Raw genomic sequence first — 57,671 nt, 5'->3', positions numbered from 1 at the left:
GAGAGTTCGGCTGTACGCGCGTCAGTCATGAGGAATTCACCCTCACAGAAGAGCTGGTACAGGTCGCGAGCGCGTTCGCCGGCGTTGCCGTTGAGCGTGCCGACGATGCGGTCGTTCGTCCGCAGCTCGATCATGATGCGCCCGGGCAGCACGCGTTCGGGGCAGTGCGCGAAGTAGACCGACTGTGAGGTCCCCGGCTTGAGAGTAAGGTCAGGGCGCGCGGCGAGGATCGTGTCGGCGAGGAACTCGGTGGCTCCGGGAGGAGACGTCGACTCGAGGATGATGAGCTCGTTGCCTTCGAGGAGCGGAGCGATCTGCTTGCCCGCAGTTTCGATGTAGGAGAGATCCGGCTTGTGCCCGTCGGTGAACGGCGTCGGCACCGCGACGATGTAGTTGTCAGCGTGCGGCGTCTCGGTCGTTGCCCGGAGGAATCCCTGCGAGACGACGCCGGCCACGGTGGTTACCATATCGGGCTCGACGAACGGAACCTTGCCCGCATTGATGACATCGACATTGTTCTGATTGATGTCGACACCGACGACATCCGCGCCCGTGCTGGCCAGGATGGCTGCAGTCGGCAGGCCGATGTAGCCGAGACCGATGACGGCGACGGAAGGGCGGTATCGGTCGATAACGGCATTCACCTTGTCGAGGCCTCCAAAGTTGTAGTCCTATGTGTTGGTAACACGATTGTCCGTTCGATCCTATATCCGCGGACAAGAGCAATCGTTACCGTGATGCAAGCCTACGAATTGATCGTCGACTGTGGTGGCTGAGCACCCCAAACTCCGTACTCCGAAGTTCGCCTTCGCAACATCGCGCCACAGGTAGTTTCTCGTAGGTTCAAGGTAGGCTTGAGCACGGTCACTACTCTTAGGTCGTTGTGATCCCAATGGAATTTGTCAACGCGAGGAGAGACGGCTTGAGAGCTGACCGGCGCACTGACTCGCCGACCATCATGGTGATCTATGGGACCCGACCCGAGGCAATCAAAGTCGCACCGGTAATCAAATCCCTTGCTGGCGACGAATGGCTCACTCCGATCGTTGTTGTGACCGCACAGCACCGCGAGATGCTCGATCAGGTGAACGCCGAATTCGGAATCTTTCCCGATGTCGATCTCGATCTCATGGCCCACGGACAGACCCTCAACGGAATCGCGGCGTCAGTAATCGACAAGATCGATGCCGTCCTGACAGAGCTCGCCCCGGATGCGGTCCTCGTCCAAGGCGACACCACGACGGTCATGGCCGCGTCGATCGCCGCGTTCAACCAGAATATCCCCGTAGTCCACCTCGAAGCCGGATTGCGCTCAGGCGATCTCAGATCTCCGTTTCCAGAAGAAGCCAACAGGAAGCTCGTCTCTCAGCTTGCGCGACTCAACCTCGCGCCGACCGAGATCTCTCGAGCGAACCTCCTCCATGATGGGGTCGAAGATGCGAGTATCCGAGTTATCGGCAACACAGTCATTGATGCACTGCATTGGGCGGTGGAGCAGCCTACTGAGTTTGCCGATCCTACTCTCCGTGCGCTGGCCGACCTCGCTCGCCCGGTCCTCCTAGTCACCACGCACCGACGGGAGAACCTCGGCGAGAGGATGGAATCAATAGGGCGAGCGATGCGCCGCCTCGCACTGTGCCGTTCGGATCTGCTCGTCGTTTGGCCCGCGCACAAGAACCCCATCGTCCGGAGCACAATTCGCCCGCATATCGATGGATTGGACAACGTACTATCTGTCGAACCAGTCGGATACCGGCAGTTCGCCCACCTCATTGCCCGTTCCACCGTTGTGCTCACGGACTCTGGTGGCATTCAAGAAGAGGCGCCGAGCCTAGGTAAGCCGGTGCTCGTGCTCCGTGAGAATACGGAACGACCAGAAGCCGTGTCCGCCGGAACCGTTAAGCTCATCGGCACGGATACTGAGAGGATCGTCGCCGAGGTGACGCGGTTACTCGACGATCAGAGTGCGTATTCCGCGATGGCTTCGGCTACTAATCCGTACGGCGATGGCCGGGCAGCTGAACGGGCGGTGGACAGCCTCCGCGAGTTGGTCCGCACCAGACAGGGGAAATGAGGGGTTAGAAAAAGTAGTGGTGAGCTGCGAATCCGAATGAATGCACGTCGCCGTTGGCGAGGAGCTGATCGTCATCGACGGTCCAAGTGTGGCGATGGTCGCCTCGCACCTGGACGAAGTTGAACCGATCGGCTGAATAGATTCGAGCGCCGTTCGCAACGAGTCGCTGCTGTATTTCAGTGTCCTCCCCGTTTGTCCTCTTGGCGAACGGGTGAGAGAGGAAGAGATCGCGGCGGGCGACAATCGTCGGCCCCATGACGAGATCGGTAAAACGGTGCTCGCGTTCGGGAAATCGGCAGATGACGATGTTGCGACTGCGCAGGTGTAGATAGTGCGCTTGCTTGCCGATGAGATCCGCGCCGGAATATCGCAGTGCCGCGAGTTGGTCGCCGAGGTAGTGATCGCCGTAGAGGTCGTCGTCGTCCATCTTGGCGATAATGTCCCCTGACGCGATGGCGATGCCTCGATTGAGACATACTCCCAAAGGCTGATCTGCGGCGACGGAGACCACCTCGAAGTGTGCGATACCAGCGTCGGCGGCGCGAGCCCGGAGATCGGCCGGCACCGCGAATCCGTGCGCGACGATCACCAGTTCGCGATTGGCATACTGCTGGTTCGCGTGCGTGCGAATGACCTCGTCGAGAAGGTGCGGGCGATTGGTCGACACTACAGCTGACACCGCAGCATCGAGTGTGACGTGATGCTTGATCCCCACTGATTCCATCACCGTCTGGGCACGATGGGTATAGGTGTGCTCCCGCCAGATTCGGCGCTGTGCCTTGTGCACCGTTCGGTCCCTTAGTTCCTTGCTTCGAACAAATGCGCGGAGGATATTGCGGGCATCCTCCTGGGTCTCAGGCTGAGGAAGTTCGTCGTCGGGAAAAAAGGCGCGAGTAGCGGCGCTCGGAGTGGTTACTACCGGGGTCCCAGCCGCTGTAATCTCGAAGATCCTTCTCGCGCACATACTCGGGGAGTCGATGACGGAATTCACATTGAGAAACACTTTGTAGTATTTGTAGGCGGTGAGCAGATTCCGATAGGGAAGCGAGCCGATGACGTGGTCCCCGAGTTCGTCCGGGAATTGATAGCGATCGTCGTCGCCGAGGAAGCGCGAGAAGATTTCCAAGCCGTATTCCATCCGGGGCGACACCTCGGCGGCCGCGGTGAGGAGGAGGTCCATCTGCTCTCGGCGCTCTGGGTACTTGTGCGCGAAGTACATGCCAGCAAAGGCAATGTCGCGAGCGGCCTGGTTCCGACTGGGGCGTGCAGGAGAGTGAATGGCCGGTTGGGCGGCGAACGGAAGGAAAGCGACTCGGTCATGCCCTAGCTCCTCGCGATAGAGGGGTACTAACCGCACGTCACTGGTGAAGACGACGTCGACGAGCTTGGCCAGGGGGAGGAAGTCCGTGAAGTGCGGAGGATCTTCCTTGTTCCAGAAAACCGTCGGGATTCCGCGGCGGCGGCATTCGGCGAGCAGTTCGACGACGTCGGGTTTAAGTCCGGACTCTCCCGTGAGCTGATACTTCCAGTCGCCTGAGTTTCCGTTCCACGCCGATTCCAAAAATATGAAATCGATCGAATCGAGTTGCAACGCCCACGAATCCCTCGAAAGCGGAACGATGTTCCATTCATAACCGAAACTTTCCATCGAGAACTCGTCGAGGATGACTCCAGCTGTGATATCGGGAAAGACGACGGGTCTGTTATCGGCTTCGAGCGGTGGGAAGAGCTTTGAGAGGTCGGTGCCGCTGAGATTCGCCGAGGCTATCGTCGTCGGTACGTCGCCGACGCCCTGTCGGATGCGCTGCCGAGTGCGCCACGCTCTCAGTTGATCGAGTCCACCAGTTCGCAGGTGCCACATCGCGGTTCGCAGTTCGCGGATGCGGGGCGCGGGCAAACGGAGTCCTCTCGATGCTGTTCACTGGAGCTGCACTTCGGGTCGCCGACTTCGCGTCCGAGGGCTTCAGTGCTGACTGCCTCCATCATACAGGGGAGCTGCGTGATTGCCTGAGTCCGGAGGGTCTCGCAGGTGCACTGCCTAGCTGGCGTTAGGATCGATTTCTGAAGAGATCGTTTTTCACTGATTGATCGCCACTTGCGTCTGCCCTCCCATCGTCAGGACTACATATGAAGATCACCGTCGTCGGCACCGGCTACGTCGGTCTGTCCAATGCCATCCTCCTCGCTCAGCACAACGATGTCGTTGCAGTCGACATCGACGAGAGCAAAGTGGCGGCCATCAACGCGCGCCGTTCACCGATCGAGGACACCGATATCGAGGAGTTCCTAACGAATCGCTCCCTGCGCCTGACTGCCTCGACCGATCTGTCAGCGTCTGTGGCAGGAGTCGACTACATCATCATTGCGACACCGACGGACTACGACGCTGAGACCGGCAAGTTCGACACTTCCTCCGTCGAATCGGTGATCCGGACCGTCCGAGCCGAGGCCCCGGAGTCGGTGATCGTCGTCAAATCGACCGTCCCGGTCGGGTTCACGCGAGCGGCTCAAGCCGAGTTTCGCACGGACCTGATCATCTTCTCGCCGGAGTTCCTCAGAGAAGGTCGTGCGCTCTACGACAATCTCCATCCGTCGCGGATCATCGTCGGCGACACGACGGCCGTCGGCGAGAAGTTCGCTGGACTGCTCGTCGAGGGGGCGATCGACGATGAGCCGCCGCTCCTCCTCACCGATGCGACGGAGGCCGAGGCAATCAAGCTCTTCGCCAACACCTATCTCGCTCTTCGAGTTGCCTATTTCAACGAGCTCGACACCTATGCAGTGACCCATGGGCTGAACTCGCGGCAGATTATCGAGGGCGTCAGCCTCGATGGACGGATCGGCGGACACTACAATAATCCGTCGTTCGGCTATGGCGGCTATTGCCTGCCCAAGGACACCAAGCAACTGCTGGCGAACTACGCCGACGTTCCGCAGAACGTCATCGCGGCTGTCGTGCAGGCGAACAGCACCCGCAAGGACTTCATTGCCGAAGACATTCTCCGACGAAATCCGACGACCGTGGGCGTCTATCGGCTGACGATGAAATCTGGGTCGGACAACTTCCGGTCGTCTTCAGTGCAAGGGGTGATGAAGCGCATTAAGGCGAAGGGTATCGAGGTGATCGTTCACGAACCCAATCTCGTTGAGGAATCTTTCTTCCATTCGGAAGTCGTCAATGACTTCACCGAATTCGAACGTCGATCTGATGTCATCGTCTCCAATCGAATCACCGAGGAGTTGCGGCCAGTGGTCGAGAAAGTTTACACGCGAGACATCTTCAATCGCGACTGAATCCGCACGAATACTGTTGGAGCTATCCGACTCGATTAGTATCACATCCGCTGTTAACGCGATACCATTGCGTATGTGAACGACGACGCTGTTCTTCTCTATCCTCGAGGGTTCCTACTGGGAGAGCCTTCCATCTCGCCTCCATCTGGGTACGTACCCGGACCCCTTCTTGAAGGTCTCTGGCTCCACCCGACGGTGGAATATGACGAGAGCGAGTCGAACGGCCGCTTCGTAATCGTCGTCGGCAGCTGCGCGACGACAATGCCGAATGACCAGGCCCAGAATGCCCCGTCGCGTCTTCTGCTCACGGCATTGCTTCTCGGCGACGAGCAGTTCTTCAGTGCGCTTAGTGAGCTCACCGGTAGATTCGCGGTGATATACGGGTCTGCCAGTGCTCCACATGTTGTGTCCGATGCCACCGGAATGCGAGCGGTCTTCTACGCGGAGACCGGACTTCCGGTCGCTTCTCACGCTCATCTCGTCGATGTCACGTCCGGAGGCTCCGGCACTCGTGAACATCGAGTTTTCGCATTTGGGCACCCGGGCAATCGCACTCCGTATCCGACGACCAAGCTCCTCACTCCGAATACGAGCCTGGATGTCAGAACGGGTCAGGTGCACAGGTTCTGGCCGACATCACCAATTCCGGTTCGCCAGTTCGACGAGGTGGCCCGACAGGCCATTGAGCAGGCGCTGGCGGGACTCTCGGCGCTAGCAAGGAATCGGCCAGTGAGAGTGGCTCTGACGGCGGGATTGGACTCTCGTCTGATGGTGGCGCTGGCTCGATATGCAGATATCGACTTTGAAACGTATACCTACGATCACACTCGTGTAGGAATTGATCGCGCTGTCGCGCAGGAAGTATCCAAGATGATCGGGGTCCGCCATTCCGTGATCCCGTCGGCTCGGCCCAACCGAGAACTCTCCAGACTGCTTGCGACGGCAAACTATCAGCCGCACCACGTCAGTGTCGTCTCCGGTCTGATGGAGTACTTCCCAGATGAGAGCTCACTGGCAGTAACTGGCAACCTGCTCGAGATCGGCCGTCGATTCTTCGCCCCGATGGTCAGAGCGGGAGTCGTCGAACCGCGCACACCGGAGACGCTGGCTGACCTGCATCGTCTGAAAATGCGGTGGAAGGTTCGGCAGACGATCTCTGAGCAGGGCGAAGCCAAGTGGATGTCGGCCGCGACTGAGGACTTTGCCGAGTTCGCAGAGGACACCGACTTCTTTTCAGCCGCAGAACTGGTCGACCCCTTTGATCTGTTCTATTGGGAGCATCGGATGGGAGCCTGGCACGGGCCAGTGATGAATGAGCGGGACTTCTACGCCGAGGCGTGCATTCCGCTCAATGTCCGCTCGATCTTCGAGGCGATGCTCGGCGTTGAACCGGATCGGCGCGAGGACGGTTCAGTCTTCGTCAGAATGGTCGAGCTCCTTTTTCCAGAGCTCCTCAACATCCCCGTCAATCCCAGTCGTTGGCCCGTCTAAATTACTGTCCTCCAACAAATCGGTCCTGGGTGCCGCTTGCAGTTCGATCTGTTGTTCGTTGACGGGGCCAACCTTTGAGCTTTTCACACCAGACTCCGCTGCCTCAACGATCGCTGCGGAGAGCTGGGCACCTGCGTCTTCCGCGATCTGCCGTAGTAGACGGCCCCCTATATCGACAGGGATCCACGTGGCGTCTGGTATGCGGCGCTTCGCTTCGACGACCGCGTCCTGCCAGGCTGCGATTCCGTCTGCGGACGGTCGTGGGATGTCTAGCCATTCCCAATCTGCGTCATCGAGCTGGGTTGCATCGATGTCGAGAACTACGATTCGGATCTTTGCATCTCGGGCCGCAGCGGCCAGTCGGTCCAAACGGCTCTGCCACAGAATCGAATGCCGCTCGGATCCGAATTCGTGGACGATGAGCGAGCTTCCATCTACTCGACGGAGTGCGCCGTGGTTTGTAACGATGAAACCGTTTCCGGCATTTACCGTACCTCGCACTTCTTCGAGGAGATCGAGGACAAGTACCTCGATAGTCGGATCTTCCCGCATTGCAGAGCTTGCCGACGCGCGACGATCCCGTAGCAGCAGCTGGCGCTGTTCGCCGCTCTTCGCTCCCACGAGATCCAACGCAGTCTTGGGCACGGGATTGCTGCGCACGCTGAATGCGGTGATGATACTCTGCCCGCGGACGCTGCGTGTCACGAGGATCGGATAGTGGGATGCCGCGCTCCCTGTAGCTTCGAGACCGAATCTACTTCCCCATTGGAGCACTCGGGGCGAGGCAGTCGGAGAACCCTGCAGCGGTGCGTTGAGTTCGAAGCCGACCGGGGATCGGTGGGGCTCGCGACTCTTGCGGAGTAGATCATGGGATGCGGTTTCCAGATCTGCGAAGATCTGCGGCACATCTCGGGACACGTCGAGCAGCTGTGCGAGGAAGTGCTTCATCGAGGCCTTCGGTGGACGGGAATGTCCCGGTTCCCACAGCGACTGGTGCAGATAGAGGTTCGGGCTGAGCAGGCCATACATTGTGTCGCGTCGCCGGACTTCGAGTGCAGCTTCCGGGTACTTCTCAGCCAGGAGGTATGCGAGATGCTGGTGCACGTGACGGTCGTCTCCCTCTTGAAGATAGACGACTGGAGCGTCGGACCAAGTACGGCCGGTGAGTGTAGTGAGGTCGACAGTGATCCCTGGAGTACTCGCGGCGCCAGCAACGAGGTCATCGGTGCCGAACGCGAGCTGCGCGTACCGGCGCACCGGGGCCGGTTGGTACCGAGTGATCGCCGTCTGCGGATTCCACACGAACCCCACTGCCCCTGGAATGCCGGAGACATGGCGAAGAACAGCGTAACCGCCGGCGGAGCCGCCCCAAAGGACGGTCCGAGGCGCGCGGGCCACTTCGGCGAGATGACCGAGAGCGGTGCGAATCGTCGGTGCGGCGGCGAAGCCCTTGTACCCTTCAAACCATGCAAGACCGATCTCAGTGCTCAGGCTGAGCGTAGGATCGTGCACGAGGACGTAGGAAGTCTCGAACGACTGAGATGTCGGCAAGGCGCCGAATATGGGATTTGTATCCTTGCGGGGAATCCCTTGCGCACCATAGAAATGCACGGTCATCGGCGAGCCCTGATCGATGTGGATATAGAGATCCAGGGTCAACGGATCGCCTAAGGAGGTCATCAACTTGATGCGGTGCACTCCGCTGGAGAAGGCATCCGCGGCAAGGAATTCTTCCAAGCCCTGCCATTCGACACCGGTGCCCCAACGAGGCACGTCGACTGTTCGCATTGAGGGACAGTTCCGATCTGTTGAGGAGCGGGATTGGCCCCATTTTAGCCACATTGTCGGACCTTCTGGCGCGGTTGTCGGATTCTGCCTCGAGTTCGCGCATGTTGGGGTAGGACGGTCTTGAAGCAACCGATGTGCATAGAATGAGTTGTCTGCGACTCCCGTGGGAGTCTGCTGGAAACCCTTTCAGCGCGTTTTCCATCGTGAAGTCCGTCCTTGCCATGAAACGAGAGTGATGACCCGAAACTACGTAGACGTCGTGGCCGTGACCGACGCCCGACTCGTGGGTGGCGGCAATAAGTCCCTGGCGCAGGAGATCATCGCGCACTCAGCTGCCGGCTACTCGACCGGACTGCTCTCGTTGTCCGGCCCGGCGCGCGGAGGCGCTCGTCCATTGGACGAGAGCATCGTGTCGCTCCTCGACGACGGTCGCCTAACTCTCCTCCGACCGGATGAGCCTGTCGAAGCAGGCCTCGTGATCGCGCGGGGTCCGTCGATGTTCGGAGTAGAGCAGGCCTTCCGGCCGAAGATCCGCGCGGAGAAGTGGCTGCTTGTGGCGAATGCGTTCAACACCGATTCGGCAGTGTCGTCCCTGCTCTATGATCCGCACGAAGTTGCTTCTCAAGCAGAATCCCTTTTCGGGCATCAGTGGTCGTGGGTTCCGCTCTCTCCTATCGTGCGCAAGAACATGCTCGCCGCACATCCCAAGCTCGACCTGTCGCCGCTGACGTGGTCGAACATCATCAATCTTGACGACTGGCGGGTCGAGCGTCCTGATCAGCTCAGTCGGCCGATCCGGATCGGTCGGCACTCGCGCGACGCTCCGGGCAAGTGGCCTATAAGCAAACGGGATATCTACGACGCCTATCCGGCGACGCGTGAATTCGATGTCTCGATCATGGGTGGTGCGCGCTCTCCGAAGGCTATTCTTGGCCGGGTGCCAAAAAGCTGGAGTGTATTCAAGTTCGGAGCGCTCTCGCCGCTCGAGTTCCTCCGCAATGTGGACATTTATCCGTACTTCCATCACCCGAGGATGCACGAAGCGTTCGGCCGCGCAGTGCTCGAAGCGATCGCGACGGGAGCGATAGCTGTTCTGCCCGAGTACTTCGAGTCGATCTTTTCGGATGCTGCGATCTACAGTGCACCTTCAGGAGTGCGGGAGATTGCCCGACGCCTGGCCGACGATCCGGAGTACCTCGCAGAGCGGCGTGAGACCGCGCATGAAGTCCTCGACCAGCGATTCAGCTTCAAATCGCATGTGGAGCGGCTCCGGGATCTCATCGGTCCGCCGCGAAGATCGACGGTCGCGCAAGGCGCACCGAAGCCTCGCGTTCGCCCGCTCGCCGCAGGAAAGCCACGTGTGCTCTTCTATACCGACAACGGGCATGGACTCGGCCATGTGACCCGCCTCATGGCATACGCGAAGAGGCTCAGCAAAAAGGTGCAACCCTACTTCCTCACGATGTCCGAGGCCTATCATCTTGTGCATGAGCAGGGGTTCCCGGTCGAGTACTTCCCGTCGGCGAAGAAAATGAAGTTCGCAGCCAAGCAGAAGCCGATCTGGGAACGCATCCTCGATCTCAGACTACGGCTGATGCTCGACCGAGTGAAACCGGCCGTCCTTGTTGTCGACCACGTGAACCCGCCGGAAGTGATCCGCTCGATCCGCAAAGATTATCCTGATGTCACGTTCATTTGGTCTCGGCGCGGATTGTGGCGTCAGCAGAGGAAGCCGGCAGGGCTCCGAATGGCAGACGCCTTCGATTACGTGCTCGAGCCCATGGACCTCGCTGCAGCCGTCGACATGGGATTCACTCCGCGCTTGTCCGAAGGCACGCTCTACGTCCCCCCGATCACTCTGGTCCAGCGCGACGAGCTCCTTTCGCACGAGGACGCGCGAAAAGAGCTCGGAATTCCTGCGGAAGGCACGGCGATTCTGCTCAATCTATCCGCCGATACAACAGAGCAACTTGTTGCGCTGATCAGCCACATCCAGTCGCTGTTGCGGGAGCAGGCGGCGGCTGATGAGCAGCTGACTATCTTCGCTCCTCGGCACGCTCTTCACGCCGACGCTCTCGAAGGAGTCGGTGACGTCGTGATGAAGCCGAAGTACCCGATCGCGAAATATGCGAATGCCTTCGATGCCGCGATCTCGACTGCTGGCTACAACTCCTACCACGAACTGGTCCATCTCGGCGTTCCGTCGGTCTTCGTCGCGCGTGCGACGGAGACTCTCGATGACCAGAATCGACGAGCAGGATTCGCTCCGGTCGCCGGATTTGGCGCGAGCGCGTCGACTATCGACGGGATCGAGTTCGACCGCGCGCTGGCGACGATCATGGACCCGAGGACTCGCGCAAGAATGAGGGCTGCCGCGCTGGAAGCTTTTCCTGAGAACGGTGCCAACACAGCAGCCCGCATCATCGAAGGATTGGCGTTCGGCGAGGTGCCCGCCACCGCCGTAGACGAGTGGGCAGATACGACAGACGGAGACACCGCGCCGAGCGAGGTATCGTTAACTGACGAGTCGGCCGTCGTCTGAAGACAGGAACCCGGTGAACTCTATGCCCACTACTAGAGCAGACAGCGCGACCGAAGCTTTGGAAATGATGCCGTCAGGCATTTATCTTCCTCCGAATGCTGTGAAGACATCCCTGCGCATTGCCGTCGATGCTACAGCGCACACTGACCAGGACATTCCTGACCTCGTGGACCGTTTTTCCGCGGTCCAGCTGAGGTTCCCTTTCATCAAACCCGTCTTCCTCGTCTCCGCACTCGATCCCGCGGAGCTCACTCGAGCGGGATACATTTACGAGACCGTGATACCCGAAGCCGCATGGGACAAACTCGATGCTCCGGCCACGTACAAGGAATACCAGGAGCGGCGGTTCCACGAGATGATCGTGGTCTACCAAGCCCAGAAGATGGTGACCGTCGAGCCGGGAGAGGATCTCCCGCGATGGATCTACGAGAGATAGGGAATTCGTGAAGAACTTTCGTTTCGTCATCGTGGCGGCCGGAGCCGCCACCGTCATCCTTACGGTGGTTCTCGGACTCCTCGTCGGGGCAGTCTGGGCGGTGATCGCAGCCGCAAGCGGAATCATCGTCGTTGTTTCGGCGATCGGTTACGTACAGATGAAGACGCTGCAGACAGTGACCCAGAGGTTGGCAGGCATCCAGAAGCAGAACGAACGCCTGACGAATACTCTGCAATCCGTTCATACGATTGTGAGCAAGTACCCCGCGGGAGGTAGCATCAAGCTTCCCAGAGAGGTGTTGCGCGCGTTCGAGGATCTCACGCTCGCCTCACGGTCGCTCACGGTGCCCCAAGTACATTTCGATCAGCTCCTGAGAACGATTTCTGCCAATACCGTGCGCACTGAGGCCGCCCTCAGCGACGTCGTCGCCGATGTGCGCGAGATCGTCGAGCGCGAACGGAACGTCGATGTCGAACTGACGGAGACTGGCCACCGATGAGTCTGCGCAGAGGAACTCCAGCTGTCCTGGCCGCCATGGCCGCTCTCGTCATTGCCGTCGTCATCGGAGTAAGCGGGGGCGCCTGGCAACTCATGGTCGCAGCACTGTGCTTGGCCGTCATTCTCGCGACGTGGGGCTTGCTCGAAAAGGCGCGCAGTGCTTCGAAGGCGATCAGGGAGATTCGCACTGAACTTCGGCACATTCGCGACGACAGTCGACAGGCGGTGTTGCTCTCCAATGAGCAGATGTCTGCGTCGAACCGCGATGGGGACTACATTGCCGACCTTCGGGGTGAGCTGTCTGATCTCCGTTCGAACCTCATCGATTCCCATCGCGCCGTTGCCGAGGACCTGCGGACGGCAGTCATCGAACAGCAGAGCCAGCTCGCGGACCTCGTCGCCTCACAAACGCAGCTGGCGGTCGATTTCGGCCGCCATCTGCGCCTGAGTGTCGACTCTGAGGACGAGCGGACAATCGCTCGACGAGAGCTGGTTGATCGCCTCGGCGTCGTCGCCGACAAGGTGGACGAAGCCCACTGGCTGGTTGCCAAAACCAAGCAACAGCTCAATCGGAGTGTGCGCCGGCACGGTGAGACCTACGGTCTGCTGGAGCTGCTCGAGGGCAAACTGACTGCGCGGATCGACTATTTCACCGATGAAGCCCACAGAGAGCTCAGGCGCAACCGGAGCGAGATCTCCGCTCTCTCACGCCGGCTGTCTGAGCTCAGCCCAGCGCAGAGCCCGTCGCCCCAGCCGAACGCCGCTGCAAACGGTGAGTTCGACATATCCGGCTACCTCTATTACCTGAGCTATCAGGTACCACGGGAGATCGAAGCACTCGAACAACTCAACCGACTTTACCGGCCGGGCGGCCACATGCCTCTACTCGGTGGGTGGGCGCTCACTCCCACCGGAACTCTCGATATCATCGATGTTATCTCTCGTGATCGCCCACAGGCTGTGGTCGAATGTGGCAGTGGGACGTCGACGCTTTGGCTGTCGATGGCAGCCCGCGAAAACGGCGTCGGTCACGTCTACGCACTCGAACACGATCCGACTTTCGCGGAACAGACTAGAACAACGCTCAATCACCTGGGCCTTCGCGAGTTCGCGACGGTCATTGACGCCCCGATCATCGGCCATGAGACGAATTCCGGTCAGTTCGACTGGTACGAACTCGAAGGACTTGGGGACGTGCCATCCATCGACCTTCTCGTCATCGATGGTCCGCCGCAGGCTCTCGGTGATTTGCGCGGAGGGGCGCTTCCCCTTCTCAGCGCACGGTTCGCCTCATCGGTGCACGTCTTCGCCGACGATGTGAACCGTCCCTTCGAACGTGAAATGATCGAAGCCTGGCTTGAGGAGTATCCAGAGCTGAGCGTTGAATTGTCGTCGACACCAGTCCAGGCGCATCTCCTGTGGTCCGCACTGGAGAGCCGATGAGCGTCGGCCAACGCCGAGCTTTCAGACGCATTGCCTCGTCGCTGGGCGGGTTGAGCCAATCGCAACGGGAAGCTGCGCTGCTCATTCAGCGGTCACCCGGAGGGCCGGACATCCTCGCCGTTCTTATCGACGAAAATCTTGATGCCGAAGAGATTGGGCGCATCGCGCGGGAAGTGCTTCGGGGCGTGGGTGCGGCAACGAAGACGTTCGCATCGTTCGACACAACTTTGCTCCAGAGTCTTGGTCGGGTTCTCCTCCTCAACGGCACGGTCGAAGCATTCGACCGTGGTCTGGAAATCCTTCGCGCACTTGCTGAAGTCAGGGGACTGCAGAGTATGTCTCCGAAATATCGACGACTCGCGGTAGAAGCATCGATCGCGAAACGAGAATTTGGCTTGGCGTCAGACTACATCGACGAATCCGGTTCGGACGGACAACAGCTGCTTCTTTACAGACTGGGACTGCACAACCCCTTCATTCCGGAGAATCCTCAAGCCCTTCCCGTGCCAGAGTGGTTGAAGCTTTTCAATTCGTTCTTCAGCCCATCTGGAGATCTTGCACCGATAGAACTGGCTGCGGATCTGGGGCCAACGCCATTCGATCAGCTGTGGTCGAGCGCGAACGAGAGGCGAAGCGGGCCGATGGTCACCGTAGTTATGTCTGCTTTTCGGCGAGATGCGACGATCTTCGGAGCTGTCCACTCGATTCTCAACCAGACGTGGGAATCACTCGAACTGCTCATCATCGACGACGATTCGGGTCCAGAATACGAGGCTCTCTACGACGCGCTGGCAGTCTTGGACCCGAGGATCCGGATCGTCCGGCAGAGGGTGAATGGGGGAACATATCTCATTCGGAACAGGGCGATCAATCTTGCTCGTGGAGAGTTCATCACCTTCCAGGACAGCGACGACTGGTCGCATCCCGAGCGGATCGAACGCCAGATCGTCCCTCTGCTCTCAGATGAGTCTCTCGTCGCGACACAATCATCGTGCTATCGAACCGACGATTTCCTGGACCCTGTTCAAGTCGGCCACAAAAACCCGTTGCGTCGCAACGAGTCATCCCTCTTGTTCCGATTGACCGCGGTCCGCAGGGTCGGATACTTCCATTTCACGAGGAAGGGCGGCGATACGGAGTTCCGGCGGCGATTGGAAGCGGCTTACGGTCGACCCACAATGTTGGTGGGACCCGAGCCGTTGGCACTTGTGCGTTTGACAGCCGAATCGTTGAGCCGGAACGAGTTCTCTCCAGGTTTTCGGATCCCCGGGCGCTTGATCTACAGTCAGGGCTACGCGCTGGTTCATACGAGAGCGAAAGAAGACGATTCTTTCTATCTTCCATCTCATGAATATCGCGAACCTTACCTACCCGAGAACTTCCGCCCGCGCCGAGAGGATTTCGGACGACGCGTGATTGATGCCGTCGTCGTTGCTGACCTGCGGGCGTGCGCCGCGTTCGAAGAGTGGATAGTCTCGACGGTTTCAGCCCTTGACTCAGCGAACCTCAAAGTGGGACTGGCTCACTGCGTTGGCCTGCGTTTGGTCGGGTTGTCGTTCGACCGCATCTCTCCCGAGGTCTCTGCGCTCTTCGTCGATGGTCAGGCAGAACCGGTTCTTTTCAGCGAGCATCGCCGCGTCCGAGTTGTGCTCGTCTCAGATCCGGCACTGCTTGAGCAGGTGCCGTGGGGTGCCGAGCGATGGACGGTAGATGAGGTCCTCGTGCGGCGACCGGTGCGCGACAGGGATGGCGAGCTGTTCGACGAGACGACTGTCGCGCACATCTGTCGAACACTGTTCGGAACCGGACCCACATGGATAGACGACGATCTTGAGGCAACCGGTGCGGTCCTGAGTGCGCTGCAGGCGCGCGCGACCGATGATTCTCGTGTGCCAGCTCGCTCGGCCGATTCACGTGAGCACTACACATCGCGAACCTTGAGAACAGGACTTGCTGCGACTGATCGCCCTCAGCATTGGTGGTTCCATCTCTCGGTCGATGTTCAGGGAACACGGTCTCCCTCCATCGACGCGATCTCCTCGTCGAGCGGGCTTCCGATCACGGCCGCTGCCGCCGAGGACGGCCGTTGGTGTGCCGTGCTCGGATGGCCAGCCGTCGACGTCGTCAGCCCGGAGCTCGATGACGGTCTTGCCTCGGCCCTGCTGTCTTCGTGGCTGCGCAGCGAATCGGAGTTCAACGACACATATGCATCCATCGGCGGCGATTGCGTTGTCCTCCGCGTCGACTGTGAGGACGCTGCCGTAAGATCGACCTGCCGATCGATCTCGGCATTCTTCGATGACGAGACACTGGTCATCCAAACCGTCGCCACTCATGCGGGCCTGCACTCTCTCCATGGCAACCGTGACGAGCTGGTGCTACCCTTCGGCTGTTCGGCTCATCTCGACCCAATCGATGCAGCCGTTCGCTTCGATGGTCCGGAGCTCGACGAATTGCAACAGATCATCATCGGCGAAGCCGTCGGCGCGCCCGGTCTGATCGCCGAACTCGCTCTCGATGACGATGTCGACTCGGCCATGTGGGTCGGATTGCTCCGAGACGTTCTCGGCACTATCCGAATCACGGTGCGGCATCCCGGAAGTAGGATCGCTCGCTTCCTCGCCGACCATTACATCAGTGCCGACGTCGATTCAGACGCGAGGGCCGCGCTCTCCCCGTTGAGCGAAGCAGTCAGGGCAGAAAACGGCCTCGAGCCGACTGGGGCATTCATTGCTGCAAACCCCTTGGGGACCTCAGTAAGAGCGAGGGTCCTTGCACGCCGAACTATGGCGGAAATGACGGTCGAGGAGATCCTCGACGCCCTGTGGCCAGGACTGTCCGCGGTCCCTCAGCCAAGTGACGGGCGGTCTGGGCCGAATTCGGATTCGCTTCCACTGGAGGTCCGACGATGGCTGAAGCCCGTCTGGTTGACCGATGACGTCCAGGATGCGCGCTACGTCGATCGACTTGCGCTCCGTCGGAAGAGGGTGAATCGCCTCGGCATCGCGCCGGACCTCTCTCTCCAGGAACGCTTTCCTCTCAGCGGCGCGTTCATACGCGGTAAGAACGAGCGCTTGGTCGTGACACTTGCCTCGCATCGAGCCGATCGTGAAGACGGCTTCCCCGAACCGGCCACAATGAGCAGCGTGTTTCCCGACCATCACCTGTGCCTTGTGGACACAACGTTCGCGAACGGTGAAGGGCTCGAATTCGGGTGGTTCTTCGGCAGTCCGGGGGACAACATCGCCCGGCGGTGGTCGGCAGTGGTGCGACAGCTCCGGAGAAAGCTCGAATGCACCGAGATTGTCGTAAGAGGATCGCATCGAGCCGCGCTCCCGGCAGTGCTCGTTGCCTCCTATCTTCCGGGGTCGACAGCCGAGGTCGATGGCCTCGAAGCCGTTGCGGGTGAGGCCGATCCGAATGCGATGGCGCGACTCACCGAACTTGTCGGTTCAGATATCGAACTGACTCGCGCGTTCGCAGACAGGCTGGTCTTTGTCGACATCGTCGACGCAGCAGGCACAATGATGGGCAGTACGGACAATGGGACGCTCTTGAAGGTCAACAGGCAGGAATCGAAAGAGAGTGGGCGACCTTGAGCGAGGCTGACGGCAGAATTGACGAGATCGCTGAGCTGAATGAACGAGTGGAGAAGCTGGAAAAGAGTGCCTGGCGGACGAACAAAGAACTTACGGAGTTGCGAGAAACGTTCGCGGTGTTAAAAGAACGAGCTGGGATTACCGGCGATGTCAGGCCGCCATTGGTTTTCAAAGATTCGAAAGGGCAGGTTGTTCCTGAGAGAGAGCTTCCCGGTCCGACGGAAATCGAATCGCTCGAACTGGAGAGACTCGGTTCGGGGCGCCCAATAATCCTCACGTTCCCAGAGAGGCGACGCTTGAAGCTCAGGGCTTTCGTCGAAGCCAAAGTTGCCGAGCCTCTCTACATCTCACTCCACGGCGCCATGCAGGTCGGTGAACAGTCTCCGAGATTCGAGCGAGTTCGTTCGTTGCGAAACGAGGGCCTCTCGTTCTGTGCCATCGCTGATCCCACAATCGACCTTGCAGACGAACTGAATTTGGGCTGGTATGTCGGACATAATTCCTTCGATCTACGGCCAAGCATTCAGCAGTTCATCGACGAACTCATTGCAGTACTGTCCCCTTCTCAGGTCATCTTCGTCGGTGGCTCCGGCGGCGGGTTTGCCGCAATGCAGCTTTCCGCTCTGATTCCGGGAAGTCTGGCGTTCGTCACTGATCCTCAAGTCATCATTCCGAAATACTATGCAGGTCATGTCGCTCGCCTTCTGCGTCATGCGTTTGACGATTTCACTGTCGACGCAGCAATGGGAGAGTTCGGCGAGCGACTGTCCGTGGTAGAAGCTTATCGGGTCCAGCGGCCCGATAACTTCCTCTACTATTGCCAGCACCGGGGCGACGAGTTTCATGCGGAGAACCATCTTGAACCCCTCAGGGTGCTGCTGGGGGCACCGGCCGAAGGCGGCGAATCCGATGATGGACGAATGATGCTGCGGTGGTTCGAGGGCGGATCGCATGGACCCTTACGGGGACCGAGGGAGTTCGAGTCAGAGCTAGCCACAGCTACAGCATGGCATGCTCAGGCCCTGCGAGCCGACGGAGCGGTACACTGACTCGAACCCGCCGCAGGTCTATGCTGTGATTTCGAGTTATCCCCAGCCTGCATGTTGGAACAAACATGAGAATGATGCCGAGAAGTGACAGGATCCATGACCCGATACGACCGTTTTACTGACCCGAGTACGCACCCGCTTACAGCGGACCTCATCAGCCGCTTGGAGGCCGCCGAATCTCGTATCAGCGACCTCGTTGCCCGACTGAAGTCGCTAGAAGCGGCAACTGGCGACCTCAGGCCTCGCCCCGATGCCGACCTTGAGAAACTCAGCTCGTCCTATTCTGCTCGCATTGTCGCTACGGACGGTGAATTCTCCGCATTGCCGAAATCGATTCTCGACGACGACGTCATCATCCATCATCCCAAACGGCTGGGAATGAAGTTCTACGGGTTCGGTAGCATCCGGCGCCACGCGCCGCTCCACATCGTCTTCCATGGCGCAATGGTGAGCGGAACGTGGTTCCCGAGGTTTGAGCGGGTTCGATCCCTGCGCGACCAGGGTTTGTCCTTCTGTTCGATCGCCGATCCCACCATTCAGCTCGATCTCGGCCTCAAGTTGGGATGGTATGCAGGGCACGACGGACAGGATCCGATGGAGTGGATCGTCGAACTGGTCTCGCGCCTCGTCGCAGTGGCAGAGCCATCGCAACTCGTTTTCGTTGGCAGTTCTGGAGGCGGGTTCGCAGCGTTGCGCGCATCTCGGCATTTCCCCGATTCGCTCGCCTTCGTGTCCGACCCTCAAACTATCGTGCCCAACTACCATGATGCGCAGGTGGCACGGCTATTGCACGTCGGATTCGACGACATGAGCCCGGAGGCTGCGATGCAGGCACATGCAGATCGACTCACAGTCGTGAACGGCCTCGCTCAAGAAGGAGTCGACGATGGCTTCGTCTACTTCACTCAGCATAGGTGGGACAAGTTCCATATCGAGAACCATCTTAAGCCGTTTGCGGAGAGCCGTGGTCTGACCAGTGTCGATCACAGCGTCGAACACGGGAATTTCAAGCTGGAGATGATCGACAAGGGCAAGCACGGGCCGCTGACTCCCACTGAGTTTGACGTGCACCTCGAGAGTGCACGAGCCTGGCATCAGGCGCGAATCGCCGCTCGCTGACCAACTGACCCCGAGCGGACGTGGTTCGTCAGGACATTTGAGGCTGGTTCAGACGCCGGTTGGTCCTATGCGGTCGACGGAGTCAGTCCATTTCGACCTCTCGATGAATGAGTCCACAGCCTGCGCAGCTTCACTCGCGCCGTCGGCTTCATCGACCGCTGCCAGCCGGTCGACGATGGTGCACCGTCGACTATCGTCTGCCATCTCGTGTACTGCCGCGGTCACCTCCATCGGCGTCATCGCTACGGTAGCGAATCCCGCTTCGGCAGCTCCCTGCGCGCGCGCTTCCTGATCGTCAGTGACCGATGCCCGATTGGGAACGAGGATGCCCGGTGTACCGAGCGAAATCGATTCCTGGACGGAGTTGTATCCTGCGGCGGACACAGTGAACTCGAAGGCATTGAGGTACCTGGCGACAGGATACGCGGAGATCACCTCGGCACCTTCGGTGGACATGTCGTTGAACTCTGAGAGCGGGGATCGTACGATCACTGCTTGCCATGGTGCACCGAGGCTTGCGACTGCTCGGATTGCCGCCTGTCGGACCTCGCTGTGTTCGCCCAGAGTTCCGCCGCCCAGGTTGATGAGGACGTAGCGGCCGGCCGGGTCGAGACTGAGCTCCTCGAGCGCGGCCTCACGCCCAATGAGGTCGGAGCGGGAAGTAAGTGTGATCGGACCAGTGACGACGGGAGTGATCGATCCGCCGACGTCGACGGACTCCGGCACTGCGAAGTCGCCCGGCAGAATTACTTCGTCCGCGACAGATGCTGCATCGTGTCGTTGGACCGATCGAGCGTCGATCTCGGGTCTCCAGTTCCCTCTCTGCACCCAGACGAGGGTCACTCCCTGGTCGCGGCAGACATGTGTGAGTCCTTGGTAGACCCAAGTCCCGTCGAAGACGACGAGTCGAGGCCGGAGTTCGGAGACGAGCGAAGCGAAGTAGCGAGTGAATGCCTCGTTCCACCGTCGGGACGGAACGTCGGAGGCGTCCGCCGACGGAAAGTAGTGCACGGCGTCCCCGGTGTCCGCGAGTGAGCGATAGGCCCTGGACAAGGTGAGAAATTCGACGCGGGTATGTTCTTTGAGGTGTTGAGCGATCGCTCGTAGTCGAGTTACGTGCCCAAGGCCAGCCCCGTTGCTCGTCACAAAGAGCACATCGGTATCACCCCTGCTCACGGCGTCCGAGCCGACTGCTGCACGGGCAGCGAGTTGACCGATGCGGTCCTCAAGCCTCGATAGGGATTGTTCAATGGCATATTCGTGGCGAGACTCCTTAGCTCGCTCAGCCTCGATCGACTCAAGGACCCGATTCGTACGGTCGAGTTCGCGGGCATCGTGAGCGCGTAGTTCGGAACGGACTTGATTCACAGTGTTTCGGTCCGACTTGTCACCGTGGACCGTGAGCACCACGAGAGCAGCCCACCCTAGCCCGAGAAGAGCTACGCTGAGCGCAGTGCGAACAGCGCCATCAAATGGCAACGCCACGGCGACCAGACCGATGCTGCCGATACCGACACCAACCACTTTTAGGATTTTGCGCGCCACCCCACGGTTCATAGTCGTACTGCAGGCTTCGGTGCTGCGCCGCGAGTATCAAGCATGATCTTTGCCTCATCAGCGAGACTGGCGAGATTGTATGTGTCGTGGGCCTGAAGGACGACGACGATATCGGCGTCGACGACCGCCCGATCGAGATCGTCCTCACGGGCTACGTCGCCACTCTCGAGTCGCCACGTGTCAACCATGGGATCGTGGAATTGGATGTTTGCTCCGCGTTCAAGGAGGAGATCGGCGACAGGCTTGGCAGGTGATTCCCTTTGATCGGCGATATCGGCCTTGTATGTGACTCCGAGCAACAAAACATCGGAACCATTGAGCGGTTTGCGATGCTCGTTGAGGAGTTCAGCGACTCGGTCCACAACATATCGAGGCATAGAGTTGTTGATTTCTTGGGCTAGCTCGACGAATCGGAACGGATAGCCCAGCTGATTGCGGACCTCGTAAGAAAGATAGTTGGGGTCGATCGGAATGCAGTGTCCACCTACACCGGGCCCGGGGTGAACTTCATGAATCCAAAGGGCTTCGTTGCGGCTCCGCGGATAACCTCCCAAATATCGATCTCCAGTTCATTGCAGAACTTCGTCATCTCATTGACGAGAGCGATATTTACGTGGCGAAAGGTGTTCTCGAGCAACTTCGCCGTCTCTGCCTCGCGCATACCGGACATCGGGACGGGATCATCAACGAAAGTGCGATAAAAAGCGACCGCTGCCTGCGTCGATGCGTCATCAATGCCGCCCATGAGCTTCGGGGTATTCTTGATCCCGTACTTCTTGGAGCCGGGATCGACGCGTTCGGGAGAATATGCGAGCTGGAAGTCTTGGCCGGCAACCAATCCTGACCGAGCTCGAGAATTGGCTTGACGACGTTGTGAGTCGTTCCAGGGTACGTTGTCGACTCGAGGATAACCGTCGTCCCGCTGGCGAGATTGTCTCCGATTGTGCGGCTGGCTCCTTTGACTGCTCCGAGATCTGGACTGCCTCCGTCCCCGAGCGGAGTCGGAACGCAAATCACGACTACATCTGACTCAGACACTACCGAGGGGTCTGTCGTTGCCCGGTAGCCAAGATCCAGCATCTCCTGAATCTCCGCATCCGAGAGATCGTCCACATGAGATTGACCTTCATTGAGCGCCGCAACAAGCGACTCCGTCACATCGAGACCGTGAACAGTCCAGCCGTTGCGGACTGCAGCCTGGGCTAACGGTAAGCCGACGTATCCTTGGCCGACGATGGTGACGATCTGCCGTGTCATCTGGTATCTCCTCGGTGATGAAGTCTGTGGAGTTCGGGTGTTTGCGGCAACGATGATTTCGTTGGTTTCCGCGATTCTTCTCCATCGTAGCCTGCGCGACGGCAAGGTCATGGTGTGAGCTGCCAACGCGGCAATAGGCCATCGCTTTCACGCCAGGAGCTCGACGGTTCAGGTGTGGCTTCGGGCTATCGCTCTGACTGTTCCTCAGTCAACGGTCCGCAATAGTACAATTGCGGAGGTGTCACCGCTCAGCGCTATACTGCTGGGTCTCTCCGGTGAGCTGAGCCGAAGTTGTGCGTAGTACTCGAGTGAAGTGAGGACAGTGGGACCAGTTGGTGAGCGTGCCCTCTCGCGCACTAGGCCGGCCAGAAGCGCAATCGCGCTGATTCTGTCCGCGAAAGACGGAATAGTCTACGCATTGCTGGTCTGCTTGATGACTCTGCTCCGTTACGACTTCCGCATTGAAAGCATCAATGTCGCTGGCATGCTCACTTGTGCAGCGTTAGCGCTTGCAGTTTTCCTTGTTTGCGGACCGCTCGCTATCTATCGCGGCCGCTATCACAGTGGGTCACCCGACCAGTTCGCCGCAGTTGCGGGAACCGTCGCCTTGGGTGTGGGCTTAATGTGGGTCGCTGAATTCACTTTCAGTGAGCGTCTCCTTATTCCGACCAGTGTTCCGATCGCGGCCGGCACAGCCATGATCGTAGTCAAGAGCCTTGAGAACTGGGCGAAGCGAAACCTTCGTCAGCGCTCTCGGACGGCGTCGCGATCATCTCGGTCCACACTTGTTATCGGGGCAGGCAAACATGGCATGCTCGCCCTGGACATGATGGGCGAGGACTCAAGGGCCGAATTCACTGCAGTTGGCCTCCTTGACGATGATCCAAGTAAACGTCACTTGCGTTACAACGGCATACGGGTTCTTGGTCCGATTTCTTCAGTCGCTGAGCAGGTTGAACGGACAGGCGCGTCCGTCGTTGTGATTGCGATACCAGCTCTCGCACCGGAAGCCTTGCACAAGATTGCAGGCGCACTCAACGACGGCCGGTTGAACTCAAGGTGCTGCCGAGCATCGCCCAGGCCGACTTTTCCAGTTCCGACTCAATCAGTCGGGGTGAGCTTGACACTGTAGCGTTGGCCAACCTTCGACATCGGAACTTTCGGGATGTCAACTTGGAGGACCTGATCGGGCGGAAGCCGATTTCTACGAGGCTAGACGAGATTGCGTCCACAATCTCTGGCCGGACAATTCTCGTCACCGGGGCCGGCGGCTCGATCGGGTCGCAGTTGTGCCGACAGGTGGCACGGTTCTCTCCGGCACGACTGGTGATGACCGACCGTGACGAATCCGGTCTCCACGCGACCCAGCTCGGGCTCGAAGGTTCTGCCCTGCTGACCAACGACGATTTGGTGCTCGGTGATCTGCGGGATACGGCATTCATCGACGCCCTCATCGCCGACGTCAAGCCGGACATCATCTTCCATGCCGCGGCCCTCAAACATCTGACGTTCCTCGAGCGATTCCCCGAGGAAGCCATTCGCACCAATGTCGGCGCGAGCCTGGATCTGCTCAACGCCTCTCTCGCCAATGACGTCGAATCCTTCGTTCACATCTCCACCGACAAGGCCGCGAATGCGATGTCGGTCCTCGGGCGGACGAAATTCTCGATCGAACGCGCCATCGCCTCGGTGGCGGCCGAATCGGGGCGCCGCTACATGTCGGTGCGATTCGGCAACGTCCTCGGCTCGCGCGGATCGGTCCTTGAGACCTTCGTCGCCCAGGTCGCTGCCGGCGATCCGGTGACCGTGACCGATCCGGACGTGACGCGCTACTTCATGACGGCAGACGAAGCGTGCGAACTGGTGCTCCAGGCCGCAGCGATCGGCCAACCGGGCGAGACACTCGTCCTCGACATGGGTGTGCCCATCAAGATCGACGATCTCGCTCGTCGCGTGATCGCACTGAGCGGACGCTCGGACGCTCAGATCGTCTACACAGGTCTCCGTCCGGGGGAGAAGCTCACCGAGTCCCTGCTCTCGCCCGGTGAGGAAGACAACCGCCCGGTTCACCCGCTGATCACGCAGGTGCGGATCGTCCCCGTCGAGATCTCCGCCTTGCGCGACCTGGTGACCCACGCACGAGACGCCAGTGCCTACCGCAGGCGCGACGATCTCGCTTCCGACCTCGAGGCCATCCTCGACAGCTCTGACCCGGGCGGCGACCGCACGCTCGCAGCCGGCAGCTTGGATTCGGCCGCGCCCGCGAAGTCGCTGACCGGCACCGCGGCGAACCCCTCACCCGACAACGGCACAGGTGCGGGGGACGCGAGCAGATGACTGTGCTGCCTGTTGTTGTCCTCATCGTCGCGGCAACAACGACGATCGGCACTGCCTTGGCGGTCTTCCCTCTGCTCCGCCGCGCGGGAGTCGTCGATGTGCCATCCCATCGTTCCTCACACACCGAGGTGACGGTGCGCGGTGGTGGAATCGCGATCGGCTGCGGGGTCACCATTGCGACGATCGTCGCCACCGTCTGGAACATTCTCGAGAACGGCGCGTTCGGCCTCGGAGGCATTCTCATGTCCGTCGGCTTCCTCGTCCTCACGTGGTGCTATTCGGTCATCGGCATGAGCGATGACCTCGATTCGCTCCAACCCGTCGCCCGCCTGATCGGGCAGGTTGCACTGGCCCTGATCTTCAGCGGCTGCATCGCTCTGGTCTCGGAACACGGGATCTCCCAGGTGATCGTCTTCGCCGTCATCGGCGTGACCCTGGTCAATGCCGTGAATTTCGTCGACGGGCTCAACGGCTACGTCACCGGTTGGGCGATCGTCACCGGGGCCTGGTACGCCTTCGTCGCGTCCTGGACCGGGCAGGACGACGTCATGATCCTCGCCCTGGCGATGACCGGGTCCGCATGCGGCTTCCTGCCCTTCAACGTCGGGAAGGCGCGAGCATTCCTCGGCGACACCGGAAGCTACGGGATCGGAGCCGCAGTCTTCGCTCTCGCCGTCTGGCTCTTCGTCTCGGGCGTGCCGATCGTCGTCGTCATCGCCCCGCTCGTCTTCGTGCTCTTCGACGTCGGCTCCACGATCGTGTGGCGGCTGTTCCAGGGAGAGAACATCCTTCTGGCCCACCGCAAGCACATCTATCAGCGGATTCAGCAGGCGGGATGGTCCCACGGGGCGGTGTCGCTCTTCCACGCCGCGCTCACCGTGCTGGCCTGTGTGCTCGCAGTTCCGACCCTCATCTCCGGGAACACGGCGTCGACCTATCCGGCCCACGTGTTCTGGGTGGGACTGCTTGCGCTCTACGCACTCGTTCCGCTGTGGCTGCGACGACGCGATACGGTGCGGGTGGCGCCGGCATGAGGATACTCCTGCTCTCGCACTACTACTGGCCGGAGGTCGGAGCACCGCAGCGTCGGTGGAGCACTATGGTCGGTCATCTCATCGCCAGAGGCCATGAGATCGTCGTCGCCGCTCCGCATCCCCACTATCCCTACACCCGGCGTGACGAATTCTTCGGGTCGTCGGTCGGGCACCGGCGAACCCGTGTCCGAGCCCGTCTGGGCGGCAGCTGGGACACCGGTGAATTCGGGGAGCGGATCATCCGCGTGCCCTATCTCCACAGCGGAACATCGATGGCCCGGCAGCTGCTCGATCAGGCCGTTGCCGCGACTGGGGCGATCAGCGCTTCGCTGCGCACCATGGCCGGAGCACATCGCCCAGACGTCATCATCTCGACGACACCGGCGCTGCCGACGCTGCTGGCCGGGGACTTCGTGTCCCGGCTTCTCCGGGTGCCCCATATCGCCGAGGTGCGTGATGCGTGGCCGGATCTCATTCACGAATTGTCCCTGGTGACGAATGCGACGGGACGGTTCCTCCCGACGACGCTGACCGGGAGGCTCGAAGATAACGTGCTGCCCGGATACCTCACTCGTGCACAGCGACGGGCCGCGGCCGTCGTCGTGACCACCGAGAGCTTCGCCCGCCGACTGCGCGAGCGGGGGATCAACGCGACGGTGGTGCGCAGCGGGGTGAGTCGAGCGGAGATCGATTCCGGCACCTTCGACATCTCTGAACGGCTGCCGGGCCGCGATCGTGTGAATCTCCTTTACGTCGGCACCGTCGGCCGGTCGCAGGATCTGGGATCCGCCATTCGCGCCTCGGCGCTGGTGCCCGGCGTCCGCTTGCGGATCGTTGGCGACGGCGCGGACAAGGCCACCCTCGTCGCGCTCACTGAGGAGATCGGTGCCCCGGCGGACTTCTTCCCGCAGACGACGGGCCCCGAACTGGCCGCGCATTGGGAGTGGGCGGACGCCGGCCTCGTCAGCCTCGGCGACGTTCCAGCACACACCCGCACCGTGCCGTCGAAGCTCTATTCGCTCATGGTGCGCGGCGTCCCCGTGCTCGGCATTGTCGCCGGCGAGGCGGCGGAGATCATCACGGTCAACGGTGCCGGAACTGTCGCGCATCCCGGTGACGTGGCTTCGATCGCCGAGGCGATGCGGCTCTTCTCCGCATCCGTCGTCGAACCGAGCCACCGCGCACGTCAGTGGGCGATCGACCACGCCTCGGTCGAGATCATGGGCCGTGCCTACGAGGCTCTGTTGGAGGATGTGTGTCGGTGAATCCGCTCTTTCTCGGCCGCCAGATCGTCAATGCGATCGCCACGACCTCGGCTCATGTGCGTGAGGACAGGGTCTTCTTCGGCATGCAACTCGCCCGGCGTCTGCCCTCCGCGGCATCGCGAACGGTCGGTCGGCTGCTCAATCGTCTGCCCGGCCCTGCGTCGCGCACGGCCGCGGCCTGGCTGCTCGGACAGGAGTCTCACGCCCGCGAACTCGTCTGCGAGTACGAAGAGGCTCGGCCCTCGCGTCTGCTCGGCGAGATCGCGCTCAACCTCGGACAGCTCGAGTCGGCCGCGCGGATAGCGGAGCACATCGCCAACGGCTCGTCACTGCGCTCACGCATCCTCTGGAGTGATGGGCACATCGATGATGCGATCTCAGCCGTTTCCAAGGGTGGCAGGCGCCGGCGTCTCGTCGCGGAGAAGCAGTCCCTGGAGCCCGGTTGGTGGCCGGAGGTCTCCAACGGTGCACTGCCGGACCGTGATCTGAGCGGTCACGGCTCCGCGCTCCCGACGTCGCTGCACGTGCTGACGAACTCCCTGCCGCACACACGCTCGGGCTATGCCTACCGCAGCCACCTCATTCTCAGGACCCTGCGGGATGCCGGTCATTCCGTCGTGGCCGCGACCCGTCCGTCGTACCCGATGACGATCGGCCGGCTCAGTCCGACTCCCGTCGAGTCTGTGGACGGAGTCGACTATCTCCGCCACGTCCCGCTGCTGCCGACGGACACACCCACGGCGCGGCTGAGTCAACAGGCGAGTTGGATCGCCGGACAAGTCGCCGAACGCGGGGTCGATGTCCTGCACACCACCACGCATTACGCCAACGGGCTGGCTACCGGTGCCGCAGCGCGAGCCACGGGCATTCCCTGGGTCTACGAAGTCAGGGGAGTGCTCGAAGAGACCTGGGCAGCCGCCGGCGGCGGAGGCGCGGCGCGCGCGGCCCGCCGCGCCAGCCAGCGCTTCGCCATGATGCGGGAGAAGGAGATCGAGGTCGCCCGCGCCGCCGATGCCGTCATCACATTGGGGGAGACCATGCGCGAGCACCTCATCGCCAATGGCGTTCCCGCGGACGCGATCACCCTGATCCCCAACTCGGTTTCGGAGGCTGTGGTCGGTGCCGACGTCACACGGTCTCCCGCAAAGGTGAGAGCCGAACTCGGCTTGCCCACCGACGGCATCTGGGTCGGAACAGCAGCCTCAATCGTCGGTTACGAAGGTCTCGACGACCTCGTCGATGCGGTGATCATCGCCCGGGATCAAGGAGTCGATCTTCGGCTCCTCATCGCCGGGGACGGTGTCGCGCTTCCCGCCCTGCGCGAACGGGCCGCTGTGCTCGGGGACAACGCCGTGTTCACAGGCCGCGTGTCACAGACCGCTGCGATCGAATATCAGCTGGCCCTCGATGCTATCGTCGTTCCGCGGAAGAACGAACCGGTGTGCCGACTCGTCACGCCGATCAAACCCGTCGAAGCAATGGGTCTGGCCCGACCCGTCGTCATCTCCGACCTCCCGGCTCTGAGAGAATTGGTACCGGCAGACGCTGGGCTGTGGACGGAACCGGAGAACCCGCAGCGCCTGGCCGCCGTGCTGGCCGAGCTCGCTCTCGACGCCACGGCAAGGGAGAGCTTCGGAAATAATGGTCGGGAGTATGTGTTGTCATCGAGGCGATGGAAGGACATCGGTCAGCGCTATGGTGAGGTCTATTCTCGACTCGTGGGAGTGGAGTCGACGTGAGTGATACGCGGAATCCGCTGGGGCTGACGTCCATCCCTTCGGTCTCGAGTGAAGGCCTTGTCCCGGTCGGCAAGAGGACCAGCCTGCGCAGCTACCTGTCGAGCCTGTGGGACAGGCGGCACTTCATCATCGCCGAATCGCGGGCGAAGATGTCCGGATCGACGCGGAAGAACCTCCTGGGCTACGGATGGATGTTCCTCAACCCGCTGCTGTCTGTGCTCGCCTTTTGGTTCATATTCGGGTTTATCCTCGATTCTTCACGTGGCATCGAGAACTTCATCGGCTACCTTGTGATCGGCGTGTTCTTTTTCCAGTACACGGGAAAATGCATGACGGGTGGTACCTCGTCGATCCGTGCTGGGGCGTCGATGATCAAGGGCTTCCAGTTTCCCCGCGCCGCCCTCCCGATCTCGACGGTGCTCCGTAACTTCTTCGACTTCATTCCCAGCCTCGCCGTCATGGTCGTCCTTCTCGCGGTTATCCCTCCGCCAGAGGTGATCACGTGGCGGGTCGTCCTCATTCTGCCGATCATCGCTCTTCAGACGATTTTCAATGTAGGGCTTGCCTGTCTTCTCTCACGGATAGGACACCGGATACCCGACCTAGGCAACCTCATGTCGATCCTCAGCAGATTCTGGCTCTACGGATCAGGAGTCTTCTTTTCCATCGAGGACCGTTTGGGTCAGCACCCTGAACTTCTTGCAGCCATGCAGTTCAATCCAATGCATTCGTTCCTTATGCTCGCTCGAAACTCATTGCTTTATGGCGTGGACTCGCCCCTTTGGATGTGGTTAGTGGCAATCATCTGGTCTTTCGGTCTTCTCGTCTTCGGATTCCTCTACTTCTGGCGAGGGGAGGAGAGCTATGGCCGACTCTGAGATCGACGCGCCGACAATCGTCGCCGAGAATGTCCAGGTACGGTACACGGTGCGGACAAACGACCCCTCGCGGAGGTCCCGCGGGCTCGGACGGCTAAGGCGTGTTCTCTCCGGGGCCAACGGATCTACCACCGTTCGTGCTCTGCGCGGCGTCAATCTTGTCGCCCGAGAAGGTGAGATGGTTGGCATTGTAGGTGCCAACGGGTCCGGAAAGTCGACGCTTCTCCGTAATATCGCCGGCGTCGAACAGCCGGACCGCGGTCGTGTTCTCGTCCGCTACCAGCCGCTTCTCCTAGGCGTTAGCGCGGCCCTCCAACCTGCGCTCTCCGGCAGCGAGAACGTTCGGCTCGGTTGCCTTGCAATGGGATTGACTCCCGAGGAAGCCGCAGATGCCCATGACTACGTCGTCGGTCTCTCCGCACTCGGACAGGCGATCCACCGACCGATGGGAACGTATTCCTCTGGCATGGGTGCACGTTTGCGCTTTGCGATTGCGCTCGCAGCCCGGCCCAAGATTCTTCTTATTGACGAAGCTCTTTCGACCGGTGATGCCACCTTTGCCGAACGCAGCGAACGAGCAATGGACGAATTGCTCGCCGAAGCCGGCACGGTGCTACTTGTCAACCATGCAGCAAAAGTGATTCAGGAACTGTGCACTCGCGCTGTGTGGATGCACAAAGGCGAAGTCCTTATGAACGGACCCGCAGAGAGCGTTGCGGAGCGCTATCGCTGGTGGGCATGGAACGTGGCGAAGGGCAAGGAAGACACTGCTGACAAGCTACTCGCTGATGTGATGAGCAGTGCGCGCCAGGAGGAGATCAATATCCTCGAGCCGGAGATGGTTCGCAATCCGATTCCGCGACACGCGGCTCGATCAGGCAAAAAGAAGAAATTTGCCGCTCGCCATGTGAAGCGGCGCGAAGAAGTGAGCGAAATCGAGGAAGAACCTATGCCAGAGCTTGCGGCTGCCGAGCCTCAGGCGTGGCCCAAGGAGCTCGCGGCACCTACATCGACCGCAACGTTCCCGGTGCTGCCTAAACCTGCAGCCGAGGCGGTCGGCTCCGGGCACTGGAGCGATGGGCCGCCGCCACTGCGACTCCACCCGGGTGACAAGAGAGTAATTCTCCGTGCAGCAGACCCCAACGACCGTGCTTCATCAGTGGCGGCTTCCGGTGATCTCACTGGTCAGAGACTCGCCTCGAAGGTCCGCTTGATTGCGGATCAGCGGTACGCCGATCGGATGCGCAAAAGGCGGGCTTCTGGTGAAGCTCCAAGTGCCCCTGAATCCGGGCCGCGCGACCTTGCGGAGCCGCGACGTCTGTCGGAGGCGCAAGAGGACGCTCGACCATGAACATCGCGATATTCGGATCATGTGTCAGTCGTGACACATGCGAGTTCATGCCCGAGGCCAATGTGGTTGTCTACGTGGCTCGTCAGTCGGTGAAAAGCCTGCAGAGCCCTCACGGTACGGGTGACGTTGACCTCAGCGAGCTGACGTCTTCGTTCCAAGAGCGTATGGTCACCGGCGATCTTGAGGGCAACGGGGTCCGACGCATCATCGAGCAATCGGGTGACCTCGATGTCATCCTCGTCGATCTCATCGACGAACGTCGTGGCTATTGGCAGTTCCCGGATGGTTCGTCGATGACGAATTCGATCGAGGTCGAGCTATCCGGAGCAGGGCGGGCAGCTCGTCGGGCGGGCGCTCGTCTCGTCGAATTCGGGTCAGACGAGCACTTCGAAGCGTGGCGTGATGGGTTCGAGCTGCTCATTAAACAACTCAGTGATTCCGGCCTCACTGAGAAGGTCGTGCTCGTCGACGTCGAGTGGGCGGCGGCTCTCTCGGGCGCTCCGCAGCCGCGGGGCGATATCGCAAGCATGCTGAGTCGTCACAGCCGACGTCTGCGACGGGCGCCCGTGAAGCTGGCCGAAGGCTCTCAACAGGTGCTTCGGTCGCAGAGGCCTGGCAGCGATTCTCCTCAGTGCGCCCGACGGAAGCTGAGGAGTTCGCTGACCGAGCTCGGGAAGCCAACGAGAAATTCATGCGATACCGCGAGTTCGCGAAGTCGCACATTGCGGAGGCGATCACTCGAACAAGCAGTGAATTGCGCATCAGCAAAGATCACAAGTGGGGTCCTCAGCCGTTCCATTTCAGGGACGAAGATTATGTCTCTTTGGTCGACAGCATTCGCGATTTCGCCGCAAAGAGCAGTCAGTGATGATTACGGACAGTTGATCGGGCGTGCAGGGGAATCGCCTACCATAGCCCTGACGGCTCTCGCAGGCTGTCGGAGTTCGCTGCCGAACAGACTGCAGGAGTGACGATTGTGAAAGGTACGGTGTCGATCGTTGCCGCGATAGCAGCGACATTGGCGATCTCGGGGTGTTCGGTCATCCCTTCGTCGCGTGACTCTTCGGACTGGTCGCCGACCCAGTCGGCCGCTCCTTCTGCCGCGCCGTCGACGTTCGTTCAGCAATTCAACTCTCGCTCCGCTGGCGTCGCGGGGACGATAGGGGTGACCGGCGACCGGGCAGATCGATCATTCAGCCCCGCCAACCTCGGCATCTCGTTCGAAGCGACGGACCTCGCCGATCCGCGGCTCGACCCCGGTGCCTCGAACCTCGATGATCTGCTCAACTCGATCGGGTCACCGGCACTGCGTTTCGGCGGCAACGGGCTCGATCGTCGGACATTCTGGACCTCGACAGGGGAGCGGCCGCCCAAAGCCGAACAGGTGGCCGTCACCCCCGACGACCTCCGCCGTCTCAAGAAGCTCCTCGACCGCACCGGCTCGACGGTCACCATCGGCATTCCGCTCGGCACCTACGACCCGGAACGCGGAGCCGACATGGCCGTCAATGCGATCGACATCCTCGGCGATTCCCTGGTCGGTCTCGCCATCGGCAACGAACCGAACGGATACACCGTCAAGGACGTCCCAAACGGCGCGGTCCGCGGAGACGACTGGAATCGCACCGAATACGTCACTCAGCTCGAAGCCTATGCCGACGCCATCCACGCCCAGCGGCCCGATGCCCCCATCATCGGCCCCGACGCCTACGACGGCGCCTGGATGGACGCCTTCCTCAACTCCGACGTGAGCAACAAGACCGCGCTCTCCCAGCACTGGTACCAGCTCTACGAATGTGACTCGACCCAGATCCCCGGGCGGGGACCCTTCGCCGAGAACCTCGTCGATCCGCTCGCCAAACAGGCCGCGAAGGACAACATCGAGATCGGCCTCGCCAAAGCCGACGCCGCCGGACTGCCTCTCTGGATGGAGGAGACCGGCCCGACGAGCTGCGCCGGCACCAACGACACCTCGCTGACCAACGCCGTCTCCCTCTGGGCCGCTGACTACACCCTCTACGCCGCCTCACTCGGCGTCGAACGCATGGCGATGCACTCGATGCTCGGAGCCTGCAGCGGTGGCGCACCGATGTCGCTCGTCTGCGACCCCGCCGACCTCGGTCAGACCTCGAACACTTTCGAGGGCCGACCCCAGTTCGCCGCGCTCCGCCTCCTCGTCCCCAGCATCGGAGGCACGTTCACGACGACATCCGTCGACGGAGGCAACGACATGAGCGCCTACACCGTGAGCAAGGACGACGGTCGGACCCTCGTGACGACGATCATCAACGCCAACGACGCTGCCGCCATCAGCGCCAACCCCGTCACGCTCGAGATCCCCGACGGATACTCCGTCGACAAGGCCTCACAGATCTACGGGCCATCGAACGACGCGAAGAGCGCCACCTCGGTGATCCCGACCAGCCCGCTGCCCGACGATGTTCCCTACAGTGGTCCGACACCGACCACCGATCCCAGCGACGGCACAGCGGACGCTGGGGAGAGCACCGACAACGACCTGCGGATCGACCTCGCGGCGAGCTCGGCCACCGTGTTCATCATGACGAAGGACTGACCGCGGCCGGAGCGGGTGCGAATGGGAGAACCGCGTTCACAGTAGGCGCGATCGGGGCAGTTCGCGCCGCTCAGTACCCCAGTGACGCGAGGTAGTGGAGGAACTCCTTGAGATCCGTTCCAGCCAGGGCCTGGCGCAGGGCCGGAACCGCCTCGGCGTCGAAGGTCACCTGCACGGTCCCATCGTCGAGGCGCTCCGACTTCGACGGCACGGTCACCGTGACGACATCATCCTGGGGGATCTGCCGGATCGCATTCGCCACCTTGCCGAGCTCGACCGTCGTCAGCCCCGCATCGGTGAGCACCCCGGCAGACACCGTCCCGAGCACCGTCGTCAGCTTCGCCGGATCCTTGACCAGCCCACCCTGCCGCAGTGCCTGAACGAGTGCCCGCAGAAGTGCGCGCTGATTCCGGGTGCGCGTCTGTCCGGCATCGTCGACCGCCTCGGCGGCGGCGAACGACATCGCCGAGGCACCGTCGAGGGTGTTCGTGCCCTCGGTGAATGTCGCGTCCCCGGCACTGAACGCCGACCGGCTGTAGACCGCGACGGACCCGAGCTCATCGATGACCCCGGCCAGCGCCGTCGCTGTGAGCTCGATGATGTGGTCGATGCGGATGCCGAGGACCTCCTCGGCGATCGCGACGAACACCGGCCACCCGCCCTCGTCGACGAGAGCGGCCAGCGTCAGCCCCGATTCGACCTGGACGGCGGGATTGAGGACGAGGATCGCCGCTATGTCACCGGCGGCGGCGACATGGATGATCGCGAACGTGTCGCCCTGGCTCGTGGTCGCATCATCGGTCGTGATCCGCACGGCGATCGTCTGCGCCTCCGAGGCGACCGGGCGGATGTCGGCAGGCGGGAAGGCGCGGTCGTCGGTGTACTTGCGGGCGGCGTCGTCGAACTCGCTGCGAGCCTTGTTGAGTCCGCCGAGCGACCCGAGCGCCGACGCCACCGTCTTGAGCTTGACCATTGCGCTGCCTCTTCCTCTGTCACGTCTGCCGATTCGCCTGCCTCACCCCGCGCCGGCGGGCATCGCGGCCACCGACGTCAGCACCCGCGCCACTGCAGGTGAGAGGTTCACAGGGTCTTCTCAAACTCTATCGCCAATGGTCGTCCGGCTCCATCTCCCCACACCCCGGAGAGTCCGCGAATCCGGAGGAGAAGAGACTCGGGGCGGGTGCTCGCGCTGCACCCGCCCCGAGAGTTCATCGGCTGTTCGGTCTCACGCCGAACAGCAGTCCGTCACGCCCGCGACATGGCCGCGGACCGGTCGGTCGCCTCGGCGCCGGGGGCCGCCTCAGCACCCGCAGGGGAACCCGCACCTGCGCTCACCGAGGAATCAGCAGCGGAACCCGCGCGGGCAACGGAACCGGCACCCGAGCCGGAACCTGCACCCGCGTCACCCGCGTTATCCGCCACCGGGTGACCGTGGTTCTCCGGGTCGAGGCTGAGCTCATCGAACGGGCTCGCGCCGTTGAGCGCCGCCCGGGCCTGGGTGAGGTCGATCTCCTTCGTCCACTTGCCGATGAGCAGGGTCGCCACGGCATTGCCGGTGAAGTTCGTCAGGGCACGGGCCTCGGACATGAACTTGTCGATGCCGACGATGACGCCCATGCCGTCGAGCAGCTCGGGCCGGTGCGCCTGGAGGCCGGCGGCCAGCGTCGCGAGCCCCGCTCCGGTGACACCGGCGGCGCCCTTCGAGGCGATGATCATGAACACGAGCAGCGAGATCTGCTGGCCGAGGTCCATCGGCATGCCCATCGCCGTGGAGACGAAGAGCGCGGCCATCGTCAGGTAGATCGCGGTGCCGTCGAGGTTGAACGAGTACCCGGTGGGCACGGTGATCCCGACGACCGGCTTCGACACGCCCGCGTGCTCCATCTTCGCGAGCAGACGCGGCAGCGCGGACTCCGACGACGAGGTCGAGAAGATGAGCAGGTACTCCCGGGCCAGGTACTTCATGAGCTTGAAGATGTTGAGCCCGGTGACGATCTTGAGCAGCCCGCCGAGGACGATGACGATGAAGAGCGCACACGTGAGGTAGAAGGCGCCCATGAGCACGGCCATCGACCCGATCGCGGCCCATCCGGTGGCGCCGACGACCGCGGCGATCGCACCGAACGCGCCGATCGGGGCGACCCACATGATCATCATCATGATCTTGAAGACGACGGCTTGGATGTGGCGGATGCCGGTGATGACCGGTTCGCCGGCCTTGCCCATCGACTGGAGCGCGAACCCGACGAGGAGTGCGAGGACGAGGGTCGGCAGGACGGGGATGTCACCGGGGATGAGGCTGAGGAGGAACGCGACGGTGGCATTCGACTCCCCGCCCGCGGCATCCTCGTAGGGCCGGAGCTGCAGGCCGTCACCGGGGTGGATGAGGTTGCCGACGACGAGTCCGATGATGAGGGCGAAGGTCGCCATGCAGAGGAAGTAGATCATCGCGAGACCGCCGACCTTGCCGACCGTCGCGGCTTTCGCCACCGACCCGACGCCGAGGACGATCGTGCAGAAGATGATCGGGGCGATGATCATCTTGATGAGCGCGACGAACGCGGTGCCCAGCGGTTTGAGCGCGATGCCCACCTCAGGGGCGATGAGGCCGATCGCGGCACCGGCGAACACGGCGGTGATGACCATGATGTAGAGCCAGTGGGTGCGGTCCTTCTTCTTCGCAGGGGCCTGCCCGGTAGCGTCGTGGGCGGTGGCGCCGGCGGGAGCGGTCCCTGCGGGTCCCTGGTGGGCCCCGGTCGGTGTGGTGTTCTCAGGCGGCATTGCCTTCCCTCCTCATTGAGTGGTGGACTCGGTGATGTTGGTCGAGTCATGGTGCGTGTCCCCGGCGACCGTGCGCCGGATGGGTGGTCAGTGCACCAAGAGTGGCAAGATTCGTTATCTGAGTCACGGTTGCGTTCATAGTGTTCATGGAGAGAGGAGGGGCGCGATGAGTCCACGACCGCGCGCCGGCCGCCGCGGCCCCCGGCATCTGCCGCTGGCCCGTCGGCTCTTCGTCTCCCAGCTCGTCCTCATCGTCATCGTCTGCGCGGTGCTGAGCATCACGAGCTACGCCTCGACGCGCAGTGCGGCCCGTGACGCCGCCGGTGACCGGGTGCTCAGCATCGCCGAAACGCTCGCCCACGACCCCTACGTCACCGAGGCGGTCGCCGGCCCCGATCCCTCCGCGGCCCTCCAGCCGTATGCGGAGACCGTGGTGAGCACCGCCGACGTCGACTTCGTGACGATCATGGACCGCGACCGCACCCGCTACACCCATCCCGACCCCAGCGAACTCGGCAAGGACTATATCGGCACGATCGACACCGCGCTGAGCGGGCAGAGTCAGACCGAGGAGTACGTCGGCACGCTCGGCCCCTCGATCCGGGCGATCGTCCCGATCGTCGATGACTCCGGCGAGGTCACCGCGATGGTCGCCGTCGGCGTCACGCTCACGGCGATCTCCGTCGCCCAAGCCGCCGCCGTGCCCCAGATCATCATCGTCGCGGCCGTCGCGATCGCCCTCGGCGGACTCGGGTCGTGGATCCTCGCCCGCTACCTGCGCCGGGTCACCCTCGGCTACGGTCCCGAACAGCTCAAGCGCCTCTTCGCGTTCTACGACTCCGCCCTCCACTCCCTGCGCGAGGGGCTCATCCTCATCGACGATTCGGGGCAGCTCGTCCTCTACAACGACGAGGCGGCGACGCTCCTCGACCTGCCCGCGCCCGATGAGAGGCAACCGGTTCCCCTCGCCGAGGTGGCCCTCCCGGCCTCTGTCCGTGCCCTTGTCGAATCCGGTCGGGTCGCCGTCGACGAGACCCACCTCACCGCTGACCGTGTCCTCGTCCTCAGCCAGAAGCCCGCGACCCAACCCGATGACCGCGACCCCGAAGCGACCGGCGGCACCGTCGTCACCCTGCGTGACCGCACGGACTTCTCGGAGCTCGCCGGGGAGCTCGAGACCCTGCGCACCCTCTCCGACGCTCTGCGGGCGCAGACCCACGAGCACGCCAACCGGCTCCACACGGTCTCCACCCTCATCGAGCTCGGCCGCCTCGACGAGGCGCTCGAGTTCGCCGTCCGCGACGAGCAGGAGTCCCAGCGGCTGACGGACACGTTCGTCGACTCCCTCGACGAGCCGTTCATCACCGCGCTGATGATCGGCAAGGCCGCGCAGGCCCATGAGCGCGGCATCGAGTTCACCGTCACCGCCGCCGGTGAACTGCCGCCGGGCAGCCTCGATGCCCGCGACCTCGTGACGATCGCCGGCAACCTCGTCGACAACGCCCTCGACGCCGCCGCCGACTCGGCCGAGCGGCACGTGTGGGCCGACTTCGTCGCCACCGGGGCCGGCGGGGAACTCATCATCACGATCGCCGACACCGGTCCGGGCATCGCCACCGCCGAGGTCGACGCGCTCTTCCGGCTCGGGGCCACAGACAAGGAAGCCCCGCCGGAGGCGGGCGGTCGGGGATTCGGACTCGCGCTCGTCCGCCAGGCGGTGGGCCGCCTCGGCGGGGAGCTCGCCGTCGACTCCGACGCCGGGGCGATCATCACGGTCACCCTGCCGCTGACGGCGGCGACCGACGATGCAGCGGCTCGTGGCGGGCAGGCTGGTGGCGAAGAAGACGGTGGCGCGGCGGATGGCGGCGACGAAACGGCGGACGGCGAAGCCGCCGACGATGACAGGGGAGGACGCGATGGTTCAGAGGTCTGAGGAGCGGGAGCTCACCGTCCTCATCGTCGAGGACGACCCCCTCACCGCCGAGGCGCATGCGGACTTCGTGCGCCGGGTGCCGGGGTTCGCCGTGGCCGGGATCGCACTCGGCGGCGTCGAGGCGCTCGCCCGGTACGACGAGTTCGTCGCCGCCGGTCAGCCCGTCGACATCGTCCTCCTCGACATGAACCTCGTCGACGCCCACGGCCTCGACGTCGCGAAGCGGATGAACAGCCGCAATGTCGGCACCGACATCATCGCGATCACCGCGGTGCGGCACCTCCAGGTCATCCGCGCGGCGATCTCGACGGGGATCACGCAGTACCTCATCAAGCCGTTCGCGTTCGCGGCGTTCCGGGACAAGCTCGAGAACCAGCGGGCCTTCCGGCAGGGTCTGACGGGGGAGGGGTCGCTCGCGACGCAGGAGGCCGTCGACAATGCGCTGAGCGCCCTGCGCTCGGTTCCCCGCGGCCGGCTGCCGAAGGGCCTCATCGAGGAGACCCTGGAAGCGGTCTCCACGGCGGTGCGCACGGCCGACTCACCCGTCTCGGCGACTGAGGTCGCGCGCGCCTCGACCTCTCCCGGGTCACGGTGCGCCGCTACCTCGAACACCTCGTGACGACGAAGCAGGCGATCAAGCAGCCCCGCCACGGCACCCCGGGACGACCGGAGTACGAATACCGCTGGGCGTGACCATCAGCGCTCTGGGTCCGACTGTCTCGACCCGGAGCACCGGCGCAGGGGCCGACGCTCAGATCATCCACTGCGCCGGTGCTGCTGCGGCCGCGGGAGACGCGGCGCTCGGGGCCGGGGCCGCAACGTCCGCCGGGTCTTCCGCCGCCACCTCGGCGAGGTCGCCGGTGAACCTGTTCGCCCACGCATAGACGTCATGGTCGGCGACGACCTCGGCCATCGCGTCGATGCGGGCACGTGCCGCACCGGGATCCATCGCGACCGCCTCGGCGATCGCCTGGACCATCGCCTCCCGGTCATGGGGGTTGACGATGAGGGCATCGGTGAGTTCGTCGGCGGCGCCGGCGAACTCCGAGAGCACGAGCGCCCCGCCCCGACCGGCCCGCGCGGTGACGTACTCCTTCGCGACGAGGTTCATGCCGTCGCGCATCGACGTCGCCAGGAGGACGTCGGCGGCGAGGTACCACGCGATGACCGACTCGAACGCGTAGTCGCGGTGGAGGTAGTGGATCGTCGTCCCGGCGAGCCCCGCGAACTTCCCGTTGATCCGACCCACGGTGCGCTCGATGTCCTCACGCAGCTGCCGGTACGCCGGGATCCTCTCCCGCGAGGGCACCGCCACCTGGACCATCCGCGTCGTCCGCGGATCGAGCGTGCCGTTGTCGAAGAGCTCCTCGAGGGCGAGCAGGCGTTCGAGGATGCCCTTCGTGTGATCGAGCCGGTCGATGCCGAGCAGGAGGGTCTCGGGTGCGCCGAGGTCGGCGCGGATGCGCGCGGCCTCCGCCTGGGCTTCCGCGCTGCCGGCGATCTCCCGGATGTGGCCGACGTCGACGGAGACGGGGTAGGCGTCGATGACCGTCGCCGAGGCGGTCGATCCGGAGCCGAGCAGGGCCGCGCAGGCGGCCTCGAAGTTCCGCACGTCCCGCCGGCGCTGGAAGCCGATGACATCGGCGCCGAGGATGCCGTCGAGGATCTCCGTGCGCCACGGCAGCTGGGCGAAGAGATCGACGGACGGGAACGGAATGTGGGAGAAGAACCCGATGCGCACATCGGGGCGCAGCTCCCGCAGCAGCCGGGGGACGAGCTGGAGGTGGTAGTCGTGGATCCAGACCGTGGCACCGGGCGCGCAAACCTCAGCGGTCACCTCGGCGAAGCGCCGGTTCACCGCGACATAGGCCTCCCACCACGAGCGGCGGAACTGCGGGGTCGAGACATTGGCGTGGTAGAGCGGCCAGAGCGTCGCGTTCGCGAACCCCTCATAGTAGGCGTCGATCTCCGCTGAGCCCAGGGCCACGGGGATGAGGGGCATCCCGTGGTGTGTGCGCGGCTCTTCGGCGGTCTCCCCGCCGGCCCAGCCGACCCATGCGCCGAGGCTGTGCTCGGTGACCGGCGTCAGTGCCGTGACCACACCGCCGGGCGATGCCCGCCAGGCATCGGCGGCGCGTTCGCACGGCAGCCTGTTGGCCACCACGACATAGGGATGTGTGTTCATGCCTACCCACGACCTCGTCTGTTCGAAACGCGCGCGCCGGGCGCGGCGCAGCGCTCGTCGCGACGAGAATACGCCTCTATTTTTACGTTGTAAAAGTATGAAATAAAACAGCTGGTGGACGCCCGGTTTCCACCGGCCTCTACGGCGTAAGATGGAGTTTGTTGGTTAATGGTCTGAACATGGATTACAGTGTAAGCAAGCGGTCAGGTTCAGCGCCTGATTGCGGTGACGCTGACCGTCCCTGCGCCTCTGCGCTCCGGGTGCCGCGGCACGTCGCGCGCACCCGCGCGACGCATCGCGCCGAGACCTCAGACGCAGGTCGTGGGCACGGTCGGCACCGTGCTGGACAACAACATAAGGAAATAAGCTCATGGGTTTCATTGCATACCTCATCCTCGGCCTCATCGCCGGCGCCATCGCCAAGGCGATCCTGCCGGGTCGTCAGGGCGGCGGCTGGATCGCCACCCTCATCCTCGGCGTCCTCGGCGCCCTCGTGGGCGGCTGGCTCGGCGGGATGATCTTCGGAGTCGAGATGGACGCGTTCTTCTCGCTCTCGTCGTGGCTGTGCGCGATCGGCGGATCGCTCATCGTCCTCGTCATCTGGGGACTGATCACCGGTCGTTCGCGCGCGGCGCGGGACTGAATCAGCCGCCTGTGATGATCGCTTGATCAGCCCTGCCGGTGGGCGCGTTCTGTGGACTAAACTGAGCCGAGAACGCGTCCGCCGGTCACGGGTCGGGCGCGGTCGCACGTGAAGTGCAGGACCTCGCGACAGATGGAGGGACGGGGCAGCCCCTCGCACCTCTGATCAGTGATTCCAGGAGTAGTCATGGCCCGCCAGCGTTTGCGCCAAGAGGACATTGTCAAGGCAGCGATTGCCTACATCGATGAATTCGGCGTCCAATCGCTCTCTATGCGGAGGTTGGGAATGTCGCTCGACGTCGAGGCGATGGCACTGTACAACTACGTTTCCGGACGCGAACAGCTCGTGTCCCTCGCCGTCGACGAGCTCATCGACGACCTCTTCGACGAAGAGCTCATGCAGGAGCAGCCCGAATCCTGGGAGGCGTTCCTGCGCTTCGTCGCCACCGCGATGCGCGATCTCGCACTCGGCCATCCGCGGATGTTCCCCCTGATGATCACGCAGCCGCCGGAAGCGCCCTGGCTGCGCCCGCCGCTGCGCAGCGTGCGCTGGGTCGACTACTTCCTCACCGCGCTCACCGAGTACGGCTTCTCCGACGACCGCGTCGTCGACACCTACAAGGCGTTCACGAGCTTCCTCCTCGGTCAGCTCGTCCTCGAGGTCTCGGCGATGGGCATCGACATCGCCTCGGCCGTCGATGATGATGCCGATGCCGACAGCGACGAGGACGAGGGACTCTCCGAGTACCCGACGCTCAAGCGGCTGCAGGGCAAACTCGCCGAAGACCACTCGGACCGCGAATTCGACGACGGCCTCGACGATCTCATCGAGCGCATCCGCGCGATCAAGGACACGTAAGCACCAGCACTGCCGCTGTCGCACTTCCGCGCGCCGCGCGGCACCGCAGTCGACCCGGCACCCACCCCTCGCGACCTCCGATGGGGGCGCGAGGCGACCCCGCACCCGTGACCCCTGCTTCCCAAGGACGGTCTCCTCATGCACACCTCCACCACCGCCTCACCATTCACGCTCATCACCGATCCGCTCACCCCGTGGTGGGAGCCGGACCTCGCCTCCGACCGCGGCACCGCGCTCGTCAGCTGCGTGAACAACAGCGCGCCGGTGCGCAAGATGATCACCGGGCTGCAGGAGTTCTGGGGTCTGAGCGGGACCTCGACCCAGCTCGAGCAGTGGGACGCACTCGCCGCGACCGCGGCGATCGACGTCGCGGCGGCCCGTATGCTCGAACCGCATCTCGACGCCCTCGGCATCCTCGCCGAGGCGGGGGCCGGCACGCCTGAACCCGGCACGACGTGGGGTGTCTTCGCCGCCGAGGCGCCGGGCACCGTCCTCAGCGCCATCGACCTCGACGAGGGGACGGTCCATCTCATCGGGGAGAAGCCGTGGTGCTCCCTGGCCTCCCAGCTCTCCCACGCCATCGTCACCGCCTACCACGGGCAGATGTCGCGGGCCTTCGCCGTGAGCCTCACCGATCCCGGCGTGCACCCGTCGACGGCGCCGTGGCCGAGCCTCGGGCTCAGCGAGATCCCGAGCGGGTCGGTGACCTTCGACTACGCCCAGGCCACCGTCGTCGGGCCCACCGGCTGGTACCTCGACCGACCGTCGTTCGCGTGGGGCGGGATCCGGGTCGCCGCGTGCTGGTTCGGCGGTGCCCTGGGCCTGGCCCGGAGTGCCGCACAGCGACACTTCGCCCGCCCGCAGCCCTCCCCGCTGGGCAACCTCACGCTCGGACAGCTCGACGCGGAGATCTTCGCCGCCCGCTCGGCCCTCGCCCAGGCAGCCCAGGCCGCCGACGGCTCCGAGGCCTACACCCGCGACGAGGCCTGGGAGCTGGCCCTGCGCGTGCGCAACATCGTCTACCGCGCGTCCCAGCGGATCGCGCAGCTCGCCCGCGAACTCGCCGGCCCCGCCGCCCTGACCGGCGATCGGAGCTTCGCGAAGGCCGATGCCGACCTCACCGTCTACCTCAGCCAGCATCACGGGGCCCGCGACGAGGCGGCGCTCGGCGACGCGATCGTCACCGGCTGATGTTCACCCACCTCGAGACCGGCACCTCGGAAGACGCGTGGATCCGCGCCAAGGTCCGTGACCTTCCGCGCCTGCAGGAGTGCGGCGGATCCGTCGTCGTGCTCCTCGCCCACCCCGATGACGAAGCGCTCGGCTGTGCGGCACTGCTGCGCCGCCTCGGCGAGACCGACGCCCACGTCACCGTCCTCCTCTTCACGGCGGGGGAGAACTCCCACCCGGGGTCCCCGACGCACACCCCGGACGAGCTCAGGACGATCCGCCTCGACGAGTTCGATGCGGCGCTCTCCGGACTCAACCCGACGGCGGCGAGCACCCTCTACGACCTCGGCGACGGGGCGCTGGCGGCCCACCGGGAGACGATCCTCGCCGAGGTGATGGCCGCGACCGCGGACCTGCCCGGTCCGCTCACCATCGTCGCCCCGCACCATGCGGACGGTCACAGCGATCATGACGCCGTCGGTGAGGTCGCCCGCGAGGTCGGGCGGCTGCGGGCAGCGACCGTCCTCGAGTTCCCGATCTGGTACTGGCATTGGGCCGACCCCGACGATGCCGCCTGGCGGTCGTGGCGCTTCCTGCCCGACCCGGACGGCCTCGACCGGGAGGCGCTGTGGGCGCACTATCCGTCCCAGATGGAGGATCTCTCGGATGCCCCCGGCGACGAGGCGATCCTCCCGCCCGATGTCCTCGCGCACTTCGCGCGCGGGGGAGACACCTTCGCCGTGACCCGATTCGCCGGGGAGGAGCAGGAGCCGCCGGAGGCCGCCGAGGCGGTGGCGAACGATGCGCGGACCGCCGAGGCCGTCTTCGACCGCGTCCACACCGAGCGGTCGACCCGTGGGAGCTGCGGTCATCGGACTACGAGATCGCGAAGCGCGCGGCACTGCTGCGGGCGCTGCCGGGCGGCCGGTACTCCCACATCCTCGAGATCGGCAGCTCGATCGGGGCACTGAGCCGGGAGCTCGCCGACCGTGCCGACCACGTCACCGCGATCGACGCGAGCGCCCGGGCGCTGGCAACGGCACGCGGCCTCTACCCCGACGTCGCCAACCTCGACTTCACGCGGATGACGATCCCCGACGACTGGCGGCCGGCCGCTTCGACTGCGTCGTCCTCGCCGAGACCGGCTACTACCTCTCCCGGGAACAGCTGCGCCGCACAATGAAAAGGATCGAGTCCAGCACGACGGCGGACTTCACCCTCGTCCTCTGCCACTGGCGCGGCGAGATCACCGACTGGCCGCTCGACGCTGAGAGCGTCCACGAGATGTGCCTCGCGTACTGGCCCGACGCCGCCCTCGTCCACCACCCGGCCGCGGAGTACCGACTCGACGTCCTGACGATCGCGGCGAAGGAACGCGCCTGATGACGGTGCCTGAGCACGTCGTCGTCATCGTTCCCGCGCACAACGAGGCAGCGGAGATCGAAGGCTGTCTGCGCTCGATCCTCGCCGCGGCCGACGCCGGTGCAAGCCCTGGCCTGTCCGTGCGCATCATCGCCGTCGCCGATGACTGCACGGACGCGACCCTGAGCATCATCGACCGCGTCGCCGCCGACCGGCCTGAGGTCATCCCCCTCGTCGTGCCCTACGGCAACGTCGGCCGGGCCCGCAATGCCGCCGGACAGCTCGCCCTCGAGTGGGCGGCCGAGGGATCCGGGGACCCGGGCGCTGCCGATCTGTGGCTCGCTTTCACCGATGCCGACAGCCGGGTGCCGACCAACTGGCTGGTCTCCCATCTCGCGCATGCCCGCCGCGGCGCCGACTGCGTCGTCGGCACCGTCGCACCGCGGACCGAGCCGGGCAATGCCGACCTCGTCTCCGCGTGGTACTCACTCCACCGGCTCGCCGACGACCACGACCACGTCTTCGGGGCGAACCTCGGCATCCGCGGCTCCGTCTTCGCCGCGGTCGGGGGCTGCCCTCCCGACAGCGTGGGGGAGGATGAGGCCCTCGTCGCCGCCGTCACCTCGGCGGGCAGGGTCGTCCACCGGACCGATGACTGTCGGGTGATCACCTCGGCGAGACTCCAGGGCCGCTGCCACGGCGGGTTCGCCGCCTACCTGCGCGACCTCGTGCGCGACGGTCACTCCGAACGTCACCTGACGGTCACCTCGGCGAGGGAGGAATAGGCGCTGCCATGGGTTATGCTGGCACGACGCATGACCGATCCTGCCCACTCGCGGGGATGGTCGTGCGCCGCGTCGGCCACGCCCCGCACCCGGGACGGGACGCCGCGCGCAGCCGTCACCATCCACCCTCCCGGCGACCGCACCGCAGCTCCGACGATGTGGAGCGCGCTTCGATGACCACGACGACGGCCACCTCGGTGGCCCGCTCACCCGATCGCGAGGAAGAACGATGACGACACCGACCGACGACTCCGCTGCCGGCACGAAGGAACGGACCCCGGCCTCCGCCATCACCGACGATGAGATCTTCGCCGGACACCACGGCGGCAAACTCGACGTCGAGCTCTCCCGCCCGCTCCAGACCCAGCGCGACCTCTCGATCGCCTACACCCCCGGCGTCGCCAAGGTCTGCACCGCGATCGCCGAGGAGCCGGAGCGGGCGAAGGAGCTGACGTGGACCGGCCGCCTCGTCGCCGTCATCTCCGACGGCTCGGCAGTGCTCGGCCTCGGCGACATCGGGGCGACCTCCTCGCTGCCGGTGATGGAGGGCAAGTGCGCGCTGTTCAAGCGCTTCGCCGGCCTCAACGCGATCCCCATCGTCATCGACACGAACGACGTCGACGAGATCGTCCAGACGATCGAGCGGATCTCACCGACCTTCGGGGCGATCAACCTCGAGGACATCTCCGCGCCCCGCTGCTTCGAGATCGAAGACCGGGTCAAGGCCGCCCTCGACATCCCCGTCATGCACGATGACCAGCACGGCACCGCCATCGTCGTCCTCGCGGCGCTGATGAACGCGGCCAAGGTCGTCGGCAAGGACATCGAGCAGCTCAAGGTCGTCATCTCCGGCTCCGGCGCGGCAGGTGTCGCGGTGACGAAGATCCTCCACGAGGCGGGTGTCTCCGACATCGTCGTCCTCGACTCGAATGGCGTCGTCGAATCCGGACGCGAGGACCTCACCCCGACGAAGCAGGCGATCGCTGAGAACTCGAATCCGCGCGGTGTGAGCGGGGGAATGGAGGCATCGCTCGACGGTGCCGATGTGTTCATCGGCCTGTCCTCGGGCACGGTCGATCCGCGGCTGCTCGCGGGAATGGCCGATGACGCGATCATCTTCGCGCTCTCGAACCCCAACCCCGAGGTGGCCCCCGACGTCGCCGCCCAGTACGCGACCGTCGTCGCCACCGGCCGCAGCGACTTCCCGAACCAGATCAACAACGTCCTCGCGTTCCCCGGTGTCTTCCGCGGTGCGCTCGACGCCGACGCCACCTACATCACCGAGGAGATGAAGCTCGCGGCCGCGAGCGCGATCGCCGCCCTCGTCGGCGACGACCTCGCCCCGGACTATGTGGTCCCCGGCGCGATGGACGAACGTGTGGCCCCCGCGGTGGCCGCAGCGGTGGAGGCTGTGGCGCGGGGGTGAGGGGCATGGTGCGCGGGTGACGACTCAGTGCTGACCGCGATGTGAGATCTGTTCAACACATCGGCTCGCGTGTCCTCACGTCGGTGAGGACACGCGGGCCGATCGCTCTTCAGGGTGGGGAATCGGCGAGTTCAGTCGTCGGTGATGGTGAGTGTCACGTCGATATTGTTCCGCGTCGCATTCGAGTACGGGCACACCTGGTGGGCCTTCTCGGCGATCGACTGAGCCTCGGCCGGGTCGAGGTGGGGGAGGGTGATCTCGAGTTCGACGGCGAGCTGGAATCCGCCGTCGCCGTTGTCGCCGATGCTCACCTTCGCGCCCACTGCGGAGTCGTCGACGTTCGCGCCTTCCCGGCGGGCGACGACCCGCATTGCCGAATGGAAGCACGCGGCGTAGCCGACGGCGAAGAGCTGTTCGGGGTTCGTGCCCGCGCTCGAACCGCCCATCTCGGTGGGAACCGCGAGGTCGACGTCGAGCTTGCCATCGCTCGTGCGCCCGTGCCCGTCGCGTCCTTCGCCCGTGGCGAGTGCTTCTGCTGTGTAGATGGCCTTCATCAAGTGTCCTTTCAACGCTGGTTCGACGCCGTGCTCGACAGGGGTCTGCACCGGCAGACCGCCCGACGAAGACGGTGATGGGAGCCTATTCCGTTGTCAAGACGTGACCTATGCCATTACCGCTCGATGCAGATTCCGGACAGCGACATCACAGGGAATCTTGCAAAAGTTATCGTTTCGTTACCGAAATCATCCTTCTGCATAGTAAATTATTGAACTATCGGCCTGACCTAAGCGTGAGCTTCACACAGTCCGAGTTTCTGCAGTGAATCTGCTCAGCCCTCCCATGGCTTCTCTGTCCCCGCTTGCAACACGATTTAGGAACGATATGGCGTCGAACAAGCCCATATTCCCCGTGGCATCTCGCCGTCTCCGAACCATGGCCGCTCCCGCTCGGGTGATCCTTGCCATGCTCGCGGTCCTCATCGCGCTCGCGGTCATGGGTGGAGTGGTCACCGCGCCGACTGCTGCGCACGCAGCAAACACCGGTTCGAGCCTGGGGTCAGGACCGTCGAGCAGCGCGCCGAAGACCGAGGACTCAGAGCCTAAGGACAGCGGCATGTCCTCCGAGCCGGGCCTCGGTGAGCAGGAGCCGACACCGTCGAAGTCGGAATCCGTGGATACCGACCCTGGATCTGACGGTACAGAGCCGACGCAAATGCCCAGAGTGGATGCTCAAGCCGTGATCGCCTGCGCGCCGGGTAACGTGTACTCGGTCAATAGAGGCGGAGAACTGAGCCATATTGCGTCAAACGGCAACGTGACCCGTGTCGGTGGACCTTCATCGGGCACGACATTCACTCAACTCAACGGGGTGGGTATCAGCTCCGGGGGAACTGGTATATACGCTTTCGACCGGACGAGCAACACCGTCGCAGCGTTCCAGAAGTTTGATCTGACGAACGATGTTTGGCGACCATTTGGGCAGAGTTTCAACGCGGCAAGTTCCCCCGGAAACTTCGCCGGCTCTCTTGTGGCGGGCGCCGTCGACCTGAAAACTGGCAACTACTTCTTCGGAGGGTACGAGCAGAATGCTCAGGTCTTCAAGCTCTGGCGGTTGAACACCACCAATGGAGCCGTCACGTATCTGGGGGCTGTATCGACTCCGGGCGCCGGAACAGGAGCCAACGGCGACATTGCTTTCGACAGCTCCGGAAATCTCTACATTCTGCGGAACGAGAACCGTAATGCGACCACCGTGGAAACCAAGATCTTCAGCGTGAAGGACGACGCCCTCGCGGCTGCCAACGGGACGTCTCTTGCTGCCTCGGCGAGTGCGTCACTAAGTACTGTCGCGGGGGTCAACGGGGTTGCGTTCGATGCGAATGGTAAGGCGTATGTCGGGGCCGGAAACAACGTCACGACATATGACACTCCGGCATGGACTGCGGCTGGAACACTGACCACCCAGTTGCCGGGCACAACTGATCTCGCTTCGTGCTCTTCGCCAGCGTCGATTACGCTCGAGAAGGATGTCAAGAACCGCGTCAACTCAGGGGATCAGTTCAACCTTCGTCTCGACCAGGGCACGACCAACCTCGGGACGGCGACGACCACTGGCAGTGCGCGAGGCGTCCAGTCGGAGAGGGTCGGACCGCTTCCGGCTGCACGCAATTCGACGATCAGGTTCTCAGAGACCGGTTCGGGTTCAGCAGATTTGAGTCGATATTCGTCTACCTACCAGTGTTTTTCCGACGGTCGGGAGATCAGTGGAGCGTCCGGAACGGGGACGTCAGGAACGATCACGATTCCGGCAACCGGCAACGAGATCGTCTGTCGCATCTCGAATACGCCTCTGACTGCCAACGTCACGATCAACAAGAAGACCCAGAATGCATCGGGCGGTAACGAGCAGAACGCTCAAGGGTGGACCGTGGGCTCTCGCGCAATTGCGACCACGGGAAGTGTGACTCAGGCACCGACGGGCACCACGCAGACGACTGATGCAAGCGGCAACGCAAGGTGGACTCTGACATTCGGTTCGGCCGCGTCGCGTGCGAACATTGCGATCTCGGAGACGCAACAAGGCAATTATCGTTTCGTCAGTGGTACGTGTCGCATCACGCGACTTGACGGAAGTACGCAGACGACGACTCTCACGAATGAGAACGCGCAGAATCTCGGTTCCATTGTTCAGCCCGGCGATGACGTCCAATGCAATTACGTCAACCGAATCAAGGACGCCACCGTCAAGGTCGACAAGTCCTGGAACATCAACGGCCAGACCTATGCCAACGGCAGTCAGCCCGAGGGGATCAGTGCGAAGCTGCTCCTCGACCCCGCGGGTCAGCCAGCCAGTGACCCTGCCTTCGGGCAGACGCGTACTGGCTTCGGTTTCGGTGACTCCGTGAAGATCGGCGAAACCACGACGATCGATGCGGCGAGGTTCCCCGGCTGCGCTCTCAAGTCGAAGACAATTAGCGGTACGGGCATCACCGGCACGGTGCCGCTGACGGACAACTTCAGCACGACGCTGGCGGCAGCGGCGAACTCCTACACGGTAACGAACACCGTCGAATGTCAGACACTGACGATCGTCAAGGATGTGAAGAACGACAACGGCGGCACTCTCACTTCTGCCGATTGGAACCAGAACCTCTTCGCGAGCCCGGGCAGCGGCAGTCGCCTGACCTACAACTCGGGAGAACGGAAGTTCGTTCCCACTGGTTCGTACACCATTTCGGAGACCACCCTGGCCGGCTACGACCAGGAGTCCATCCGCTGCACCGGGGGCACCTACAATGACGCCACGAAGACCGTGGCGATCGCAGCCGGTCAGAACGCGACGTGCACCGTGACGAACAACGACTCCGGTGGAACCGTTGCGTGGGAGAAGGTCAACGGCAGCGGAGATTTCCTCGACGGCTCCGAATGGACCCTGCGCGGTCCCGGCGGCTCCGAAGTCGCGATTCAGGACTGTGCCGCGAACTCGGTCGATCAGTGCACCGGACGCGACCGCAACCCGGCTGCAGGCAAGTTCCGCATCGAGGAACTCGCTTGGGGCGACTACACCCTCGTTGAGACGCGTTCCCCTGCCGGCTACGTCCTCGACGAGACCGAACAGACGTTCTCCATTACTCGCGAACGACTCGACCACCAGTTCGGTGAGCCGTTCGTCAACGAGCAAGCCGAATCTCCGACGCTGCCCCTCACAGGTGGCACCGGAACCCTCGGCTACATCATCGGCGGGGCGGTTCTCGTCCTGAGCTGCGCAGCGGGCGCGTACTGGCTCCAACGCCGACGGTCACAGGGAAGGAGCTGACTCTTCATCCCAGCACCTTCACGGTGCATGGCTGAGGCGCCCCTCAGCCCCCATGCACCACCAAACAACAACCACGCGATCTGCGAACACACCGAAAGGAACAACCACTCATGAAGGCGTCTCTGTTCAAGCGCGTACGGTGGATCCCCGCCATTGCCGCAGCTGCTGCGCTGAGCCTCGTCGGCATCTCCGCTCCGGCTCAGGCTCAGGGTGCGGGAAACATCAACCCGAACACCCCCTCTTCCCTGACGATCCACAAGTACGACGGTGATCAGGGACCCCGCGGTGACGGCACCGAGCTCGGTGATACGTCGAATCTGGGCAACCCGCTCTCCGGCGTTGAGTTCACCATCACTCCCATCACCGAGCGCAACGGTCAGCCGATCGACCTCGACACCGATGCCGGTTGGAACCTCATCGACGGCGCCACAGTCGACCAGGTCAACGGCGGCAACGGCTACGTCAAAGGAACTCCGCAGCAGGTTGTCACCGGTGCTGACGGCACCGTGACAACCGGCCTGCCTCACGGTCTCTACCTTGTGGAAGAGACCGATCCGGGCGACAACAACATCGTTTCCCCGGCTCAGCCGTTCCTCGTCACCCTGCCCTTGCCGCAGACTGGCGGCAAGTGGCTCTACGACGTTCACGTCTACCCGAAGAACAAGATCAACGAGACGACTCCGACCAAGGAAGTCGAGCGCCCGAACGCTCTTGTGATCGGCAGCCAGGTGACGTGGACGATCACGGCCCCCGTTCCGCCGAAGGCCGCTGACGACACGTACCGGACGTTCACGATCACGGATAGGCTCGACCCGCGTCTGACTTGCGAGAGCGTCACACTCGAGGGCTTCGACCCCGCGGATTACACAGTCACGTGTAACGGTCAGACAGCGAACATCTCGATGAACGCATCAGGTCTGGCGAAGCTCAACGCTGGCGACAACGTCGTCATGAAGGTCGTCACCACCGTCGATTCCCTCGGCGATAACGGAGTCATCGAGAACGAGGCCGTTGTCAACACCAATGGTTCCTCGGTCACGACGAACAAGCCCTCGACGAACTGGGGTCCGCTCGAGATCCTCAAGTATGCGGATAATGATGAGTCGGCGACCCTGGCTGGTGCGGTCTTCGAGATCTACGAAGAGCGCGATGGCACGACCCCCGTCGGAACCATCACCACCGGCGACAACGGTCGTGCGTCGATCACCCTGTGGGTCGGCAGCAACGATGTCCAGTCCAAGGAATACTGGATAAAGGAGACCAAGGCGCCTGCCGGCTACACCCTGCCTCAGGATCCGTGGACCTCGGTCAATGTTGAAGCCAACGGTGAAGCCACTCCGACTCTAGTGAAGATCTCGAACAAGCAGAAGGACCGTGGCGAACTGCCGTTCACGGGTGCCAATGGTCAGCTCATGCTCACCATCCTCGGCATCGCTCTACTGATGCTCGCGATCGGTGCGGGAATCGTCCGCTACACCCGCCGGGCTCGCCAGAGCTGAGTGCGACGTCGCCTCTGACCGGCGGAGATGATCCGCCGCGTCAGCGGTGACACCCCGAGGCCGGGTGACGTTCACGTCACCCGGCCTCGAACCATAAGAACCAAGAGATACGTGGAGCCATGACCGCAACCCTCACCGAACCCGCACCCTCGGGCCCTCCGCCGCAGAAGCAGAAGTGGAAGCTGTCCGTCCCGGCAGCGATCATCGCTGTGCTCGGCCTCCTCGGCGCGTGCGTGTGGACCTATCCGATGATGGCGGCATGGATCACCCAGCTCGACCAGTCCGAGGTCATTCAGAACGCGACGACGACCGAAGACCCCAACGCTCCGCACAACGCGAAGCAGCTCAAGCTCGCCGAGGAGTACAACGCGAAGCTCGAAGCCGGCGGCGCCTCCGTGCAGGCCAATGAGCGCATTCCTCAGTGGCAGGGTGATGACGGCATCACCGATCTCAACTACAACGAGATCCTCACGAGCCCGAAGACGGATGTGATGTCGCGCATCCAGATTCCCAAGATCGACCTCGACCTGCCGATCTACCACGGCACCTCCGATGAGACGCTGCTGCGCGGCATCGGCCACCTCGAGGGCACCGCACTGCCGGTGGGCGGAGTCGGCAACAACTCGGTCGTCACCGGGCACCGTGGGCTCGCAGAAGCGGAGATGTTCACGAACCTCAACAAGATCGACAAGGGCGACTACTTCACGTTCAACACCTTCGGTCGGATCATCACCTACAAGGTCATCGAGACCAAGATCGTCGATCCTGACCAGACGGAGACCCTCGACGCGATCCCCGGCAAGGACCTGGCCACCCTCGTCACCTGCACCCCGTTGGGCATCAATACGCAGCGGATCCTCGTCATCGGCGAACGTGTCATCCCGACACCACCCGACGCCCTCGAAGACGCCCAGAACCCGCCCGACATCCCCGGCTTCCCGTGGTGGGCGGTCATCATGGGCGGAGCGGCTGTCGCCGCCGGTGGCTACATCTGGTTCGCAGGACGCCCCGTCAAGCCGCGCAAGGGACCGACCGACACCGACGCCGAACCGGACTTCGCCGGCCCCAAGCACTGATCCTCAACCGTCTGAGCGCCGTTGGCACGCGCATATGGGAGGATTGAGGGCGTGGCAAAAGTTCTCCAGATCCTCACCCCCGACGGCCTTCCTCCCCTCGCAGACCAGCCCGGTGTCTCGTTCATCATGCCGGTGCTCAACGAGGCCGAACACATCGAACAGGCGATCACGACGATCCTCTCCCAGGACTACGACGGGCAGAAGGAGATCGTCCTGGCGCTTGGCCCCTCGACGGATGAGACGAACGCGATAATCACGCGCATGGCCGCCACCGACCCGCGCATCCAGACCGTCGACAACCCCGATGCCGCCACCCCCCTCGGTCTCAATCGGGCCTTCGCCCACACGCGGCACCCAGTGATCATCCGCGTCGACGCACATTCGGGACTCGAGCCCGATTACACGCGACAGGCGATCGAGACCCTGCGGGCGACACGCGCCGCGAACTGCGGCGGTCTCATGCGCGCCCGCGGGAAGACGGCCTTCCAGAAGGCCGTGGCCCGCGCCTACATGTCGCCCATCGGCCTCGGCGGACCGGCCTACCACTCCGGGGACGAGGCCGGTGAGGCGGAGTCGGCCTACCTCGGCGTCTATCGACGAGAGGTCTTCGAAGCACTCGGCGGCTTCGACGAGGACATCAAACGCGGACAGGACTGGGAGCTCAACCTCCGCATCCGCTCGGCCGGGGGCCGGATCTGGTTCAACCCCGATATGGAGGTCACGTACTGGCCGCGCGGATCGTGGTCGAAGATCGCCCGCCAGTTCTGGGCCACGGGCATCTGGCGGGCCGAACTCATCCGCCGCTACGGGTCGAAGAACTCGCTGCGCTACTTCGCGCCGCCGCTGCTCGTCCTCGGCATGACCGCGAGCGTCATCGAGGCCCTCCTGCAGCTGAGCGGCCGGACGAAGACGTGGCCGAAGTTCCTGCGCCGCTTCACCTCCCTCGTCCACGTCCCGAGCTTCACCTATGTCGCGGGCATCATCGCAGCCGCGGGTGCGGCGAAGGACTGCGGGATTCGGGAGCGCTTCTGGTTCGGCATCGTCCTGCCCACCATGCACCTGAGCTGGGGGGCGGGCTTCCTCCGCGGCCTCGTCACCGGTGCCGGAGCGACGAAGGACGGCAGCCGATGAGCCGTCGGAAGCGGAGCAACTCGGCCGATCACGGGAAGGACAAGGATAACCTCGCGGAGGGCCGCCTCGGCGAGGATGACATGAGCAACGATCGCATCCCGATGCCCGAGCGGCCGGAGCCGAGGACATTCAACGCTCCGCTGTGGGCCGGTGCCGTGGTCGTCATCGCTGTCGTCGCCGTTCTCCTCGTCAACGTCTTCGGACACAAGGAGACGCTCACCGTCGACGCCCTCAACCCGCCCGCGGTCGCCGCACTCGACGGCGGTTCCGAGGTCTACCCCGCGAACTCCGAGCTCGCATTCACGGAGAACGTCAAGTTCGGGTACCTGCCCGCGCCCACGCTCGCCGTCCTCGGTGACGGCACCGTCGTCGCCGCCGACCCGGAGACCGCGGCCGAGACGATGGGCCTGAGCAACGGACTCGAGGGGCTGACGTCCGCGCAGTTCCTCGACCGCACGATCACGCCGCCGCGAGAGGACACCGAACTGGGCATACCGGTGACGTGGGACAAGCTCGTCGGCGACGTCGCCGGCAGCACCGTCATCCTCCCGCTCATCTCCGACTCCGCCACCGCGGGTCCGGCGCTGGAGACGATCGCCGAGGCGGATATGGCGGCCTCGGCGATCGTGCGCACCGCCGATCCGACCGTGGCGCGCGCGGCCGCGGATGCCGGGATCGACGCGATGTTCGTCGGGGACACGTCGACGGCGAACCCGGAGGACCTCACCGCTGCGGGGTACACGATGATCGCTGTGCCGAGCGACGCCGTGGTGAGGTGGAACGAGTCCGACCTCACGGTGTGGGCCACCGACATCGCCGACAAGCAGCAGCTCGACGCGCTCGCCGACCAGGGGATCCTCGGGGCGCTGAGCACGAACCCGTATGCGATCCAACCTTCGGCGGTGAAGACGGACTGACCGACGACCAGACTGAGGACACACTGATCTGACCGCGCACCGATCCGACACCGCACTGATCTGACACTGACACCGACCATCCGATCGACGACCAGGAGAGACCATGACGCAGCCCATCGGCAACCCCTCGCACATCGGCAACCTCAACGCCGGACAGCTCGGCCCGCAGCCGACGTTCCTGCCCGATGACCACCCCGACGTCGAGGCGAAGCGCCGTCTCGACGCCGGTGAGGAGGCCCTCGACATCGTCGCCGACCTGCCCGCCTCGTCGCTGGCCTGGGCCGTGCTCGCCGACGAAGCTCGCGGCGAGGGCCGCATGGTCGACTCCTACGCCTACGCCCGCGTCGGCTACCACCGCGGACTCGACGCTCTGCGCTCCGCCGGCTGGCGCGGCGCCGGACCGATTCCGTGGTCGCACGAGGTCAACCGCGGATTCCTCCGCGCGCTCTACGCCCTCGGTCGCGCCTCGGCCGGCATCGGGGAGAGCGAAGAGGCCGCACGCATCGAGGAGTTCCTCCGCTCCTCCGACCCGACGGCGATCGACGCGATCACCGCGGGGAAGTGAGCTGGGGTTTCGCGCGAGGGTGGGGCGCGATCACTGCGGGAGTGAGGCGAGGCGTTCCCGCCGACGCCCGTGGCCGCCGAATCGTGGCCGCCGAGCATTGCCCGCGCCCCCACCTGCTCCATCCGCGCGGGGTCACCGTCGTCTGCCTCCTGCGCACCGTCATCCGGGGGGTGACCGGCTTCACGCTTGAGCGCTGTGGCGCCCGGTTGCGCGCGTCCCATGACCTCATCGGATCCAAGGGCTCGTTCATCGCTCACCCGACCTGGCACATCTTTCAGGTGCGGAAGCGGTGACCGGGGTCGACGAGAACCGAGGGTGGTCGCTGCTGCCGACAGGGGTCCTCTGGATCATCGCCCCTCTGTGGTACCTCCTGTGCGAGGCGATCACCGCACGTGCCTTCCCCGGATACAGCTACGCCACGTTCTACATCAGCGACCTCGGGGTTCCGGGCAGAGCGACTTTCCAAGGACGCGAACTCGCCTCGCAGATTCCGCAGGTGATGGACGCCGGGTTCATTGGCCAGGGTCTGCTCTTCTTCCTGGGCCTTGTTCTCGCGATGCCTGCGCTGAGACCCGGGATCGGGCGAATCGCCTTCGTCGTCGTCGGATGCCTCCATGCTGCGGGCATCGTGCTCGTCGGCCTCGTGCCGGGTTCGCCGGAGAACGTCGCGAACGGTCTCATCGTCGTCCACGTCCTCGGTGCGGTCGCTGCGATCCTCGGTGGCAACTGTGCAGCGATCCTTTCGGTCGGGCCGCTGCGGGATCTGGGGCGGGTGCGCTGGAGCGGTCCGGGGCTCGGGGCACTGGGCATCCTCAGCGGGCTTCTGCTCACGGCCCTTGTGCTCATGCCCGACGGAGTATGGGAGCGCGGGTCGGTGTATGCGTTCCTCGCCTGGGAGCTCATCATCGGGTCGGTGATCTGTCTGTCGTCGCCGCGCTTGCGCAGGGGCCGTGAGCGATGAGGCGATAGGATTGTCCGGTATACGCAGGGTTCGGCAGAGAGCCGAGGCAAGTGTGAGAGGCAGGCGATGGAAAGCGACGCCGTGGAGCGGTCGGCCGTCTACGACGTCGACGCGAGCGATCCGCAGGCCAGGCTCGTCGATCGAGCAGGGATGGAGCCGGTCGACATCGAGCAGATCACTGAACTCATGACCGCATTCGGCGAACTCCGCGACGCCGAACAGGCGCTCTCGGAAGCCTCGCGCCGCTACATGCACCTCAACGCTACGGACATGAGGGCCCTCCACTACCTCATCATCTGCCGACACCGTGATGTTCTCGGCACCCCGCGCGGCATCGCCGACCATCTGGCGATCACGCCGGCGGCAACGACAAAGCTGCTCGACCGGCTTGAGCGGGGAGGCCACATCACCCGCGCCCCGCATCCGCACGACCGCCGCGCCCAGGCGATCTCGATCACCCTGGAGACCTACACCTCGGCGATGGAGACCGTGGGCCGTGCCCAGTCGCAGCGATTCCACGCCGCCGCCCGGCTCTCCCGAGACGAACGAGAGACCGTCATCCGCTTCCTCCGCGACACGAAGGACGAGATCACCTCCGCCGGCGAGTCGTGGACTGCCGAGGCGGACGACTCCGCGACCTGAGATCGCCACGGCGAGAGCGACGGTATCCTGCGGCGGCCCGGGACGTCGCTGCCGGACAGCTGCGGCGAGTCTCAATGCTGTGTCAGCAGCCTCGTCGCTGACCTCTGCGAGACGCGGCGCGGACTGAAAGACGGGTCGTCGGTGTCGGAGGGCCGACCGCGATGGAACCGCCCGGCCAAGCGTGAGGGCCACCAGATGCAGTCGCCGATCCAGATCGCCAGGGCGGGAACAAGGAGCGTGCGCACGATGAGCGCATCGAGGAGCACGCCGAGGGAGACGATGATCGCCAGTTGCAGGAGGAACTGGATCGGGATGACGATGAGAGCGGCGAACGTCGCGGCCAGGACGACCCCGGCGCTCGTGATCACTCCGCCTGTCACCGACAGTCCTCGCAGCGTGCCCTGCCCGGTGCCGTGTTCCAGGGACTCCTCACGCACCCGGGTCATGAGGAAGATGGTGTAGTCGATGCCGAGCGCGACGAGGAAGACGAACGCGTAGAGCGGTACCGAGGGATCCGACTGCGGCTGCCCGATGAACTGGAAGATCACCGCGCTCAGCCCCAACGCCGTGCCGAAGCTGAGCACCGTGGTGGCCA

48 protein-coding genes and 2 pseudogenes (2 of these 50 cut by a window edge) are annotated in these 57,671 nt (G+C 63.5%); 38 read left to right on the top strand and 12 right to left on the bottom strand.

The window, feature by feature from the left end:
• Positions 1 to 632, bottom strand: a pseudogene (gene wecC / locus AC2W7K_RS05790) (UDP-N-acetyl-D-mannosamine dehydrogenase); it reaches 617 nt to the left of the window's first position.
• Between the two features lie 260 nt (positions 633 to 892).
• On the opposite strand from wecC, the gene wecB reads away from it, so the two are divergent.
• Positions 893 to 2,074 carry a non-hydrolyzing UDP-N-acetylglucosamine 2-epimerase gene (wecB, locus tag AC2W7K_RS05785; protein ID WP_486005855.1) on the top strand — a complete coding sequence of 394 codons (1,182 nt, stop codon included), beginning with the start codon at positions 893 to 895 and terminating at the stop codon, positions 2,072 to 2,074.
• A 4-nt stretch (positions 2,075 to 2,078) separates the two neighbouring features.
• Here the strand turns inward: wecB and AC2W7K_RS05780 are convergent, their stop codons facing one another.
• Entirely contained in the window at positions 2,079 to 3,971 is a 1,893-nt protein-coding gene (locus tag AC2W7K_RS05780; RefSeq protein WP_486005854.1) for a glycosyltransferase family protein, read from the bottom strand.
• 230 nt (positions 3,972 to 4,201) lie between these two features.
• Between AC2W7K_RS05780 and AC2W7K_RS05775 the strand changes: the two genes are divergently transcribed.
• Positions 4,202 to 5,368, top strand: coding sequence for a nucleotide sugar dehydrogenase (locus tag AC2W7K_RS05775; protein WP_486005853.1), 1,167 nt, complete (start codon positions 4,202 to 4,204; stop codon positions 5,366 to 5,368).
• Between the two features lie 195 nt (positions 5,369 to 5,563).
• Complete coding sequence (locus AC2W7K_RS05770; RefSeq protein ID WP_486005852.1) at positions 5,564 to 6,859, top strand: hypothetical protein; 1,296 nt, start codon at positions 5,564 to 5,566, stop codon at positions 6,857 to 6,859.
• Here the strand turns inward: AC2W7K_RS05770 and AC2W7K_RS05765 are convergent.
• The gene (locus AC2W7K_RS05765; RefSeq protein ID WP_486005851.1) at positions 6,779 to 8,647 is read right to left on the bottom strand and encodes a DUF6270 domain-containing protein; all 1,869 of its coding nucleotides are present in this window, start codon (positions 8,645 to 8,647) and stop codon (positions 6,779 to 6,781) included. The two genes, AC2W7K_RS05770 and AC2W7K_RS05765, sit on opposite strands and share 81 nt — an antisense overlap.
• 235 nt (positions 8,648 to 8,882) lie before the next feature.
• Here AC2W7K_RS05765 and AC2W7K_RS05760 point away from each other — a divergent pair, with 235 nt between their 5' ends.
• The 7 genes from AC2W7K_RS05760 to AC2W7K_RS05730 all read left to right on the top strand — a co-directional run bounded on the left by AC2W7K_RS05760 (position 8,883) and on the right by AC2W7K_RS05730 (position 19,333).
• The gene (locus tag AC2W7K_RS05760) at positions 8,883 to 11,189 is read left to right on the top strand and encodes a hypothetical protein (protein WP_486005850.1); all 2,307 of its coding nucleotides are present in this window, start codon (positions 8,883 to 8,885) and stop codon (positions 11,187 to 11,189) included.
• A gap of 100 nt (positions 11,190 to 11,289) precedes the next feature.
• Positions 11,290 to 11,625 (top strand): hypothetical protein, encoded by a 336-nt coding sequence (locus tag AC2W7K_RS05755; RefSeq protein WP_486005849.1) that lies wholly within the window; start codon positions 11,290 to 11,292, stop codon positions 11,623 to 11,625.
• 7 nt (positions 11,626 to 11,632) lie between these two features.
• Entirely contained in the window at positions 11,633 to 12,124 is a 492-nt protein-coding gene (locus AC2W7K_RS05750) for a hypothetical protein (protein WP_486005848.1), read from the top strand.
• Between the two features lie 35 nt (positions 12,125 to 12,159).
• Positions 12,160 to 13,566: a class I SAM-dependent methyltransferase gene (locus AC2W7K_RS05745; RefSeq protein ID WP_486005847.1), complete on the top strand. Its 1,407-nt coding sequence runs from the start codon at positions 12,160 to 12,162 to the stop codon at positions 13,564 to 13,566.
• Positions 13,563 to 17,165: a glycosyltransferase family 2 protein gene (locus AC2W7K_RS05740; protein ID WP_486005846.1), complete on the top strand. Its 3,603-nt coding sequence runs from the start codon at positions 13,563 to 13,565 to the stop codon at positions 17,163 to 17,165. Before AC2W7K_RS05745 ends, AC2W7K_RS05740 begins: the two co-directional genes overlap by 4 nt.
• Positions 17,162 to 18,214, top strand: a complete 1,053-nt coding sequence (locus AC2W7K_RS05735; protein ID WP_486005845.1) for a hypothetical protein — start codon at positions 17,162 to 17,164, stop codon at positions 18,212 to 18,214. The genes AC2W7K_RS05740 and AC2W7K_RS05735 overlap by 4 nt, the downstream gene beginning before the upstream one ends.
• A 96-nt stretch (positions 18,215 to 18,310) precedes the next feature.
• Positions 18,311 to 19,333: a hypothetical protein gene (locus AC2W7K_RS05730; protein WP_486005844.1), complete on the top strand. Its 1,023-nt coding sequence runs from the start codon at positions 18,311 to 18,313 to the stop codon at positions 19,331 to 19,333.
• A gap of 48 nt (positions 19,334 to 19,381) precedes the next feature.
• Here AC2W7K_RS05730 and AC2W7K_RS05725 read toward each other — a convergent pair whose 3' ends face one another.
• From AC2W7K_RS05725 to AC2W7K_RS05710, 4 genes and pseudogenes are all read right to left on the bottom strand, one after another.
• Positions 19,382 to 20,890 (bottom strand): glycosyltransferase, encoded by a 1,509-nt coding sequence (locus tag AC2W7K_RS05725; protein ID WP_486005843.1) that lies wholly within the window; start codon positions 20,888 to 20,890, stop codon positions 19,382 to 19,384.
• Positions 20,887 to 21,267, bottom strand: a complete 381-nt coding sequence (locus AC2W7K_RS05720; RefSeq protein ID WP_486005871.1) for a UDP binding domain-containing protein — start codon at positions 21,265 to 21,267, stop codon at positions 20,887 to 20,889. The genes AC2W7K_RS05725 and AC2W7K_RS05720 overlap by 4 nt, the downstream gene beginning before the upstream one ends.
• A gap of 63 nt (positions 21,268 to 21,330) precedes the next feature.
• Positions 21,331 to 21,551, bottom strand: a pseudogene (locus AC2W7K_RS05715) (nucleotide sugar dehydrogenase); the annotation flags it as partial.
• The gene (locus AC2W7K_RS05710; protein WP_486005842.1) at positions 21,500 to 22,147 is read right to left on the bottom strand and encodes an NAD(P)-binding domain-containing protein; all 648 of its coding nucleotides are present in this window, start codon (positions 22,145 to 22,147) and stop codon (positions 21,500 to 21,502) included. The pseudogene AC2W7K_RS05715 and the gene AC2W7K_RS05710, both read right to left, overlap by 52 nt.
• On the opposite strand from AC2W7K_RS05710, the gene AC2W7K_RS05705 reads away from it, so the two are divergent.
• The 10 genes from AC2W7K_RS05705 (at position 22,125) to AC2W7K_RS05660 (ending at position 33,326) form a co-directional block, all read left to right on the top strand.
• On the top strand, positions 22,125 to 22,265 hold the full coding sequence (locus AC2W7K_RS05705; protein ID WP_486005872.1) for a hypothetical protein: 141 nt from the start codon (positions 22,125 to 22,127) through the stop codon (positions 22,263 to 22,265). The genes AC2W7K_RS05710 and AC2W7K_RS05705 overlap by 23 nt on opposite strands.
• A gap of 315 nt (positions 22,266 to 22,580) precedes the next feature.
• Positions 22,581 to 23,279 carry a nucleoside-diphosphate sugar epimerase/dehydratase gene (locus AC2W7K_RS05700; RefSeq protein WP_486005841.1) on the top strand — a complete coding sequence of 233 codons (699 nt, stop codon included), beginning with the start codon at positions 22,581 to 22,583 and terminating at the stop codon, positions 23,277 to 23,279.
• Between the two features lie 2 nt (positions 23,280 to 23,281).
• Positions 23,282 to 24,484 (top strand): polysaccharide biosynthesis protein, encoded by a 1,203-nt coding sequence (locus tag AC2W7K_RS05695; RefSeq protein WP_486005840.1) that lies wholly within the window; start codon positions 23,282 to 23,284, stop codon positions 24,482 to 24,484.
• A complete protein-coding gene (locus tag AC2W7K_RS05690) occupies positions 24,481 to 25,518 on the top strand; it encodes an MraY family glycosyltransferase (RefSeq protein ID WP_486005839.1) in 1,038 nt (345 codons plus the stop codon). Before AC2W7K_RS05695 ends, AC2W7K_RS05690 begins: the two co-directional genes overlap by 4 nt.
• A complete protein-coding gene (locus AC2W7K_RS05685) occupies positions 25,515 to 26,783 on the top strand; it encodes a glycosyltransferase family 4 protein (protein ID WP_486005838.1) in 1,269 nt (422 codons plus the stop codon). The genes AC2W7K_RS05690 and AC2W7K_RS05685 overlap by 4 nt, the downstream gene beginning before the upstream one ends.
• A complete protein-coding gene (locus tag AC2W7K_RS05680; RefSeq protein WP_486005837.1) occupies positions 26,780 to 28,522 on the top strand; it encodes a glycosyltransferase family 4 protein in 1,743 nt (580 codons plus the stop codon). Before AC2W7K_RS05685 ends, AC2W7K_RS05680 begins: the two co-directional genes overlap by 4 nt.
• Positions 28,519 to 29,400 carry an ABC transporter permease gene (locus AC2W7K_RS05675; protein WP_486005836.1) on the top strand — a complete coding sequence of 294 codons (882 nt, stop codon included), beginning with the start codon at positions 28,519 to 28,521 and terminating at the stop codon, positions 29,398 to 29,400. Before AC2W7K_RS05680 ends, AC2W7K_RS05675 begins: the two co-directional genes overlap by 4 nt.
• Complete coding sequence (locus AC2W7K_RS05670) at positions 29,387 to 30,751, top strand: ABC transporter ATP-binding protein (RefSeq protein ID WP_486005835.1); 1,365 nt, start codon at positions 29,387 to 29,389, stop codon at positions 30,749 to 30,751. Before AC2W7K_RS05675 ends, AC2W7K_RS05670 begins: the two co-directional genes overlap by 14 nt.
• Positions 30,748 to 31,722 (top strand): DUF6270 domain-containing protein, encoded by a 975-nt coding sequence (locus AC2W7K_RS05665; RefSeq protein WP_486005834.1) that lies wholly within the window; start codon positions 30,748 to 30,750, stop codon positions 31,720 to 31,722. The genes AC2W7K_RS05670 and AC2W7K_RS05665 overlap by 4 nt, the downstream gene beginning before the upstream one ends.
• 194 nt (positions 31,723 to 31,916) lie before the next feature.
• Positions 31,917 to 33,326 (top strand): hypothetical protein, encoded by a 1,410-nt coding sequence (locus AC2W7K_RS05660; RefSeq protein ID WP_486005833.1) that lies wholly within the window; start codon positions 31,917 to 31,919, stop codon positions 33,324 to 33,326.
• Positions 33,327 to 33,396: 70 nt separating this feature from the next.
• Here the strand turns inward: AC2W7K_RS05660 and AC2W7K_RS05655 are convergent, their stop codons facing one another.
• Positions 33,397 to 34,299, bottom strand: a complete 903-nt coding sequence (locus tag AC2W7K_RS05655) for an LCP family protein (protein WP_486005832.1) — start codon at positions 34,297 to 34,299, stop codon at positions 33,397 to 33,399.
• A gap of 272 nt (positions 34,300 to 34,571) precedes the next feature.
• Entirely contained in the window at positions 34,572 to 36,107 is a 1,536-nt protein-coding gene (locus tag AC2W7K_RS05650) for a cation:dicarboxylate symporter family transporter (RefSeq protein WP_486005831.1), read from the bottom strand.
• A 166-nt stretch (positions 36,108 to 36,273) separates the two neighbouring features.
• Here AC2W7K_RS05650 and AC2W7K_RS05645 point away from each other — a divergent pair, with 166 nt between their 5' ends.
• Both AC2W7K_RS05645 and AC2W7K_RS05640 read left to right on the top strand, forming a co-directional pair.
• Positions 36,274 to 38,040 carry a sensor histidine kinase gene (locus AC2W7K_RS05645; protein WP_486005830.1) on the top strand — a complete coding sequence of 589 codons (1,767 nt, stop codon included), beginning with the start codon at positions 36,274 to 36,276 and terminating at the stop codon, positions 38,038 to 38,040.
• Positions 38,024 to 38,659 (top strand): response regulator, encoded by a 636-nt coding sequence (locus AC2W7K_RS05640; RefSeq protein WP_486005829.1) that lies wholly within the window; start codon positions 38,024 to 38,026, stop codon positions 38,657 to 38,659. Before AC2W7K_RS05645 ends, AC2W7K_RS05640 begins: the two co-directional genes overlap by 17 nt.
• Before the next feature lie 132 nt (positions 38,660 to 38,791).
• Here the strand turns inward: AC2W7K_RS05640 and AC2W7K_RS05635 are convergent, their stop codons facing one another.
• A complete protein-coding gene (locus AC2W7K_RS05635) occupies positions 38,792 to 40,225 on the bottom strand; it encodes an alpha,alpha-trehalose-phosphate synthase (UDP-forming) (protein WP_486005828.1) in 1,434 nt (477 codons plus the stop codon).
• Positions 40,226 to 40,595: 370 nt separating this feature from the next.
• Here AC2W7K_RS05635 and AC2W7K_RS05630 point away from each other — a divergent pair, with 370 nt between their 5' ends.
• From AC2W7K_RS05630 to AC2W7K_RS05595, 8 genes are all read left to right on the top strand, one after another.
• A complete protein-coding gene (locus AC2W7K_RS05630; protein ID WP_137824771.1) occupies positions 40,596 to 40,868 on the top strand; it encodes a GlsB/YeaQ/YmgE family stress response membrane protein in 273 nt (90 codons plus the stop codon).
• A 285-nt stretch (positions 40,869 to 41,153) separates the two neighbouring features.
• Positions 41,154 to 41,726 (top strand): TetR-like C-terminal domain-containing protein, encoded by a 573-nt coding sequence (locus tag AC2W7K_RS05625; RefSeq protein WP_486005827.1) that lies wholly within the window; start codon positions 41,154 to 41,156, stop codon positions 41,724 to 41,726.
• 138 nt (positions 41,727 to 41,864) lie between these two features.
• Entirely contained in the window at positions 41,865 to 42,917 is a 1,053-nt protein-coding gene (locus AC2W7K_RS05620) for a hypothetical protein (protein WP_486005826.1), read from the top strand.
• A complete protein-coding gene (locus AC2W7K_RS05615; protein WP_486005825.1) occupies positions 42,917 to 43,867 on the top strand; it encodes a PIG-L deacetylase family protein in 951 nt (316 codons plus the stop codon). The genes AC2W7K_RS05620 and AC2W7K_RS05615 overlap by 1 nt, the downstream gene beginning before the upstream one ends.
• Entirely contained in the window at positions 43,759 to 44,079 is a 321-nt protein-coding gene (locus AC2W7K_RS05610; protein WP_486005870.1) for a methyltransferase domain-containing protein, read from the top strand. Before AC2W7K_RS05615 ends, AC2W7K_RS05610 begins: the two co-directional genes overlap by 109 nt.
• Positions 44,076 to 44,279 carry a hypothetical protein gene (locus AC2W7K_RS05605; protein WP_486005824.1) on the top strand — a complete coding sequence of 68 codons (204 nt, stop codon included), beginning with the start codon at positions 44,076 to 44,078 and terminating at the stop codon, positions 44,277 to 44,279. Before AC2W7K_RS05610 ends, AC2W7K_RS05605 begins: the two co-directional genes overlap by 4 nt.
• Entirely contained in the window at positions 44,279 to 45,043 is a 765-nt protein-coding gene (locus AC2W7K_RS05600) for a glycosyltransferase family 2 protein (protein ID WP_376911704.1), read from the top strand. Before AC2W7K_RS05605 ends, AC2W7K_RS05600 begins: the two co-directional genes overlap by 1 nt.
• Before the next feature lie 229 nt (positions 45,044 to 45,272).
• Positions 45,273 to 46,469 carry an NAD(P)-dependent malic enzyme gene (locus AC2W7K_RS05595; RefSeq protein ID WP_198500448.1) on the top strand — a complete coding sequence of 399 codons (1,197 nt, stop codon included), beginning with the start codon at positions 45,273 to 45,275 and terminating at the stop codon, positions 46,467 to 46,469.
• 131 nt (positions 46,470 to 46,600) lie between these two features.
• Here the strand turns inward: AC2W7K_RS05595 and AC2W7K_RS05590 are convergent, their stop codons facing one another.
• Complete coding sequence (locus AC2W7K_RS05590; protein WP_198500449.1) at positions 46,601 to 47,023, bottom strand: organic hydroperoxide resistance protein; 423 nt, start codon at positions 47,021 to 47,023, stop codon at positions 46,601 to 46,603.
• A 379-nt stretch (positions 47,024 to 47,402) separates the two neighbouring features.
• Here AC2W7K_RS05590 and AC2W7K_RS05585 point away from each other — a divergent pair, with 379 nt between their 5' ends.
• From AC2W7K_RS05585 to AC2W7K_RS05550, 8 genes are all read left to right on the top strand, one after another.
• Positions 47,403 to 50,285 carry a SpaA isopeptide-forming pilin-related protein gene (locus AC2W7K_RS05585; RefSeq protein ID WP_344258444.1) on the top strand — a complete coding sequence of 961 codons (2,883 nt, stop codon included), beginning with the start codon at positions 47,403 to 47,405 and terminating at the stop codon, positions 50,283 to 50,285.
• 110 nt (positions 50,286 to 50,395) lie between these two features.
• Positions 50,396 to 51,784: a SpaH/EbpB family LPXTG-anchored major pilin gene (locus AC2W7K_RS05580; RefSeq protein ID WP_198500451.1), complete on the top strand. Its 1,389-nt coding sequence runs from the start codon at positions 50,396 to 50,398 to the stop codon at positions 51,782 to 51,784.
• 119 nt (positions 51,785 to 51,903) lie between these two features.
• Positions 51,904 to 52,860: a class C sortase gene (locus AC2W7K_RS05575; protein ID WP_198500452.1), complete on the top strand. Its 957-nt coding sequence runs from the start codon at positions 51,904 to 51,906 to the stop codon at positions 52,858 to 52,860.
• Between the two features lie 51 nt (positions 52,861 to 52,911).
• Positions 52,912 to 53,991 carry a glycosyltransferase family 2 protein gene (locus AC2W7K_RS05570; protein ID WP_198500453.1) on the top strand — a complete coding sequence of 360 codons (1,080 nt, stop codon included), beginning with the start codon at positions 52,912 to 52,914 and terminating at the stop codon, positions 53,989 to 53,991.
• Complete coding sequence (locus AC2W7K_RS05565; protein WP_232623826.1) at positions 53,988 to 54,908, top strand: hypothetical protein; 921 nt, start codon at positions 53,988 to 53,990, stop codon at positions 54,906 to 54,908. The genes AC2W7K_RS05570 and AC2W7K_RS05565 overlap by 4 nt, the downstream gene beginning before the upstream one ends.
• Positions 54,909 to 55,011: 103 nt before the next feature.
• The gene (locus AC2W7K_RS05560) at positions 55,012 to 55,473 is read left to right on the top strand and encodes a DUF3151 domain-containing protein (protein WP_198500454.1); all 462 of its coding nucleotides are present in this window, start codon (positions 55,012 to 55,014) and stop codon (positions 55,471 to 55,473) included.
• Positions 55,474 to 55,762: 289 nt separating this feature from the next.
• A complete protein-coding gene (locus AC2W7K_RS05555; protein ID WP_198500455.1) occupies positions 55,763 to 56,434 on the top strand; it encodes a DUF998 domain-containing protein in 672 nt (223 codons plus the stop codon).
• Positions 56,435 to 56,500: 66 nt separating this feature from the next.
• Positions 56,501 to 57,076 carry a MarR family winged helix-turn-helix transcriptional regulator gene (locus tag AC2W7K_RS05550; RefSeq protein ID WP_198500456.1) on the top strand — a complete coding sequence of 192 codons (576 nt, stop codon included), beginning with the start codon at positions 56,501 to 56,503 and terminating at the stop codon, positions 57,074 to 57,076.
• Between the two features lie 71 nt (positions 57,077 to 57,147).
• On the opposite strand, the gene AC2W7K_RS05545 is transcribed toward AC2W7K_RS05550, so the two are convergent.
• Positions 57,148 to 57,671 carry the final stretch of an MMPL family transporter gene (locus AC2W7K_RS05545; protein WP_344258442.1) on the bottom strand. Its footprint extends 1,711 nt past the window's final position, so only the last 524 of its 2,235 coding nucleotides appear in the window; its start codon lies off the right edge, out of view; it ends in the stop codon at positions 57,148 to 57,150.

Source organism: Brevibacterium sp. LAARM2_SD2, from assembly GCF_057364785.1.
This window is presented reverse-complemented; position numbering and strand designations above follow the sequence as displayed.

What these genes read in the sequence shown, in the direction of transcription:
- wecB (WP_486005855.1), top strand. Translation starts at nt 893, where the DNA reads ATGGAATTTGTCAACGCGAGGAGAGACGGCTTGAGAGCTGACCGGCGC.
- AC2W7K_RS05775 (WP_486005853.1), top strand. Translation starts at nt 4,202, where the DNA reads ATGAAGATCACCGTCGTCGGCACCGGCTACGTCGGTCTGTCCAATGCC.
- AC2W7K_RS05765 (WP_486005851.1), bottom strand. Translation starts at nt 8,647, where the DNA reads ATGCGAACAGTCGACGTGCCTCGTTGGGGCACCGGTGTCGAATGGCAG.
- AC2W7K_RS05760 (WP_486005850.1), top strand. Translation starts at nt 8,883, where the DNA reads ATGACCCGAAACTACGTAGACGTCGTGGCCGTGACCGACGCCCGACTC.
- AC2W7K_RS05745 (WP_486005847.1), top strand. Translation starts at nt 12,160, where the DNA reads ATGGCCGCTCTCGTCATTGCCGTCGTCATCGGAGTAAGCGGGGGCGCC.
- AC2W7K_RS05740 (WP_486005846.1), top strand. Translation starts at nt 13,563, where the DNA reads ATGAGCGTCGGCCAACGCCGAGCTTTCAGACGCATTGCCTCGTCGCTG.
- AC2W7K_RS05730 (WP_486005844.1), top strand. Translation starts at nt 18,311, where the DNA reads ATGACCCGATACGACCGTTTTACTGACCCGAGTACGCACCCGCTTACA.
- AC2W7K_RS05725 (WP_486005843.1), bottom strand. Translation starts at nt 20,890, where the DNA reads ATGAACCGTGGGGTGGCGCGCAAAATCCTAAAAGTGGTTGGTGTCGGT.
- AC2W7K_RS05720 (WP_486005871.1), bottom strand. Translation starts at nt 21,267, where the DNA reads ATGCCTCGATATGTTGTGGACCGAGTCGCTGAACTCCTCAACGAGCAT.
- AC2W7K_RS05705 (WP_486005872.1), top strand. Translation starts at nt 22,125, where the DNA reads ATGGTGACGATCTGCCGTGTCATCTGGTATCTCCTCGGTGATGAAGTC.
- AC2W7K_RS05710 (WP_486005842.1), bottom strand. Translation starts at nt 22,147, where the DNA reads ATGACACGGCAGATCGTCACCATCGTCGGCCAAGGATACGTCGGCTTA.
- AC2W7K_RS05700 (WP_486005841.1), top strand. Translation starts at nt 22,581, where the DNA reads ATGACTCTGCTCCGTTACGACTTCCGCATTGAAAGCATCAATGTCGCT.
- AC2W7K_RS05690 (WP_486005839.1), top strand. Translation starts at nt 24,481, where the DNA reads ATGACTGTGCTGCCTGTTGTTGTCCTCATCGTCGCGGCAACAACGACG.
- AC2W7K_RS05685 (WP_486005838.1), top strand. Translation starts at nt 25,515, where the DNA reads ATGAGGATACTCCTGCTCTCGCACTACTACTGGCCGGAGGTCGGAGCA.
- AC2W7K_RS05670 (WP_486005835.1), top strand. Translation starts at nt 29,387, where the DNA reads ATGGCCGACTCTGAGATCGACGCGCCGACAATCGTCGCCGAGAATGTC.
- AC2W7K_RS05665 (WP_486005834.1), top strand. Translation starts at nt 30,748, where the DNA reads ATGAACATCGCGATATTCGGATCATGTGTCAGTCGTGACACATGCGAG.
- AC2W7K_RS05655 (WP_486005832.1), bottom strand. Translation starts at nt 34,299, where the DNA reads ATGGTCAAGCTCAAGACGGTGGCGTCGGCGCTCGGGTCGCTCGGCGGA.
- AC2W7K_RS05650 (WP_486005831.1), bottom strand. Translation starts at nt 36,107, where the DNA reads ATGCCGCCTGAGAACACCACACCGACCGGGGCCCACCAGGGACCCGCA.
- AC2W7K_RS05645 (WP_486005830.1), top strand. Translation starts at nt 36,274, where the DNA reads ATGAGTCCACGACCGCGCGCCGGCCGCCGCGGCCCCCGGCATCTGCCG.
- AC2W7K_RS05640 (WP_486005829.1), top strand. Translation starts at nt 38,024, where the DNA reads ATGGTTCAGAGGTCTGAGGAGCGGGAGCTCACCGTCCTCATCGTCGAG.
- AC2W7K_RS05635 (WP_486005828.1), bottom strand. Translation starts at nt 40,225, where the DNA reads ATGAACACACATCCCTATGTCGTGGTGGCCAACAGGCTGCCGTGCGAA.
- AC2W7K_RS05630 (WP_137824771.1), top strand. Translation starts at nt 40,596, where the DNA reads ATGGGTTTCATTGCATACCTCATCCTCGGCCTCATCGCCGGCGCCATC.
- AC2W7K_RS05625 (WP_486005827.1), top strand. Translation starts at nt 41,154, where the DNA reads ATGTCGCTCGACGTCGAGGCGATGGCACTGTACAACTACGTTTCCGGA.
- AC2W7K_RS05620 (WP_486005826.1), top strand. Translation starts at nt 41,865, where the DNA reads ATGCACACCTCCACCACCGCCTCACCATTCACGCTCATCACCGATCCG.
- AC2W7K_RS05615 (WP_486005825.1), top strand. Translation starts at nt 42,917, where the DNA reads ATGTTCACCCACCTCGAGACCGGCACCTCGGAAGACGCGTGGATCCGC.
- AC2W7K_RS05605 (WP_486005824.1), top strand. Translation starts at nt 44,076, where the DNA reads ATGAAAAGGATCGAGTCCAGCACGACGGCGGACTTCACCCTCGTCCTC.
- AC2W7K_RS05600 (WP_376911704.1), top strand. Translation starts at nt 44,279, where the DNA reads ATGACGGTGCCTGAGCACGTCGTCGTCATCGTTCCCGCGCACAACGAG.
- AC2W7K_RS05595 (WP_198500448.1), top strand. Translation starts at nt 45,273, where the DNA reads ATGACGACACCGACCGACGACTCCGCTGCCGGCACGAAGGAACGGACC.
- AC2W7K_RS05590 (WP_198500449.1), bottom strand. Translation starts at nt 47,023, where the DNA reads ATGAAGGCCATCTACACAGCAGAAGCACTCGCCACGGGCGAAGGACGC.
- AC2W7K_RS05585 (WP_344258444.1), top strand. Translation starts at nt 47,403, where the DNA reads ATGGCCGCTCCCGCTCGGGTGATCCTTGCCATGCTCGCGGTCCTCATC.
- AC2W7K_RS05580 (WP_198500451.1), top strand. Translation starts at nt 50,396, where the DNA reads ATGAAGGCGTCTCTGTTCAAGCGCGTACGGTGGATCCCCGCCATTGCC.
- AC2W7K_RS05575 (WP_198500452.1), top strand. Translation starts at nt 51,904, where the DNA reads ATGACCGCAACCCTCACCGAACCCGCACCCTCGGGCCCTCCGCCGCAG.
- AC2W7K_RS05565 (WP_232623826.1), top strand. Translation starts at nt 53,988, where the DNA reads ATGAGCCGTCGGAAGCGGAGCAACTCGGCCGATCACGGGAAGGACAAG.
- AC2W7K_RS05560 (WP_198500454.1), top strand. Translation starts at nt 55,012, where the DNA reads ATGACGCAGCCCATCGGCAACCCCTCGCACATCGGCAACCTCAACGCC.
- AC2W7K_RS05550 (WP_198500456.1), top strand. Translation starts at nt 56,501, where the DNA reads ATGGAAAGCGACGCCGTGGAGCGGTCGGCCGTCTACGACGTCGACGCG.